This is a genomic window from Nocardiopsis kunsanensis DSM 44524 (assembly GCF_000340965.1).
In the GTDB taxonomy this organism is placed as follows: domain Bacteria; phylum Actinomycetota; class Actinomycetes; order Streptosporangiales; family Streptosporangiaceae; genus Nocardiopsis; species Nocardiopsis kunsanensis.
On record NZ_ANAY01000009.1, the window covers coordinates 57,672 to 102,821 of the forward strand.

Below are 45,150 nucleotides of genomic sequence, written 5' to 3' on the forward strand. Positions count from 1 at the left end.
ACCGGTTGCGCCGGGACGCCCAGCGTGTGGTCGCGGGCGAACGCGGCGACGGCTCGGGCTGGGACACCCTCACCCTGACCTACACCGACCTCCACGCCTTCGTGGGCCGGGTGGCCTCCCACGGGGCCGACGCGGCCGTGCTCGAACCGGCCGAGGCCCGCACCGCGGTGGCCCAGCACCTGGCCGCCGTCGCCGAACGCGCTCAAGAACCCGACCCGGACCCCGCCCGGCCCGGGGCCGAGGAGGAGGCGCCCGCCACCGGCCGCGGGGTACGCTCCTCCGACCAGCTGCGCCGCCTGCTCATGCTCGTGCCCTACGCCCTGGGCCGGGACGTGCGCGTGGCCGAGGTCGCCGAGCACTTCGGCCTCACCGAGAAACAGGTCGTCGACGACCTCAGGCTGCTGTGGATGTGCGGTCTGCCCGGATACACCCCCGGAGACCTCATCGACGTCGACCTCGACGCCGCCCGTGAGTCCGGCGAGATCATCATCGGCAACGCCGACACCCTGGCCCAGCCCCTGCGTCTGACCGCCGACGAGGCCGCAAGCCTGGTCGTGGGCCTGTCACTGCTGGAGGCCCTCGACGGGAGCGGCGCGCCCGAGAGCGAGGCCCTGCAACGGGTCGCGCGCAAACTCCGTGATGCCGCCGGCGGCGCCGTTGCCGACCTGGCCGACTCCGTCCAGGTGCGTGTGGAGGACGACGCCCGCGCCGAACAGGTACGCGCCACCTGTTCCGAAGCGCTCGAGAGCGGCCAACGCCTGCACCTGCGCTACCTGCACGGATACTTCGACCGTGTCGACGACCGCGAGGTCGATCCCATGGGACTGGTGGTCCAGGACGGCCACACCTTCCTGGAAGGGTACTGCCGCCTGCGCCGGGACGTGCGTTTCTTCCGCCTGGACCGGGTCCTGGACCTGCATGTGCTGCCCTTCGCCGCCGAGGTCCCCGAGGGTGTGACCCGGCGCGACCTGTCCCAGGGTGTGCTCCAGCGTTCCGAGGCCGACGCCGTCCTCACCCTCGACCTGGAGCCCGGCGCCCGCTGGGTCACCGAGGACTACGTGTGCGAGTCGGTCACCGACCTGCCGGACGGGGGCGTACGCGCCACCTTGCGTACCCCCGCACCGGCATGGGTCGCGCGACTGGCGTTGCTCCTGGGGCCACAGGGACGCCTGGTGAAACCGGGGGCCCTGGCCGAAGAGGTCCGCAGCGAGGCCGCGCGCGCACTCGAGCACTACGCCACAGTCCAAACGTCCACGGGGCCGGTCGAGACCAGTTCGTCGCTCACGTGAGCCCCAGCTGTTCTCTCCGGGGGAGGAGCGTAGTCGAGCATGGACCGGATATGGTTGGGGGCATGATTGTCCTCGCTGTCCTGTTCGGTGCGGTTCTCCTCGGGACCGTGGCCGTCGCCGCTCTGTCGGTCGGAGCCGGACGTGCGGTGCACGGGCTTTCCGCGGAGGTGGCTCGTCTTTCACGGGAGAGCCGGGCGATCGGTGCCGAGCCACGTGCGGCCGGGACACGACCGGGCGGCGCGCGTACGTGAGGGCCCCGGGACCGAACGCGCGTACCATTGACGGCGCTTGGCGGCGCCCCACAGAGAGGTAGAACCATGGGACCGTTCAACGGACCTACCATCGCCATTCTGGTGATCGTGGCCCTTCTGCTCTTCGGAGCCAAGAAGCTCCCGGACCTGGCCCGCTCCCTGGGGCGCAGCGCCCGCATCCTCAAGGCCGAGAGCAAGGGCCTGGTCGACGAGGAGAACGAGGGCAAGGACGAGGAGACCGGGCAGCAGGAGCGGGCCGAGGAGTCGCAGAAGCAGCAGGCCCGGGCGCAAACCGACGAACCCTCTCAGCGCGACCCCCGGCAACTGCCCCCGGGCCAGCGCATCGTGAACGAGTCCGGCGAGTCCGCCCACCGCAGCTACGGCAACTAGAAGCACCGGCCGCCGACACCGGGCGGGTCCGCGTCGGGCGCATTCCACGCCCGCAGCCAGACGCGGTTGATGACGGGCGCGGCGCCGACGGCGCCGCGCCGGACCGTTGTCAGCAGGGGCACCGCTCTTTCCGCCCGGCCCCGAGGAGAAGAGAGTGACCGCACGATGAGGTCCCCCCGCCGGGACAACCCGGAAGCCCGGATGCCCCTCATGGAACACCTGCGCGAACTGCGCAACCGCCTGACCAAGGCTGCGATCGCCCTGGTGCTGGGCGCGGTGGTCGGCTTCGTGTTCTACGACCAGATCTGGGACTTCCTGACCGAGCCCTACTGTTCGCTGCCCGACTCCCAGGTCGTGGAGGGCGGGGGCTGCTCCCTCATCGTCACCGGTCCCTTCGACGCCTTCTTCGTCGCCTTCAAGATCTGGCTGTTCGCCGGTGCCCTGATCACCGCGCCCCTGTGGCTGTACCAGCTGTGGGCCTTCGCCGCCCCCGCCCTGCACGGGCGGGAGAAGAAGTACGCCTACATCTTCGCGCCGCTGGCAGGGATCCTGTTCGTGTCCGGGGCCGTCCTGGCCTACACGATCACCGCCCTGGCGCTGCAGATGCTCTTCGGCTTCCTGCCCGAGGACGCCGACCCCTACCTCACCCTCGGCGAGTACCTCGACTACATGCTCATCATGATGGGCATGTTCGGCATCGGCTTCGTCATGCCGCTGCTGATCATCCTGCTCAACATCGTCGGGATCCTCCCCCACGAGGCCATCGCCAAGTGGCGCCGCGCGATCATCTTCGGCGCGTTCCTGGCCGCCGCCGTCATCACCCCGGCCGAACCGATCTCCATGCTCGCGCTCGCCATCCCGTTGATCGTCCTCTTCGAGCTGGCCGAACTGTTCTGCTTCCTCAACGACCGCCGGCACAAGCGCAACGACCCCACTTCCGGTCTCGGCGACGACGAGATCTCCGAGCTCGACGAGACACCCTCGGAACTGGACGAGCTCGAGGAGGTCGACGGAAGAGAGGACAAACGTCCCTGAGCGGGCCGGTAGCGCGCTAAGGTCCCGTGGTGGGGCCCGCCGGGGCCCGACCAGACCATCCCGACGGGACCCGCCGGTACGTGCAGGGGTCCGGGGCGAGTGCGGAGGAGGCCGACTGTGACCGAGCCGACCGAACGGGAGCGGCAGCTGCCGCCCGAGGCCAAGGGCAACTCCAAGTGGCACGACACCACCGACGCGGTGTGGATGCGGTCGTCGCTGTCCAAGGAGAGCTCGGAGGCGATCGTGGAGGTCGCCGAGTTCGACGACGGCTTCCGCGCCGTGCGCGACGGCAAGTCACCCGAGAAAGGCACCCTGTTCTTCACCCCCGCCGAGTGGGAGGCCTTCGTCCTGGGCGCCCGCGACGGTGAGTTCGACATCCCCGAGGAGTACCTGAGCGAGGAGGAGGCCGCGATCCAGCGCGGCGACGCCGGCACCGAGGCCACCTGGGTGCCCTCCCCGCTCAACACCCCCGAGGCCATGGCCGAGTATCATCGCCGCGAAAATGAGAGGTCGGCGACGACGTCGGACTGACCGGCCGAACACCCGGGCGCGAGGGTGTGCGTGCCACAGCCCTTCTCGGAGCCACTCCCTTCCCGCCCGGGTAGCGAAGGACCCCCGATATGCGCCCCCACATTGCTCTCCTGGTCAACCCCTCGTCCGGCCGCCGTCGCGCCGCCATCGCGGCCGTCCGCCTCAAGGAGGCCCTCCGCGAGGCCGGGGCCCGCGTGCACGTCCACACCGGCGGTTCGTCCGCCGACAGCCGCCGCATGGCCCGCCTGGCCGCCGCCGACGGCCCCGACGCCCTCGTCGCCGTCGGCGGTGACGGCCTGGTCCACCAGGCCCTGCAGGGGGTGGCCGGGACCGGGGTGCCTCTGGCCGTGATCCCCGCCGGTACCGGCAACGACATCGCCCGCGCCTTCGGGCACCCGCCGCGCACCGCACGCGCCACCGCCGAGGCGATCCTGTCCGGACGGACCCGTCCCACCGATGCCGTGCGCCTGCGCTCGGCCGACGGCACACACCGTTATTTCCTCAGCGTGCTGGCCTGCGGTTTCGACGCGCGTGTCAACGAACGGGTCAACGGTTTCCGGTTCCGGGTCGGCCGCGCCGGGTACGTCGCCGGGCTGCTCGCCGAACTGCGTTCCTTCGTGCCCATCGACTACGAGGTCGAGATCGACGGCCGCACACGCATCGCCGAGCCCGGAATGCTCGTGGCCGTGGGCAACACCTCTGCCTACGGTGGCGGAATGAAGGTCTGCCCCGACGCCGACCCCGAGGACGGGTTGCTGGACGTGACGTTCATACGCAAGGCCCCCCTCCACCGTTTCCTGCGCCTGTTCCCCCTCGCCTACACCGGCAACCACTCCGGTCTGCCCGAGGTCGTCGTCGAACGCGGGCGCCGTGTGACCGTGCGCGGCCACGGCTCGGGACCCGCCTACGCCGACGGGGAGCCCATGAGTGCCCTGCCCCTGGTGTGTGAGACCGCTCCCAAAGCGGTCGAGATGTTGGACCTGACCTCATAGTCTGAACATGATGAGTAGTCCAGCAGAGCGGTACGCCGCCTTCCGTCGGCGCCAGGCCGCCACCAGTGCCGCGATCGAGGCCTTCCAGGACCTCTACGGCTTCGATTTCGACCCCTTCCAGATTCGGGCCTGCAAGGCACTGGAGAACGGGCACGGCGTGCTGGTGGCCGCACCCACGGGTTCGGGCAAGACCGTCGTCGGTGAGTTCGCGGTGCACCAAGCCCTGCAGGAGGGCACCAAGTGCTTCTACACCACGCCCATCAAGGCGTTGTCCAACCAGAAGTTCAACGACCTGGTCCAGCGCTACGGTGCCGAACAGGTCGGGCTCCTGACCGGGGACAACAGCGTCAACGGTGAGGCGCCGGTGGTCGTGATGACCACCGAGGTGCTGCGCAACATGCTCTACGAGGGCTCCTCCACGCTCTCCGGGCTGGCCTACGTGGTCATGGACGAGGTGCACTACCTCGCCGACCGCTTCCGCGGCGCCGTCTGGGAGGAGGTCATCATCCACCTCCCGGAGTCGGTGCGGATGGTCGCCCTCTCGGCCACCGTCAGCAACGCCGAGGAGTTCGGCGAATGGCTGCAGCAGGTGCGCGGCGACACCACCGTCATCGTCGACGAGAAACGCCCCGTTCCGCTGTGGCAGCACGTCATGGTCGGTAACCGCCTGCACGACCTGTTCGTGGACCCCGAACCCGCCGCCGACACCGGGACCGACGAGAACGAGTCGGGGCGCGGACGCAAGCGCCGCCGCGAACGCCGGCGTCAGCAGGACCAGCCCCGCCAGATCGAGATCGGCGGCCAGGTCCTGCACATCAACCCCCGGCTCGTCCGTATGGCCGAGGAGGACGCGCGCACCACCCAGCTCGAGCACAAGCGCCGCCACCCGCAGAACCGGGCCCGCGGCCGCATGCGCCCGCGTACACGTTTCGCGCCGCCCTCGCGCCCCACCGTCGTGGAGGAACTCGACGACGACGGCCTGCTGCCGGCCATCACCTTCGTCTTCAGCCGTGCCGGCTGCGACGACGCAGTGCGCCAGTGCGTGTCCTCGGGGCTGGTGCTGACCACCCCGGAGGAGGCCGCGCAGATCCGTGAGTACGCGGAGTCCCGCTGCGCCGACATCCCCGCGGCCGACCTGGCCGTGCTCGGTTTCGACCAGTGGCTGCGCGCCCTGGAGGCCGGTTTCTCCTCCCACCACGCGGGCATGTTGCCGACCTTCAAGGAGATTGTCGAACACCTGTTCACCCGCGGTCTGATCCGCATGGTCTTCGCGACCGAGACCCTCGCCCTGGGCATCAACATGCCCGCCCGCACCGTCGTCATCGAACGGCTCGACAAGTGGAACGGCGAGACCCACGCGCCCCTGACCCCCGGGGAGTACACCCAGCTGACCGGGCGCGCAGGACGGCGCGGCATCGACGTGGAGGGCCACGCCGTCGTCGTGTGGCAGGCCGGTACCGACCCCGAGGCCGTCGCCAGCCTGGCCGGGACCCGCACCTACCCGCTCAACTCCAGCTTCCAGCCCTCCTACAACATGGCGGTCAACCTCGTGGGCCAGGTCGGACGCGGGCGCAGCCGGACCATGCTGGAGGAGTCCTTCGCCCAGTTCCAGGCCGACCGGGACGTGGTCGGCATCACCCGGAAGCTGCGCAAGCACGAGGAGGCCCTGGAGGGTTACGCGAAGGCCGCCGAGTGTCACCTGGGCGACTTCATGGAGTACGCCGAGCTGCGCCGGGCCCTGAAGGACCGCGAGAACGAGCTCTCCCGCAGCCGCTCGGCCCGCCGCCGCGAGGACGCCCTGCGCAGCCTCGAAGTGCTGCGGCGCGGCGACGTCATCCGTGTACCCGCAGGCCGTTTCGCCGGCCACGCGGTGGTCCTGGACCCCGGGCTGCGCAACGACACCCCCGCACCGTTGGTGCTGACGCTGGACAAACAGATCAAGCGCCTCAACGCCGGGGACTTCACCCGCCCGGTCGAAGCGATCCAGCGCCTGCGCATCCCCAAGACCTTCTCGCCCAAGTCGCCGCGCTCACGCCAGGACCTGGCCTCCATGCTGCGCGACGAACTCCGCGCCGGCGGAGACGAGCCGGCCCGTGAGCACCGCGGACGCAAGGGCGGCGACGGCGAGGACCCCGAGATCAAGCAGTTGCGTTCGCAGATGAAGGCCCACCCCTGCCACGGGTGCAACGACCGGGAGGACCACGCCCGCTGGGCGGAGCGTTACTTCCGGCTCAAGAAGGAGACCGACGGGTTGCGGCGCCGTGTCGAGGGGCGCTCGCACATCATCTCGCGCACCTTCGACCGGGTCTGCGGGGTCCTGGAGGACCTGGAGTACCTGGACGGGGACACCGTCTCCGACGACGGGCGACGCCTGGCCAAGGTCTACTCCGATCTGGACCTGCTCGTGGCCGAGTGCCTGCGCCGCGGGGTCTGGACGCATCTGGGCCCCGAGGAGATGGCCGCCTGCGCCGCCGCTCTGGTCTACGAGGCACGGCGCGACGACGACCCCTACCCGCGTATCCCCGAGGGCGACGTCGAGGAGGCCCTGGAGGAGATGGTGCGCCTGTGGGGCGACCTGCACGAGGTCGAACGGCGCCACAAGGTCTCCTTCCTGCGCCAACCCGACCTCGGGTTCGTGTGGACCGCCTACCGGTGGGCACGCGGGGACCGGCTCGACTCGGTGCTGCGCCAGTCCGGCATGACCGCGGGCGACTTCGTCCGGACCACGAAGATGCTGGTGGACATGCTCGGCCAGATCGGCGGTGCGGCGGGCGACGCCGACGTGCGCCGCACCGCCCGCAAGGCGGCCGACCTGATGCTGCGCGGTGTAGTGGCCTACCAGGCCTTTTAGCTGAAGAAGCAGGTGCCGGCCCCGGGCCCGGGGCCGGCCGGTGCCGGGCGGGATGTTGAGCACCGGACCTCTCAGGGGTCCGGCGGCCCCCGGGCGCATGCGGAAACAGTGCAGGCGCGGCGCTGGGGGCGGAACACCCCGGACGCGAACGGCGTTGTCAGGTGAGCCGGACCCCGATGGACGAACCGCTCACCGGCAGCAGCCATCATGGGTGTGGGCGTGCACGGACCGCTGCCGCACCGGGCGCGCCCCAGGGCACGGGACCCCCGAGGGGGCCTGTAATCGCAAGACACCTGAAACGAGGCTTGAGCTGTGCTGCGCACCCTCATGAACGGCAAGATCCACCGAGCCACCGTCACCCAGGCCGACCTGCACTACGTGGGGTCGGTCACCATCGACGCCGATCTGATGGAGGCCGCCGACATCGTCGACGGCGAGCAGGTCCACATCGTCGACATCGACAACGGTGCCCGCCTGGTCACCTACGCCCTCGTGGGGGAGCGGGGCAGCGGTGTCATCGGCATCAACGGTGCCGCCGCGCACCTGGTCGACCCCGGCGACCTGGTCATCATCATCGGCTACGCACAGGTGGAGGAGGCCGAACGGGCCGAGCACCACCAGCACGTCGTGCACGTGGACCGCGACAACCGCATCGTCAAGATCGGCAACGACCCGGGTGAGCCGGTTCCCGGGGACGGGACGCTCCTCGCGAGCCGCTGATACCCGGCGCAACCCCTGCAAGCTGGCCGATTCCGGCCGGATCGGTCCGGACCCGTCGAGGGTAGGTCCCCGGTCGGTATGCACACACTGGACGAGGGACGGCGGTTCGCCGAGTACGTCGAATGGCAGAAGCAGGGGGCGTGGGTGGTCCTGTGGGGCCCCTACACCCGCTGCTTCTGGGCCTTCGCCTGCTGGCCCGTCGTCCCCAGCGAGGGCGTGGTGATCCGGGCCGAGGACCCCGACACCCTCTACTCCGAGATGCGTTACGTCGAACGCATGCACGGATACCTGTGGTGGCGCTACGGGCGCGGGCGGGCCCGGGTTCCGCGTCCGCGCCCCTCCGCGTGAACGCGTGTGCGGGTGAGTGGGCACCGCCCCCTGGAGAACGTCCGGACCTCCCGGGGCGAACGTTCTGCTACGGGCAGGGCCGCGTCGAGCGTTCCGTACCCGTCGGGTGAACGGCACCCCTGCGTGTGGAACACTACGGTTCGTCCGTTCGTCGGGTGAATGCGAAGGTGCGCGGGGTGTCGATCGGTAAGACGGAACCGGTGCATGATGCGGCCGCGGTCCAGGGCCGGGCGGTCCTGGTGCTCGGGCTCACCCAGATCGTGGGCGGCCTCGGTATGGGGGCCATGCTGGCGGTGGGCGCCCTCCTTGCCCTGGAACTGTCCGGGTCCGACACCTGGTCGGGCATGGCCACCACCATGATCACTCTGGGGGCGGCCGTCTTCGCCCTGCCCCTGGCCTCCCTGGCCGCACGCAGCGGTCGCCGCCCCGGTCTGACCGCCGGTTGGGCCCTGGGCGCACTCGGCGGCACCGTCGTCCTGGCGGCGGCCGTCCTGGACACCTTCGCGCTGTTCCTGGCCGGGATGGTGCTCGTGGGGGCCGGTACCGCCACCAATCTGCAGGCCCGCCACGCCGCCGCCGATCTGGCCTCGGACCGCACCCGTGCCCGTGACCTGTCGATCGTGGTGTGGGCGACCACCGTCGGTGCCGTGCTGGGGCCCAACCTCGTGGGACCCCTGGCCCCGTTCGCCCGTGCTCTGGGTCTGCCCGATCTCCTGGGCCCCGTCGTGGCCACCACGGTCGGGTTCGGGGCGGGGGCCGTGCTGACCTTCGCCCTCCTGCGCCCGGACCCGTTGCGTCTGGCCACACACGGCCGGGCCGCCGACACCCCGGCAGCCGGGAAACCCACGGTCGCGGGCGCGTTGCGTGTGGTCGCGGCCTCTCCCGGAGCGCTGCTCGCGGTGGTGGGCATCGTGGCCACCCACACCGTCATGGTCGCGGTCATGACGATGACCCCCGTGCACATGTCCCAGCACGGCTCCGCGCTGACGGTCATCGGCCTGACCATCTCCCTGCACATCGCCGGAATGTACGCCCTGGCGCCGATCGTGGGATGGCTCACCGACCGTCTGGGCCGGGTGCCGATGCTGCTCGCCGGGCAGACGGTCCTCGTGGCGGCAGCTGCGGTCTCAGGCACTGCCGGGCACGACGAGACGTGGGTGACCGCCGGTCTGGTCCTGCTCGGTCTGGGCTGGTCCTTCGGCCTGGTCTCGGGCACCGCGCTCCTGGCCGAGTCCCTGGCCGCGGAGGTGAGGCCCCGCGTGCAGGGCATCAGCGACCTGCTCATGAACCTCGGAGGTGCGGCGGGCGGCGGACTCTCGGGGTTCGTGCTGGCCCAGACGGGTTTTGCGGGCCTCAACCTGTTCGCCGCCCTGTTCACGCTCCCGGTGTTCGCCCTGGCCGTGCGGTTCCTGATCGCCCGCCGCGGCTGGGACGGGAGCGACCCGAACACGGCCTGATCTTTACCGGAAACGCCCCTTTTCCTCCCCTGTGTCGTCCTCGTTCACGGTTACCGTGCGGATGAGGGGCGCGCGCCGCCCGCCGGGCTGACCGGCCCGGACGCGATCTGGGGGAGGAACGGTGACCGAGCGGGGACCCGAGGACGGGCAGGAAAGAGAACCGGACCGGGAACAGGACCCGGTCGACCGCCATCCGCCCGAGGAGTGGCGCCCCGGTGATGCCGGAGATCCGGTCTCGGGAGGTGCGCAGCCTCCGGGAGAACCTCCCCACCGCTTCCCGCACCATGATCCGCCCGTGGACCGCCGCCCTCCCGAGGAGTGGCGCCCCGGCGACCCCGAGGACCCGATGGCGGGCGGCCCCCGCCCTCCGGGAGAACCCCCGCACGAGTTCCCGCCCGTGCACAACGGTGCGACCGTGTCCGGGCCGGAGGACAGGGAGGAGGAACCACCGAACGGCCGCCGGCCGGACTTCGCACCCCCGCCCGGACACCGGTCGGAAAGGCCCTACAAAAGACAGGGCGACCCCTACCAGGACCGGAGGGGCCAGCAGCACAGCGGCGGGCCGCCGGAGGGCACGACGGCGGAGCCGCAGGAACACGGTTCCGCCAAACTCCAGGGGGACCCGTACCGGGCACGGCCGAGCCTGGGGCCCGGTACCCCGCCTGCCGGGGGACACGGGGAGCATCCCACCGGTGCCCCGCCCGAACCCGTCGACCGCACCGGTGAGTTCTCCGAGGGGCCCAGCGGTCTCGACCAGTCCGGCTTCGAACAGGCGGGTTACGCGCCCGGGTACGGGGAGACGGACGAAGCCGGTGCGGGCGTGGGCAGCTATCCACCGGTCGACCCGGCCCAGGAGTACCGAACGGACCAGTACGGTCGGCCCCGGCCCGGGAACCCGGCCGAGCCCCGCCCGCCGGGGACCTACGGGCCCGACCGCCGGGCCCACCCGCCCGGCGGTGGCTACACACCGTCCCGGCCCGCACCGTGGGGCAAGATCCTCGGGATCGGGTGCGGGGTCGCACTACTGCTGATGCTGGTGGCGGGCGGATGCATGGCGGCGGCGATGTTCACCGTCTCCGACGGCTCCTCCGATGCCCAGGAACCCGCAATCGAGGCCCCCGGAACCTCCGAGGAGCCCGCACTGGAACCCGGCGACGTCACCGCGGACCACACCGAGTTCGATCCCAGTCCGCTCTACACGAGCGGCGAGTACACGAGCGTGGAGGTGAGTGTGATCAACAACAGCCAGGAGGAGCTCGACGTCAACCCGCTCTACTTCACGATGATCGACCAGGAGGGGCAGAACCACTCCAGCCGCTCGGGAGTGGGCATGGACGACAACGAGATCGGGGCGGAGAAGCTCTCACCGGGACAGACGACCAGTGGTGCCGTCACGGTGGAGGGCGGTGATCTGGCACTGGAGCGGCTGGTCTTCGCCCCGATCGGTCATCAGCCCTTGGAGGTCCCGATCAACTGAGCGGGCCTGCACCGGTCCGGGCCGGGTCAGGGGGCCAGGGCCGGGTTCTGCAGCCACTCCGACAGGTCCTGCCGGCGTTCGCTGTCGCACTTGAGGGGGCAGGTGGTGCAGTACCCGTGTTCGGGGTCGCCCTTGTAGTCGAAGCAGCAGGTACCACGCACGGCCCACGTCCCCCGCGGGTGCTCGGGTGCGAAGGGGAACAGGCGCGGGCGCTTACGTGTGATGGCGCCGGCCCCGATGACGGCATCGCCCAGCCGGGTGGCGCTCTCCCACGCCGATTCGGCGTCGCGGCCCAGGAACCGCGCCGGGTTGAGCATGTAGAAGTGCAGAGTGTCCAGGGCCCATCCCCACAGGGTGCGCTTGCCCGCACGCGAGTGCTGGAACAGCGCCTCCAACAACGGTTCGAAGGTCGCAAAGACCGCCTCGCCCGCCATCCGGAACTGTTCGTCCTCGTTGCGGGCGACCACGGTGTCGGGGTGGCCGGCGGCCGGGTCGTCGGGCAGGACCGCCCAGCGCAGGTCCACCACCGTGGGTGTGCCGAACTCGGCACGGGCGGTGTGCCAGGGGAACCGGAGGGTGCGCGGGCTCAGCAGGGGCGCGCGCCCGGTGAGGTAGAGCGAGGCCGCGGCCAGGAAGATCGGTTCGCGCAGGGTCACCCGTAGGAAGTTGGTGGCGGCGGGCAGCCGGTGCCCGGGGCCGTGCTCGGTACGGAGCTTGTCGAAGAGCACCGGGACCCAGCCCTCCTCGACCATGCTCGTGACGCTGTGCCACTGCAGGTCGGTCGGGGGCCGGGTGTGTGCCCCGGCAGAGTCCACCAGGTCGGGGAGCGGGGCGAACTTCAGTGGGGCGCACGCTTCACGCAGTGTGGCGTGTGGTTCTGGAGTCACCGTGAACCTGCCCTTCCTCGCACAAGCCGTCATGTCCGGGGTGACGTGGCTGCAGCTACCTCCGGATCGGCGAGTATCTCTGCGCCTCTTAAGTGAGGCTACCCTAACGAAGTCCGCCGGGGCAATGAGGAGGCGCCGGTGCCGGTGGGTCGATGCGCAGGTCAGCGTGTCAGGCCCGGCTCAGCGGGCCGTGCGGGGCCGGGTGCGCCGTGATCCGCGCCCGTACTGGAACCACCATTCCAGAGCCGGTAGTACCAGCCCGGTTCGGGACGGATCGGGATCGGCGCCGTGGCCGGGTCCAGGGCCAGACAGGGCGGTACGGCGGCGGACGTGGACACCAGCGTGATCAGGGCCGGAGGCAGGGGCCGGCTGCGGCGCCACCACGGTCTGCGGCGGGTGCCGGTGGTCGGTTGTTGCGGGGGAGCGGTGACCATGGTGCCTCCGGGCCCTTCGGCCGGATCATCGGTTGAGCCGGGCGAAACGGCGTAGTGTCGGGGGCACCACGAGCACGATCAGGACGAGTGAGAGCCCGACGGTGAGCAGCACTGCGTGTTCGGCCGGCCAGGAGTCCGAGGGCAGTGACGGGTTGCCGAACAGCTCACGCGTGGCGGTCACCACGGACGAGACCGGGTTCCATTCGGCCACCGGCGCCAACCAGTCCGGCATGGCCTGCGCCGGGACGAAACTGGTCGAGAGCATGGTCAGCGGGAACGCCAACGGGTAGACGAGCATGCTCGCCGTGTCCGGACCGGGCATCACGAGCCCCAGCAGCACCCCAGCGCACACCAGGGACAACCGGAACAGCAACAGCAACCCGACCGCAGCGGCCGCCCCTGCGGCGCCGGACTCGGGGCGCCACCCCAGGAGCAGGCCCACGCCCAGCAGCAGTGCGACCTCCGCGACGGCGCGCAGCATATCGGTCAGGACCCGGGCCCACAGCAGGGCCGCGGGTGACATCGGCAGGGTCCGGAAGCGGCTCATCACCGACAACGAGGTGTCGCGGGCCACCCCCGACGCCGTCCCGGCGATCCCGTAGAACATGACCATCACGATCATCGCGGGCACGAGCATCGCCCGGTAATCGGTCTCGTCGCCGGTCGGGGACATCACCCCGCCGAACACGTAACCGAACAGCAGCACCATCAGCACCGGCATGGACAGGGCGATGACGGGTTCGAAGGGCTCACGCGCCATGTGGCGCAGGTTGCGGCGGGCCAGGGTCAGCGTGTCCGACCAGGTCTTGGCCGGGCCCGGCCGGAGGGCGGGGTGCTCGGCGCGCACGGGTGCGGCGGTGACGGTATTCATCGGACGGCCTCCACGGTCTCGGTCGGTGCGGTGGTGTGCCCGGTCAGGGACAGGAAGACCTCGTCCAGGCTCGGGCGGCGTACGTCCAGGTCGGCGATGCGCGAGCCCATCCCCTCCAGGGCGTGGGAGGCGTGCATCAGTGCCCGGACCCGGTCGGTGACGGGGACTTCCACACGCAGACCGGGCGGGTCGACGGAGGGTGCGGCCCCGAGCGCACTGCCCAGCAGCTCGCCGGTCCGGTCCAGGTCGGCGGGGTCGTGGACGAGCACGTCCAGGCGCAGGCCGCCCACGCGTGCCCGCAGGTCGTCGGGTGTGCCGGTGGCGACTGCACGGCCGTGGTCGACGACGGTGACCCGGTCGGCGAGGCGGTCGGCCTCCTCCAGGTACTGCGTGGTCAGCAGCACGGTGGTGCCCTCACGCACCAGCGTGGCGACGGTCTCCCACACCTGCATACGGCTGCGCGGGTCCAGGCCGGTGGTGGGTTCGTCCAGGAACAGCACGTCCGGTTCGCGCAGCAGGCTCACGGCCAGGTCGAGGCGCCGGCGCATGCCCCCGGAGTAGGTGCGCGAGCCCCGGTCCGCGGCCTCGGCCAGGTCGAAGTCGCTCAGCAGTGCTTCGGCGCGTTCCCGTGCCGCCGAGGTGGTCAGACCGTGCAGACGGGCGAACATCTCCAGGTTCTCCCGGCCGGTGAGGAGTTCGTCCACGCTCGCGTACTGGCCGGTCAGGCCGATACGGGCGCGCACCTGGTCGCCGTGCCCGACGGTGTCGAAGCCCTGGACGCGGGCCCGGCCGCTGTCGGGGTCGGTCAACGTGGCCAGGGTCCGTACAGCGGTGGTCTTGCCGGCGCCGTTGGGGCCCAGGAGCCCGAGGACGGTGCCGGGTTCGGCGTGCAGGTCGAGCCCGTCCAGGGCCCGGACCCGCCCGTAGCGCTTGGTGAGGGCCTCGGCGTGGATGGCCGGGTCGGCGAGTTCATTCTGTGTACTCCATAAACTGTGTATGCAACATACTTAATTGTGTAAGTAATACACAGAACTAGGATGGTGTCAACACCCAACCGACCCGGACCCTGGTGGAACATGACGAGCGAGCAGCCGGACCCGGCCGCCACGACCGACGAGATCCGACTCCTGTGGAGCGGACACGAGCCCGGCCCAGCCCGGAGAGGACCCCGGCCCAAGCTCACCCGGAGCGAGGTGGTCGCGGCGGCCGTCCGGCTCGCCGACGCCGAGGGGATCGAAGCCGTCTCCATGCAGCGCGTGGCCGCCGCCCTGGGGTACACGACCATGTCCCTGTACCGGTACGTGGACAGCAAGGACGACCTGCTCCTGCTCATGTCCGACGCGGCCATGGACACCACACCTCCCGGCCCCCGGGAGGACGGCGACTGGCGGGCCGGGCTGGAGGAATGGTGCATGGGGGGCGTCGCCCTCTACCGCGCCCACCCCTGGATGGTGCGCCTTTCCGTGACCGGTCCGCCCAGCGGCCCCAACGGGATCCGGTGGATGGAGGCGGGTCTGCGCGAGATCTGCGCTCCCGGTCTGCGCCCCAGCGAGGCCGTGCAGATGCTGCTGATCCTCACGACGGTCCTGCGCGAGACCCTGCGTATGGAGTCCGACATGCAGCAGGCCGCCCACCGGCACGGACAGCAGATCAGCGACAACGAGAGCGACTGGGTCCAAGGGCTGCTCGGGGTCCTGGATCCAGGCGCCTTCCCCACGGTCACCCGTGTGCTCGGGCAGTTGGGAACCGATGAGGACGAGTTCGGAGGGCTCGATCTCGACTCCGAACGTGTGAGCGGACCCGCCGAAGGGCTCGGATTCGGTATCGACCGCATCCTGGACGGCATCGAGGCCTACGTCGGCAGGAGAGCGGCGGACTGAGCCGTGGGGGAACTGCGGACCGACCACACGACGGGGCCACCCGCACCGGCGGGCGGCCCCGTGTTCGTCGAGGGTCCGGCTCAGTCCTGGATCAGGACCAGATGGTGGCGGACCAACGCGGAGACGGCCTGAGCGGCGATCTCCGCACCCACACCGGCGCGCTCGCCCAGTTCACCCACGGTCAGCGACCGTTCCTCGGCCAGGACCTCCAGCACCGGTTCCACCACCCCGGGAAGCCGGTACCGGCGCCCGGCCACCGTCAGCGCCACCTTGCCGTCCGACTCCCGCGACACCGGCGGCGGCAGGATCGGCACGAACTCGACCCGTGCCCCCTCGGGCGGCAGGACCTCCTCCACCGGCCAGGGCAGGCTGTAGGAGGTCCGGCGCGGGAAACGCCCGTCCCGTTCGGCCAGGAAGGCGTCCAGATCGCCCTCCTCGGCCAGCTCCGACAACCGCGACAGCAACTCGTGCCGGTGCTTGCGGCGCTGCTCCGGAGAGGCGAACCGGGGCAGATCGCGGCGGAAGACCTCCTCCTCGTGCAGACGCCGCACCAACGACTCCGCCCAGTCCACACCGGTGGCCCGCGTGAAACCGAAGGTCAGGTGCATGCTCATCTCACCGGTACCGGTCACCGTGTGCCACCACCCGCGCGGCACGTGGATCGCCTGACCGGGACGCAGAACGCCCTCCCACACCATGGAGAGCTCACCGTCGGCGCCCCGGGGCGGGCCGTGGCCGTGGTCGGTGTCCACCCGCATCGGGAACGGCCGCGAACCGGGGCCGTGCACCTGCCAGTGCTTGGTGCCCGCCACCTGCACGATGACGGTGTCGTGGTCGTCCCAGTGGGTGTCGAACCCGCGCGAGGAACCCCAGATCAGATACAGGTTGGCCTGCGCGCGCTCGCGCACCAACCGCATCAGGTCGTCGGCGGCCGCGCCGATCGGTTCGTGCATCCGGTCGATGCTGTCCAGCACCAGACTCGCGCCCTTGCGCAACTGTCCGTACAACGACTCCGGGCGGATCACCCGGCGCGAGGAACGCGACTCCGTGGCCGCATCGGTGTAGGCCTCCAACGGAACCGGCGACCCGTCACGGTGCAGGCGCAGCCGCGGCGGCTCGGGGGAGCGCGTGGCCAGCAGATGGTTGAGGTCCTCGAAGGTCAGCAGCGAGTCCACCGCCTCCGCACCCAGGTCGGCCAGGAAGAACTCCTCCGACAGGCGTGTGGTCAGGGCCTCGCGGCCCACGGTCTCGCTCAGGGTCCGGGTGAAGATCTGCCCCGGCTCGGTCACGGTCCCTCCCGACAAGGGTGGTTCGGTCGTCACTCCCGCAGCACGGACTCCGGGGCCCGGGCGGGTGGTGGGAGCCCGCCCGGCCGCGGGGGCCGGGCGGGCACACCTCAGATGAAGTCGGAGCTGGAGTCGGTGCCGTCGTTGTCACCACCGGCGGTGACGTCGCGGGAGGTCACCTCCGCCATGTCCTCGACCTCGACCTCGAAGGGATCCATACGCACCTCACTTTCTGTTCGTGGTTTCCTCTTGCATCAAGGCACCCGGTACGCCCTCAGCGCGGCAGGAGCCCTGTCTCGTGGGCCGCGAACGCGTGTGCGTCCGCGGCGAGGGCGACCGCCCGGCTCACCGCGCGCGGCCCGTGGCCCACGTCGCGTTCGTAGCGCAGCAGGGCCGGCGGACGGTCGAGGCCGCTCCCGGCGCCCAACAGGGCCGCGCACATTTTGCGCGGGTGGGCGGCGTCGGTGCGGGTGTCACCGTCGAAACCGGTCAGCAGTACCCGTGGCAGGGCCGTGGACGAGTGGGACCGCCCCCGGGCCAGCGCCCGGTGGTAGGGGGAGTAGGACAGCAGCGCCGTGAGATCCTCCGGATCGGTCACGGTGCCGAACTCGCGGGTCCACATCCGCCCCAGCCCCAGGCGCTCGAACCGGACCATGTCGGCCAGCGGTGCGGAGGCGATCACCGACCCGCACACCCGGGGCCGCGACATCGCCGCCGCCAGGACCAACAGCCCTCCGGCCGACCCACCCGACAAGCACAACTGGGAGCGGGTGCACAACCCCTGCTCCACCAGGGTCCCGGCCGCCGCCACCAGGTCCTCCACCGCGCGGGGTTTGTTGCGCCGGGCCCCGCGCAGGTGCCAGGACCGGCCCGCGTCGCCGCCTCCGCGCACGTGCGCCACGGCGTAGCGCCCGCCCGAGAGCAACCACGCCAGGACCGTGGCGCTGAACCCGAACTGGCGCGGGCGGCCGAAACCGCCGTAGGCGTGCAGGATCGTGGGACCGGGGGCGGTGCCGGCCCGCGGCGGGTCGAAGACGGTGACGGGGACCTCGGTGCCGTCCGCGGAACGGCACCACACCACCGAGCGCCGTACCTCGGGGACGGGCGCACCGGTGTCGGTGTGCGGGGGCCAGACACGCGGCTCCCGGGCGCCCGGAGCCAGCTCCAGCACCCGTTGCTGTACGGCCACGTCGGCATATCCCAGGAACACGGTGCCGTCCGGCGCGGTCTCGGGCGCGGTGACCATGCCCTCGCCCGGGAGCGCGAGCGTGCGCAGGGGGCGGCCCGTGGCCGTGTCGTGCACCCGTGCCTCGCTGATACCCAGGCGGGTGCGCACCACCAGGAGCGCGGGCCCGGGGCAGGTGGCGAAGGCGTCCAGGGTGGCCCCCGGGTCCTCGGGGACCACCTCGCGCCAGTGCTCCACCCCGGGCTCGTCGGGGTCGGCCGCGCACACCCGGCGCAGGGGCGCACCCAGAGTGGTGCGCAGGTACAGCAGCCCGTCCGGGCCCAGCCGGGCCTCGGTCTCGGCCTCCACCCCGACCTGGACAGGATGCAGCCGGGGGTGTTCGGGGCGGGCACCGTGCAGGTCGGCGATCCACAGGTCGGTGCGGTGCCCGGTGCCGTGGCTCTCGGTCACCAGCAGGCGGCGCCCGCCCAGGACCCGCACCCCGGGGACGGTCCCGGGGGCGGTGCACGCGTGCACGAGGGTCTCGGTGCCGCATGCGACGCGGCGCAGCCACACACCGCGGGTGCCGTGCTGGTCGTCACGGCGGACGTAGTAGAAGGCGGGGGAGCTCTCCCGGTCGGGGAGCCACGCCACGTGGGAGTACCGCAGACCGCGCACCGAAGGGCCGACCTGGGCGCCGGTCCGTGCACACAGCACACGCAGTTCCCCGCGCTCCACCCCGCCCGAGGAGGTCTGCACGGCGATGAGGCGGCCCGTGGGGTCGGGCTCCCAGGAATCCAGGGTGGTGCGGCCGGAAGGGTCCTGCTCCACCGGGTCGAAGACCACCTGGAGGCCGCCGGTCGCGTCGGGGGCCATGGCGACCACACGCGGGTGCTCGTCGCCGGCACGGCGGACGGTGGTGAAGAGCCGCCCGGGCCGGTGGCGCGGGGCCGACCACAGGTCGGTGCGCACCAGGTCCTGGATACGTTCGCTCAGCCCCCGGCGCAACGGCCAGTGCTCGGCCTCGCGGTCGAACTCGCGGTCCCGTTCGGCCAGCCAGTGCCGGGTGGCCGTGGTACCGGCCGACTCCAACCACCGGTAGGGGTCGGTGACCTGCCGACCGTGAAGGATGTCGACGGCCGACTCCCGGTCGGGGGAGAGGGCTGCTCCGTGGGCTCCTCTGGTAGGCACCTTCACATGTTTGAGGGGCCTGGAGCCGGGGGTCAATGCACAGGTTCCTCACCCGTGGGTACCCGATTGTCACGCACGGGAAAGGTTTACCCGGTGGAGCTGCTGGCGGGAGGGTCCGATGGGGACCGTGCCAGGGGCACGGCCTGCCGCACGAGCCCCGGGCCGGGGCCGGAAGAACGCACGTTCGTGCGTGTGCTCTTCCGGTGCGGGGCCGTGGCCGCGCCGCGCGGCCACGGCCGAGGAACTCAGTGCTTGCCGTGGCCGATGGCCAGGCCGCTCTCCTGGTCGAAGAAGTGCAGCTGGCTCACGTCCACCGACAGACGCATCGACGCGCCGGGGGTGACCTTGCTGCGCGGGCTCACCCGTGCGGTGAACTGCGAGTTGTCCGAACCCAGCGGCAGGGCGCCCTCATCGTTGCCCTCGTCGCCGGAGGCGTCCTGGGCCAGGGCGGTGGCGTCCTCGTGGCTCACCGGGGGAGCGTCCACACCGAAGATGACGTTGATCTCGGTGCCCAACTCCTCGGTGATCTTCGCGGTGACGTCGATGCGGGGTTCGTCGCTGTTGCTGAACTCGGCGTCGTTGAAGTCCGAGGGGCGGATCCCCAGGATCACCGAGCTGCCGATGTAGTCGCGCAGCCCGGGACGGGAGTCGAGGAGTTCCGCGGAGACCGGCAGGGAGTGCTCGGCGAACTTCAGGAGCGCGCCCTCGCCCTCGCCCTCGCCCTCCAACCGTGCGTCCACGAAGTTCATTGCCGGGGAGCCGATGAACCCGGCCACGAACAGGTTGACCGGCGCGTCGAACAGGCGCTTGGGGGTGTCGACCTGCTGCAGGCGCCCGTCGCGCAGCACGGCGACCCGGTCGCCCAGGGTCATCGCCTCGACCTGGTCGTGGGTGACGTAGACGGTGGTCACACCCAGGCGCTCGTGCAGCTGGTTGAGGGAGGCGCGCATCTGCACACGCAGCTTCGCGTCCAGGTTGGACAGCGGCTCGTCCATGAGGAAGGCGCGCGGCTCGCGCACGATGGCCCGGCCCATCGCCACCCGCTGGCGCTGACCACCGGAGAGAGCACCCGGCTTGCGCTTGAGGTAGGGGTCCAGACCCAGCATCGAGGAGGCCTCCTCGACCCGGCGCGCGATCTCCGACTTGGCGACCTTGCGCAGCTTCAGGCCGAAGGCGAGGTTCTGCTCCACCGTCATGTGCGGGTAGAGCGCGTAGTTCTGGAAGACCATCGCGATGTCGCGGTCCTTGGGGGGACGGTCGTTGACGACCTCGTCACCGATCGCCATCGTGCCCGCGGTGATCTCCTCCAGACCCGCGATCATCCGCAGCGCGGTGGACTTGCCACAGCCCGAGGGGCCCACCAGGACCATGAACTCGCCGTCCTCGATGCGCAGGTTGAGGTCGTCGACGGCCTTGACATCGCCTCCGTAGACCTTGTCGACGCCGTCCAGGACGATCTCTGCCATGGGTTCGCTCCTGTTCTCCGCGGTGGGACGGTGGAGCGGACCCTCGTGGCTGATCAGGAAGCTCCGCCCACCGCTTTTGAAGTTGATCGAAAAGACGGTAACTACTGATCACATCAGACACGATCATGATCGAAATGTCTATAGCAGAGGCAAGGCCGATCTGCCGAACCCCAGGTCACCAACTGGCGTGCATACGGCAGGTGCGTTAGCCTGTCCGACGGTTCGCCCCGTTTCTCCCCACCGTCCGCTCAACAGCGCGCGGCCACGACACGGCTTCGCGAGTTGAGCCACCGGGTCGGGGAGTCTGGGTAACCTGACGACCAGTCCAGCACTGGACGGACCGGTTCTGCGGCCCCTGCTCGTCCGATCGGATGCTGCACCACGCGCCAGGTGCAGTTGGGACCGGGTGAGGGGCGGTGTACCGCGACCGGGCGGGGGGTTGGACCCGGAAAAGGCCCGAACATCCAGTAGACAACGGTTTTCCGAGCTCGCCGCCGACGGGACGGAGCCGGTCCGAAGGGTGGCTCGGGCCTTTTCCGCGTCCCCCCCATATGCTGGTCGGCGAACCCATCTCCGCCGGCCGAAAGCGAGCGCGCCACGTGGTCGCCGAACAGACCGGGTCCGACAGCGACCGCGAGACCGAACGCGCAGCCGGGCCCCCAAGACCCACCTCGGGCACCTTCTTCCCGCGCGGCCACCACTGGGGCCGCTACGACCTCCTGTGGCGTGTGGCCGCCGCCCTGGGGTCCGGCGCGAGCCAACTCCTGGCCCTGCCGCCGTACGGCCTGTGGTGGTTCGGGCCTCTCAGCGCCGCCCTGCTGTTCTTCGCCGTGGCAGGGGCGCGCCCGCGCCGCGCCGCCTGGCTGGGCGTCCTCGCCGGCGCCGCGCTCATGGTCCCGTTGGTGCGCTGGCAGGACATCTTCGGTGCCGACGTGTGGCTGGCCATCGCCGGAGCCGAGACCGTCTACTTCGTGCCCATGGCCATCGGCCTGGCACTGGTCGGACGCCTGCCCGGGTGGCCCGCCTGGACCGCCGCCCTGTGGGTGGCGCAGGAGGCCGTCCGCGCGCGTTGGCCCCTGGGCGGTTTCCCCTGGGGCAAACTCGCCTTCGCCCAACCTGACACCGCCTTCACCGGGTACGCGGCCCTGGGCTCCTCCGCGCTGGTCTCCTTCGCCGTCGCCCTGACCGGCGCACTCCTGCTGTGGACCCTCCTGCGCACCGTCGCCGCCCGCGGCCGCACCCGCCTGGTCGTCGGCGGAACCGGCCTGATCACCACCGCCGCGATCGTGACCGGGGGAGTTCTGGCCCCCGCCGTCGGACGCCCCGCCGCCGACGAACAGGTCACCGTCGGCATGGTCCAGGGCGACGTCCCCAACGTCGGAGAGATGTCGGTGCTCGGCGAACGCATGCAGGTGCTGCAGAACCACGCCGCGGGGGTGCACCGGCTCGCAGACGAGGTCCGCGACGGCTCGGTGCCCCGGCCCGACATGGTGCTGCTGCCCGAGAACGCCAGCGACATCGACCCCTTCCGCGACCCCGCTGCGCGCGAGATCATCGACGGCGCCGCAGCCGACATCGGCGTGCCCCTGCTGTGGGGCCTCAGCCGCTTCAACGACGACGGCACCCGCTACGTGCAGAGTGTGGTCTGGGACCCCGAGGACGGGCCCGGCGAACACTACGACAAGCGCTACCTCGTGCCCTTCGGCGAGTACGTCCCCTACCGGGACTTCTTCACCCGGTTCATCGAGCGCCTCGGACAGGTCAGCTCCGACGCGCTGCCCGGCAGAGACCCCGGCGACCTCGACGTCGCCGGGACCACCCTGGCCGTGGGCATCTGCTTCGACGTGGCCTTCGACCGTCCCGTGCGCGAGGCCGTGGACGCCGGCGGACAGATCATCGTGGTCCCCACCAACAACGCCAACTACAACTTCACCGGCCAGTCCGACCAGCAGCTCGCCATCACCCAACTGCGCGCCGTCGAACACGGCCGCCCCGCCGTGGTCACCAGCACCAGCGGCATCAGCGCCGTCGTCGAACCCGACGGCACCGCCACCTACCGTTCGCCCGAAGCCGAACCCGACATCCACGTCGCCGAAGTCACCGCCATGGACGGCCCAACCGTCGCCACCCGCATCGGCGCCGGCCCCGAATGGGCCCTGACCGGCCTGGGACTGGCAGCCGTGGCCGGGGCCGTGGTGCTCACCCGCCGCCGCGACCGCGCCGCTGCCGCCGACCGGACCGGCCCCGTACCCGCGCCCCCACACGGGTAGGCCCCGGAACGAGGGAACCCTGAGCGGCTCGGGAGCGTTCTTCCCACAGGAGGTCCTCCCGGCCCCGCCGATGATTGGATGGATTCGCGATGCCGCTGTTGACAGTGCTGGCACTCATGGCACTGCCCTTCCTCGAAGTGTGGCTGATGATCGTGGTCGGCGGAACGATCGGTGTGCCGTGGACCCTGGCAGCCCTCGTGTCCCTGCTGATCCTGGGCGTGGCCGTGCTGCGCCGGGCCGGTACCAAGGCCTTCCGCGACGCCGACGAGGCCATGCGTACCGGACAACAACCCCGCGGCGGGATGCTGGAACCCCTCATGCTCATGGCCGGAGGCATTCTGCTGGCGGTCCCCGGTTTCCTCACCGCCGCCCTCGGACTCCTGCTCGTCCTGCCCTTCACCCGGCCGCTCCTGCGCTGGGTGTTCGTGGGCTGGGCCGAACGCCGCATGCGCAAGATGCAGGACCGCATGGAGGAACGTATGGCCGACCATGGCATGCGGGTACCCAACCAGGCCCCCGGCGGCCCCTTCGGCACCACGGCCGGCGCCGACCCGAAGGGGTCCCGCACCGGAGGCCCTGCCCAGGGCCCGGACCAGGAACCGCCCCGTTCCCGCGGACGCACCATCCAGGGCCACTTCGAACCGGTCGAGGACGACGACAAGAACTGACCGCCACTCTCCCGGGGAGGCGCGCCCCCGGGCCACGACGGGCCCGCCACGGAACCCAGGATTCCGTGGCGGGCCCGTTCGTGTGTGGGCCCAGGGCGCCTCAGACCCGCGCGGAGATGGCCTCGGCCTCCTGCCCGCTCTCCTGGTCCTGGCCCTCGTGCCGACTCGCCGCCCGCGCGCTCATCCGGTCGTCGACCACCCGCACCACCGTGATCGCGATGATCGCCACGCCCGCCACCGGCAGGGCGGTCAGGACCTCGGCCGGCCGGCTCACGTCCAGGGCGAAGAACCACTGGCCCAACGGGGTCACCAGGGCCAGGGTCAACAGACCCGCCATCGACCCCACCAGCAGCACCTTCCACCACACGTAGGGCTTGGCTACCAGCAGCAGGACCCACAGCGTCGTCGCGCACAGCGTGATGACCACGGCCGTGCGGTCGGAGTCGGTGGGTACGGCCTGCTGACCCAGCACCAACAGGTAGGTCGTCACCGCAGCCAGACCCGCGATCGCCCCCGACGGGATCGCCAACCGCAACGTGCGCGTGACGAACCCGGGCCGGGCCGGATCGGTGTTGGGCGCCAACGCCAGGAAGAACGACGGGATCCCGAACGTGACGGCGTTGATGAGCGTGGCGTGGCGGGGGAAGAGCGGGTACGACACCGCCAACAACCCCACCACGGTCGCCAGCACCATCGTGTAGACGGTCTTGGTCAGGAACAGACTCGCCACCCGCTCGATGTTGCCGATGACCCGGCGCCCCTCGGCCACCACCCGCGGCAGCACAGCGAAACGGTCGTCCAGCAGCACCAACTGCGACACCGACCGCGAGGCCGGACTGCCCGACCCCATAGCCACACCGATGTCGGACTCCTTGAGCGCCAGCACGTCGTTGACACCGTCACCGGTCATCGCCACCGTGCGCCCCCGGCCGCGGAGCCCGGCCACCATCTCGCGCTTGCGTTCGGGCGTGACCCGGCCGAAGGCGGAGCCCCGCTCCACCCGCCGGGCGAGCTCGTCGGGCGCCTCGGGCAGCTCACGGGCGTCCACCGGGTCCTCGGCCCCGGCCAGCTCCACCTCGCGCCCGACTGCGCCGACAGAGGCCGCGTGGTCGCCCGAGACGATCTTGACGTCCACGCCCTGCTGGGAGAAGTAGTCCAGCGTCGGGGACGCGTCCCGGCGCACCTTCTGGTCCAGCACCACCAACGCCACCGGACGCACCGGACCGGGCGCCTCGTCGTCGTCCACAGGTACCCCGGCCCGCGCCAGCAGCAGCACGCGCAACCCCTGCACACCCAGACGGGCCGCTTCCCGCGCCGCGGGGCCGCCGGGGTCGGCGAGCACGTCGGTGGCGCCCAGCACCCAGTGGCGCTCGCCCTCGGGGGTCCGCACGCTCGCCCCGCTCCACTTGCGTGCGGAGGAGAACGGCGCCACCGCCGTGACCGACCAGTCCGGGGCCCGGTGCCCCGAAACGGCCGAGCCCTGCGCGATGGCGGCCATGCTCGCGTTGTGGTCCGGGTCGGCCGCAGCCAGCGCTGCCAGCACCGTCGAGGGCTCGTCGGCCGGTCCGCCTTCGTGCCCGCCCAGGTCACGGATCTCGGCCAGCTTCATGCCGACCTCGGTCAGCGTGCCCGTCTTGTCGGTGCACACCACGTCGACCCGCGCCAGACCCTCGATCGCCGGCAACTCCTGCACCAGGCACCTGTGTCTGCCCAGACGCACCACCCCGACCGCGAAGGCGATGCTCGTCAGCAGGACCAATCCCTCGGGGATCATCGACACCAGCGCCGCCACCATGCCGCGCAGAGCGTCCGCCAGCGGACCGCTCACCTGCCCGCCCGCCGAGGGGGCCTCCATGGACACGTGCCCGCCCATGAACAACTGGCTGTAGAGCAACAGCGCACCGATCGGGAACATGGCGTAGGTGATCCACCTCAGCATGCGGTCGATCCCTGAACGCAGCTCCGACCGGACCAGGGAGAACCGGCTCGCCTCCTCGGCCAGACGCGCCGCATAGGCGTGCCGGCCCACCTTGGTCGCACGGAACCGCCCGGTCCCGGCCACGACGAAACTGCCCGACATCACGGTCTCGCCGGGCTCCTTGACCACCGGGTCGGCCTCACCGGTCAACAGCGACTCGTCGATCTCCAGACCGCCCGACCAGGTCACGACGCCGTCGACGACGACCTGGTCGCCCACCCCCACATCCAGGACCTCGTCGAGCACGATGTCCTGGGTGGCCACCTCCACCGTGGCGCCCGCACGCACCACTCGCGGCCGTGCGGCGTTGACGATGGCTAGCTCGTCCAGAGTCCGCTTGGCCCGCAACTCCTGCACGATGCCGATCAGCGTGTTGAAGAGGACGACCATCGCGAACAGGCCGTCCTGCACGGGACCGATCACCGCGATGATGGTGAACAGCACCGCGATCATCGCGTTGATGCGGGTGAAAACGTTGCCGCGTACGATCTGGCCCACCGAGCGGCTGGCCCGCACAGGTACGTCGTTGGTCCGGCCGGAGGCGACACGGTCGGCCACCTCGGCCTCGCTCAGCCCTGGCTCGGGCGGCGGTCCGATCGATCCGGGAACCCGGGGCCCCCGGGCCGGATCGGCCACGGCGGGCAACGATCCGGATGTTCCCGTCCGCCCCCCGCTCGGGGCACTCTCGCCGCGGTCGTCATGTTCGGGCACGCGCACTCCCCCGTCGGGTACGAGATGAGGATGTCCGGGGCGGTGAGCACCACCAGTGGGGGGAACCGGACGGTTTCCGCCCCATGACGCCCGGATCACAAGGTGGAACACAAGGGTAGGGGACCGCCTCCGAAGCCTGAGCCAGGGACGGGGCTTCCCGGCGGAGCCGGCCCCCGCACGGGGGCGGACGCACGAGCTACAGGGACAGGCCCGGCGACCGGGTCGGCCGGAGCCGGCCCGGAGACCGCGCACCGTTGCGCGCGCAAGAGGGACCGGGAGGGCCGAGGGCGGCACCCCGGTCGTAGAGTGTGGCCATGTGCACCGTTGTCGTCGGTTTCGATCCCCAGGCGCACACACCCCTGGTGGTGGCCGCCCTCCGGGACGAGATCCGCTCGCGTCCCTGGGACCGCCCGGCCCGCCACTGGCCCGACAGGCCCGCCCTCGTCGGCGGACGCGACCGGCTCGCCGACGGCACCTGGCTGGCCGTGGACACCGCACGTTCACGCACGGCCGCCCTGCTCAACGGGTGGCCCTGGGACGGCAGCATGCCCTGGGAGGGTTCCTACCCGGCCAGCCGCGGCGACCTGCCGCTGCAGGCCCTCTCCCACCAGGGACGCACCCCGCTCCAAGGCCAGGACCTGACCCGCTACGCACCCTTCCACCTGATCGACGCCGACCCCTACCGCGCCACCCTGCACAGCTGGGACGGGCGCTGCCTGGACACCCGCTCCCTGCCCGTGGGCGTGAGCACCGTCGTCAACACCGGCCTCGACCCGGCCGACCCGCGCTCGGCGCGCCACACCCCCGAGTTCGCCGCCACACGCCCCGACCCCGAACACCTGGCCGCCCTCGAGGACCCGGAGAGCATCTGGGGTGCCTGGCCCTCGCTCATCGCCCGGGCCGCCCGCGAGCGTCCCCGCTCGGCCGGCACGGACGACAGCGGCGACCCCTCCGCCCTCATCGCCCACGCCGACCTGGGACAGGGCCAGGTCTGGGCCACCGGATCGGTCACCCTCGTGGCAGCCGACCGCGAGAGTCTCCGCTATGCCTTCACCTCCCGGCCGGCCGACCCCGCGGCCTGGGAGATGATCGATGTGCGAAGCCCCGCCGAGCACCGTTGAAAGCGGACCGAAGGCCTTGTGTAGGTGCGATGGGAGAGGGTGAGGTGAACGCGGAGGTGAGGACGTGCATCAGAACGCATGATCCCGCTTCGGCGGTGACCGACCCCGACCTGTGAGGAGAAGCCCGTGAGCGCCGAACCCGTCCGTGCCCAGCAGCCCGTAGCCGTCGCTTCCCCCGACCCCGCCGACCTGACCGGACGTTGGGTCTACCTGCGTGACATCGGCGCCGGGGTACTCACCGGCGCCGCCCGGACCCCCGCGGGCCGCTGGTACTGGAGCCTGCGCACCCCCGAGGGCGAGGTCGAAGGCACCGGGTTCCCGCACGCGGCCCCGCTGAGCCGACACGCCCTGCCGCGCACCCGGCGCGCCCGCCACCACCTGCGGGCCCTGCACGCGGACCTGTCCGAGTACGCTCCCGAGGCCGTCGCCGAACGCACACGTGTCGAACACGACCGGGACCTGCTCGACCTCGAACTGGCCGTCCAGCCCTGAACACCCCGCCACCGGGACGGTACGGCGCGCCGTCCCCGGTGGCGGAGGGCCACGCCCGGCCACCTGTGAGGGGACACGCACAAGGATCGCGTAAACCCTGTGAGCGAACGCCGCGTCCCAAGTGCGACGGAACCGCCGTCGACATGCGCGGCACACGCGCATCCTCACGTGTCACACCTGCAGGGGAAGACCATGGACGGCAGACACGGCGCACTCCTGGAGAGCGGGGCCTACTGGCTCCTCTACGTGGTCTCCGTCAGCGGCGCGCTCCTGCACTGGCGCGCGGACAACATGGTCCTGTCGCTCCTGTGCGGCTGCGTCGCCGTGGTCGGCGCCCTGCTCATCGCACGCGCCCACACCCGACTGATCGCCCACGGCTGAACCCCCGACAGGGCCCGGCCGGAGGCGGCCCGACCCCACGGTCCGTAGGCTTATTCCCCGGTCCCTCTGGGGTGAACATCACCGGTCCGGCACGCTCGACCCATGGGGTACGCCGGGTGCGCGGGCGGATAGGATTTCGCACATGCGTTCATGGTCTGCGCCTGACATCGTCCCCCTGCCGGGTAACGGCGGTCCCCTCCGACTCCACGACACCGCGAGCGATCGTGTCGTGACCACGGAGCCCGGCCCCCGGGCGGGGATGTACGCCTGCGGCATCACCCCCTACGACGCCGCACACCTGGGTCACGCCTTCACCTATCTGGCCTTCGACCTGGTCAACCGGGTCTGGCGCGACGCCGGGCACGAGGTCGATTACGTGCAGAACACCACCGACATCGACGATCCCCTCCTGGAACGCGCGGCCGCCACGGGCGAGGACTGGCGCGAGCTCGCCCACCGGGAGATCGACGTCTTCCGCGCAGACATGGCCGCTCTGCGTGTACTTCCGCCCTCCTCCTACGTGGGCGTGGTCGAGTCGGTCGACCTCATCAGCGACCTGGCCGCCCGCCTGCGCGACACCGGCTCCACCTACGACCTCGACGGCGACCTGTACTTCTCGGCCGCCGACGCCCCGAAGCTCGGCGAACTCAGCCACATGGACCGCACCGAGATGCTCGAGCTCTTCGGCGAGCGCGGCGGAGACCCGCAGCGCCCCGGGAAGAAGGACCCGCTCGACTGGCTGCTCTGGCGCGCCGAGCGCCCCGGAGAGCCCGCGTGGGAGAGCCCGCTGGGCCGCGGCCGCCCCGGCTGGCACATCGAGTGCAGCGCCATCGCACTGGACCGCCTCGGCCCTGCCTTCGACCTCAACGGCGGCGGCAGCGATCTCGTCTTCCCCCACCACGAGATGGGCGCCGCCGAGAGCCGGTGCGCCACGGGTGGCCCCAACGCCCACACCCACCTGCACGTGGGCATGGTCGGCCTCCACGGCGAGAAGATGTCCAAGTCCCAGGGCAACCTGGTCTTCGTCTCCGGGCTGCGCCAGGAGGGCGTGGACCCGGCCGTCATCCGCCTGGCCATGCTCGATCACCACTACCGCACCCCCTGGGACTGGACCGACGGCGAGATCACCCGCGCCACCGCCCGCGCGGACCGCTGGCGCTCGGCCCTGGACCTGGACAGCGGCCCCGAGGCCGAGACCGTCCTGGCCGCCGTGCGCTCGGCCCTGGCCGAGGACCTGGACTCCCCGGCCGCGCTCCGCGCCGTCGACACCTGGGCCGAGGCGGCCCTCACCCAGGGCGGCACCGACAGCGGTGCGCCCGGGCTGGTGCGTGCCACCGTCGACACCCTCCTGGGTGTGGACCTGGGCTGAACGAGCCCCGGGGGCAGAGGCAACTGCGGCCCGTTCGGGAGGAGATGTCCCGGACGGGCCGATTCTCGTGGCCGACTGCGGTCACGGATCGGTCCGTTGTCCTGAACTACGCGTCCGAACATGGTGGGATGGGCAGATGACCACCTCCACACAGCACAGCACCGCCGCAGCGCTCGTCTCGGACTTCCTCACCGGCGAGGCGCTCGGTGACCGGTCCGACCTCGCGCACTTCTTGAGAGAGCACCGCCTGGTCACCGAGGGCGCCATCCCGATCACGCTCGCCGACCTCGACGAGGCCGTCGTTCTCCGCGAGGGGCTGCGCGAGGTCCTGCGCGGACCCGACGGCGACGCCGAAGCCGTGGCCCGGGCCCAGAAGGTCCTGGACGGCTTGCGGGTGACCGTCCGGGTGATGCCCGAACCGGAGGCGGCCGGACACCTCGCCCCCGCCGTGGTCGACGAGGTCCGGCGCGGTCTGGCGCGCATCGCCGGGGCCTGGGCCACCGTCCTGGCCACGGGGGAGTGGCGCCACCTGCGGGACGGAGGAACCGTCCGGTAGACACCTTCCGCCGCACGGTGGAAGGCGCGGCGCCCAAGGCGTCCGAGGAGAAGAGCGAGGGGCCGACGAACGGCCCCGGGCCGAACCGGTGCCCGTGTTCTCGCGGGCGCCGGTAGCCGGGGTCCGGAGGGGCCCCGGCAACGGCACGTCAAGCTCTGAAGCTACCCAGGAAATCCTCCCAGCGCCGAGTGATGTCCTCGAGGCCGTAACGTGCCGAGGAGGCCAGCGCGTTCTCCCCCAACCGCTCGCGTTCCTGGCCGTTCTCCACCAGGGACAACAGGGCCTTGCCGAGGGAGTCGACGTCCTGGGCGGGCACCAGCAGGCCGTCGTGGCCGTCTTCGATGATCTCCCGGGGCCCGTGCGGACAGTCGAAACTGACCACGGGCACACCCACGGAGAAGGCCTCCACGATGGTCATGCCGAACCCCTCCACACGAGAGCTGATGGCCAGCACCGAGGCCTCCGACAGTGCGCCGAGCACGTCCTTGGTCTGGCCCATCAGCTCGACGCTGTCCTCCAGACCCAGTTCGGCCGCGGTCCGGCGGATCTTCTTCTCGTGGTCGCCGGAACCGTAGATGCGCAGCCGCCACTGCGGGTGCTTCTCGGCCACGTGGCTGAAGGCCTGCAGAAGCTTCGGGTACTGCTTGACGGGCGACAGGCGTCCTGCCGCGGCGATGACCGGTGCACTCAGCGTCGAACGCGGCCGCTGCTCGGAGTCCAGCGGGTTGGGCATGACCACCAGCCGCTTCTCCGGGACCCTGGTGCGCTCGGCGTAGGCCTGCCGATCGGTCTCGGTGAGAACACTCACCCCGTCCAGGCGCGGGTACAGGCGGGCGATCGCCTCGACCACCTCCGGCTTGTGCTCGTTCAGGTTCAGGTGTTCCTGCCCGACCGTGCGCAGGCGAGCGGGAGCCCAGGAGGCGATGAGCAGATTGATTCCGGGCCGGGTGCCCATGACCACGTCGGCGTCGGTGGTGCGCAGATAACGGCGCAGCGCCGCCACGGCCTCGGGGGAGTAGTTCTGGTTACGTGTGCGCTCGGCCTCGGGAATGATCTGCTCGGCCTTGCGCGACCACCAGAAACGCGCCGGCCCGCCCGGACCGTCCGATGCCTCGGCCTCCGCGCGGCTGTCGCTCAGCGGGACGAGCCGGACCCCTTCGGGAAGCCGGAAGAAGGGGTTCTTGCGTTTACGTGAGAGGCTGACGATCTCCACGTCGTGGGAGCGGGCCAACCCTTCCGCGAGATTGTAAACGGTGCGAACGGTACCGCCCATGGTGTATCCGTTCGCGATGACGAAGGCGATCTTCACGCCGGCCCCCGGTCTCGCCCCTCGCGGTGGGGCGGGTCATCAGTCCTGGCTCCCGAGGCCGGTCCATACGGAGCGGGGAGCGCGTCCGACGTGATCCCCGTCCACACGTCGGGTCAGCGCTGATGGGCCGTGTCCTCGGTCCGCGAGCTCGGTCTCGAGGCTATCTAGGGCAGATAAAGTGCGCATAATGGTCCGGCCCGGACATGGCTCACACTCGGGCAGCCCGGCCCTGAGCCCGTCTCAGCTCTCGCCCCGTCGGCGCAGGTAACGCTCGAATTCCTGTGCGATCGCGTCCCCGGACGCCTCCGGGAGGTCGGCGGTGTCCTTGGCCTCCTCCAGCCCGCGCACGTATGCCGAGATCTCCTCGTCCTCCGCGGTGAGCTCGTCGACGTTGGCCTCCCAGGAGACCGCCTCCTCGGGCAGCTCTCCCAGGGGGATCTGCACCCCGGAGAAGTCCTCCACCCACGCCAGCAGCGCCAGGGCCGCCTTCGGGCACGGCGGCTGGGCCACGTAGTGGGGGACGGCCGCCCACAGCGAGACCGTCTCCAGTCCCGCCTGAGCGAAGGCCTGGTGCACCACACCCAGGATCCCCGTGGGGCCCGAGTAGGTGGCCGGGTCCAGCCCGTGTGCGGTGCCCAGCCCCACCGGTGCGGCCATCCCGGTGACGGGGACGGGCCTGGTGTGCGGGGAGTCCGCCAGGAGCGAACCCAGCATCACCACGCGCGTCACACCCAGCTCACGGGCGATCGCCAACAGGTCCGCGGCGTAGGAGCGCCACCGCACGTTCGGTTCGGGGCCGTCGACCAGGACCACGTCCCGCCCCGCTCCGGCCGGTGAGGCCAGCCGCACCCGTGTGGTGGGCCACTCGATCTCCTCGACGGCCCCGTCCACGACCGACAGCTGTGGCCGTGCCACCTGGAAGTCGTAGTAGTCGTCAGGGGCCATGGCACACAGTTGGCGTGCTTCCCACTGGTTGGACAAGTGCTCCACGGCCAGGCTCGCGGCCTCGCCGGCGTCGTTCCATCCCTCGAACGCCACCACCATGACAGGCTCGACAAGCTCACGGACGAGCTTGATCATCGTGGCCCCTTTCCTGCGCGCGGACCAGTCCACCCTATGGGTTGGCGCGCGTCCCGGGAAACCGTTCCACGCACACGGTGCGAAGGCCGCATCCCGCGCAGTGTGGGAGACCCGTTCCAGATGCCGAAACACCCGATGGAGTACGCTCCTGGCGGCGAGCGAAACGGACATACCTTGATCTTTCGCCGCAGACCGACGTCGACCCGCACCATGCGCCACAGATCGGCCCGACGCCGCGCATCCGGGGGCCGCTCTGGGGTGCTGTGGTGCCAGGGAGCTAGAGTTGCCGAATATGAGAGATCGCCTGACTTTCCGTGAAGTCCTGAACGAACGTGTCATCGTCGCGGACGGAGCGATGGGCACGATGCTTCAGGAGTACGATCTCGACCTCGACCAGTTCGAAGGTCACGAGGGTTGTAACGACATCCTCAACCTCACCCGTCCCGACATCGTCCGGGAGACCCACGCCGCCTTTCTTGCCGTGGGTACGGACTGCATCGGTACGAACACGTTCTCCGCGAACTACGGAGGACTGGTCGAGTACGGTATCGAGGACCGCAGCTACGAGATCGCTGAAGCCGGAGCCCGTATCGCCCGTGAGGTGGCGGACGACTACTCCACCCCTGAACACCCCCGCTACGTCCTGGGCTCCATGGGCCCGGGAACCCGCCTGCCCACCCTGGGGCACGTCTCCTACGCCCACCTGCGCGACTACTACGAACAGTCCGCACGAGGCCTGATCGAGGGCGGCTCCGACGCCATCCTGATCGAGACCAGCCAGGACCTGCTCCAGATCAAGGCCGCCGTGGTCGGCACCCAGCGCGCCAAGAAGAGCCTGGGCAAGGACGTGCCGATCATCGCCCAGGTCGCGATCGAGCAGAACGGCGCCATGCTCATGGGCTCGGAGATCGGCGCTGCGCTGACCTCCCTGGAGCCGCTGGGCATCGACATCATCGGGATCAACTGCTCCACCGGCCCGGCCGAGATGAGCGAGCACCTGCGCTACCTGTCGCAGCACGCCCGCGTGCCCATCTCCTGCATGCCCAACGCGGGCCTGCCCCAGCTGGGCCCCAACGGTGCCGAGTACACCCTCACTCCGGACGAACTGGCCGACGCCCACGACACCTTCACCGGTGAGTTCGGGCTGAGCCTGGTCGGTGGCTGCTGCGGTACCACCCCCGAGCACCTGCGCAAGGTGGTCGAGCGGGTGCAGGGCCGTGAGATCAAGGAACGCAACCCTCTGGCCGAGCCCGCGCTCTCGTCCCTGTACCAGAGCGTGCCCTTCCGCCAGGACGCCAGCTACCTGGCCGTGGGCGAGCGCACCAACGCCAACGGTTCCAAGAAGTTCCGCGAGGCGATGCTCGCCGAGGACTGGGACGCCTGCGTCGAGATCGCCCGTGACCAGATCAGCGACGGGGCCCACGTACTCGACCTCAACATCGACTACGTGGGTCGTGACGGCGCCGCCGACATGCGCGAGATCGCCTCGCGTTTCTCCACTTCCTCCACGCTGCCGATCATGCTCGACTCCACCGAGCCGGCGGTACTGCAGGCAGGTCTGGAATCGCTCGGCGGCCGCGCGGTCATCAACTCCGTCAACTACGAGGACGGCGTCGGACCCGACTCGCGTTTCTCCCGCATCATGAGTCTGGCCTCCGAGCACGGTGCCGCGTTGGTCGGCCTGTGCATCGACGAGGACGGCCAGGCCCGTACCGCGGACTGGAAGCTGAAGGTGGCCACCCGGCTCATCGAACAGCTCACCGGCGAGTGGGGCATGCGCACCGGTGACATCGTCATCGACTGCCTGACCTTCCCCATCACCACCGGACAGGAGGAGACCCGCCGCGACGGCATCGAGACCCTCGAGGCCATCCGCAGGCTCAAGGAACGCTTCCCCGAGGTGCAGACCACTCTGGGGCTCTCCAACCTGTCCTTCGGCATCAACCCGGCCGCCCGTATCGTCCTCAACTCGGTGTTCCTGCACGAGGCGGTCAAGGTCGGACTGGACTCGGCGATCGTGCACGCGTCCAAGATCCTGCCGATCAACCAGATCCCCGAGGACCAGGTCGAGACCGCCCTGGACATGATCTACGACCGCCGGACCGAGGACTACGACCCTCTCGGCAAGTTCATCGACATGTTCCAGGGTGTGGACGCCGCCGCCATGAAGGCCTCCCGCGCCGACCAGCTCGCCGAGCTGCCCCTGTGGGAACGCCTCGAGCAGCGCATCATCGACGGCGAGGCCGGCGGGATGGAAGACGACCTGCAGGCGGCCCTGGACGACAAGAGCGCCTTGGAGATCGTCAACGACCACCTGCTGGCCGGGATGAAGACGGTCGGTGAACTGTTCGGTTCCGGCCAGATGCAGTTGCCCTTCGTCCTCAAGTCCGCCGAGGTCATGAAGAGCGCCGTCGCCTACCTCGAGCCGCACATGGAGAAGAGCGACGACGACGGCAAGGGGCGCATCCTCCTGGCCACCGTCAAGGGCGACGTCCACGACATCGGCAAGAACCTCGTGGACATCATCCTGTCCAACAACGGCTACGACGTCGTCAACCTCGGCATCAAGCAGCCGGTCAACGCCATCCTGGAGAGCGCCGAGCAGGAGCGTGCCGACGTCATCGGCATGTCCGGCCTGCTGGTCAAGTCCACGGTGATCATGAAGGAGAACCTCGAGGAGATGAACTCCCGGGGCATCTCCGACAAGTACCCCGTCCTGCTGGGCGGGGCCGCTCTGACGCGCTCCTTCGTCGAGCAGGACCTGGCCGACATCTTCGACGGAGAGGTCCGCTACGCCAAGGACGCGTTCGAGGGTCTGAGCCTCATGGACGCCATGATGGCCGTCAAGCGCGGGGAGGAGGGCGCCAAGCTCCCCGAACTGCGCGGACGCAAGGTCAAGCGCGGCGCCACCCTGGAGGTCACCGCACCCGAGGACATGCCCGCGCGCAGTGACGTGGCCACCGACAACCCCGTGCCCGAGCCGCCGTTCTGGGGCTCGCGCATCAGCAAGGGCATCCCGCTGGCCGACTACACCTCGTTCCTCGACGAGCGTGCCGTCTTCATGGGCCAGTGGGGTCTCAAGGGCGCCCGCGGCGGCAACGGCCCCACCTACCAGGAGCTGGTGGAGACCGAGGGCCGTCCCCGCATGCGGAGCTGGCTGGACCGTATCCGCACCGACGGGCTCCTGGAAGCCGCGGTCGTGCACGGTTACTTCCCCTGCTACAGCGAGGGCGACGACCTGGTGATCCTGGAGGACGACGGGCGCACCGAGCGTGAGCGCTTCAGCTTCCCGCGCCAGCGCCGCGACCGCCACCTCTGCCTCTCCGACTTCTACCGGCCCAAGGAGTCCGGCGAGATCGACGTGGCAGCTTTCCAGGTCGTGACCGTGGGCTCGGGCATCAGCCAGGCCACCGCCGAGCTGTTCGAGAAGAACGCCTACCGCGACTACCTGGAGCTGCACGGGCTCTCGGTCCAGCTCACCGAGGCCCTGGCCGAGTACTGGCACACCCGGGTGCGCGCCGAGCTGGGTTTCGCGGGCGACGACCCGGCCGAGCTCGAAGCGTTCTTCAAGCTCGGTTACCGGGGTGCGCGCTTCTCCCTGGGTTACGGGGCCTGCCCCGAGCTGGAGGACCGCGCCAAGATCATGCGGCTGCTGGAGCCCGAGCGGGTCGGTGTGAAGCTCTCGGAGGAGTTCCAGCTCGTCCCCGAGCAGGCCACTGACGCGATCGTGATCCACCACCCGGAGGCGACCTACTTCAACGTCTGACCGGTCACGCGTCCGTAGCGGGGTCCCCGGAACGCCCGGGGACCCCGTTCGTGCGTGCGGCATTCCCGTGCGGGGCCGGCCGGGGCGTGGGCCAGGTCGCAGCACCTGTGTCCGTATCGTGGAAAGAACGTTCCAAGACACACGAGGGGAGACCGCGGTGCCCTCCGTCCCGGACCGGGAGGGCGGGAGCACCGCAGCGCCTATGAGTGAACAGAGCACCCTGAGTCCGCACCCCGCCGGGGCCGCACCCGAGCGCCGCCTGCAGGCCGTCCTACTGGACATGGACGGCACCCTCATCGAGAGCGAAGGGCTGTGGAACGAGGCCGAGGCGGACCTGGTCGCCGAACTGGGCGGCCGTTGGACCGATGAGGACCACCAGCGCAACGTCGGCAGCGCGGCCGTTCCGGTGGGCCGCTACATCATCGAGCTGACCGGCGCCCACCACCTCACCCCGCGCGAGGTGGCCACCATGCTCTACGCGCGTTTCCGCGCCAAGCTCGCCGGCGGGGCCGAGGCCCGCCCCGGCGCGGCCGAGCTGGTGCGTGTGCTCGCCGACTCCGAGGTCCCGGTGGTGTTGGTGACCTCCACCGAACGCGAGCTCATCGACGCGGCGCTGGCCCGCATCGGCCTGGACCTGTTCGACGACTCCGTGGCCGGCGACGAGGTCGGCGCGAACAAACCCCACCCCGAGCCGTACCTGACCGCCGCCCGGCGTCTGGGCGTGGACCCGTCCCGCTGTGTGGCCGTGGAGGACTCCGCGGTGGGTGTGGCCTCGGCGGCCGACGCCGGGTGCGTGACCGTGGCCGTGCCCCACCACGTAACGGTCCCGCCGCGCGAGGGCGTCGTCGTGCGGGAGAGCCTGGTCGGTGTGGACCTGGACTGGCTGGAGTCGCTGGTCGCCCCGGACTGACCGCCCGGAGCCGTTCCGTCCGGTGCCGGATGCGGGCCCTGGAGCAGAGCCGGACCCGGGGCGGTGGGTAACGTGGGAAGTACGCCCCGGACCCGAACCCGGCGCCGGTTCGGGGCAGGTCTCGGGGGACCCTCCGGGATCGGCCTGATGTGTACCCGTGCGCCGGATGGGAGACTGGCGTCATGAACTCGGATATGGCGACACTCGGTCTGGCCCTGGGAGCCGCACTCGCGCTGGTGGGCTTCGTCATCGCGTTCTTCCTCTGGCGCAGGAAGGGGGCGGCCTACGGCCTGAGGGCGCTGGCCTGGGCGTTGGTCCCGCTCGCCGCCGGGTTGCTGGGGATGATGCGCTCGGTGATCATGTTCGTCTCCAGTCTGTTCACCATCGTGGCCACGATGGTCTTCAACCCGGTCGTGTGGGCCGGTATCGCCTTGGCCGGCCTGGCAGTCCTGCTCTACTTCGTCTCCGGCTTCATGAAGGCCCGAGGTGTGGGCGTCAAGGCGGGCGCGGCCAAGAGCTCCTCCGGCAAGGGCACTCCCACCGAGGGCTCCTCCGGCAGGGGCGCCCGGGAGGCAGAGGCTTCCCCGCCTCCGTCGCAGGTCGGCGGCGGCCAGAGCGCCCCGCAGGGCTCGGAGGGCTCACGCACGGCCGGCGGGGGAGACGACATGGACTTCGGTGACATCGAGGACCTGTTGAAGAAGCGCGGCATCGAATGACCCCGTGAGGGACCGCGGCGGTGGTTTCCGCGAGAGCGGAAGCCGCCGTTTCTTGTGTTCGGGCGATGACTCCACGTCGCATAGCACTTGCCATAGCCCAGGGCTGGGGCGCTGACGTCAGGCCTGCTTGAGGAGTACCGTAAGTTGCGCCTGTTGCCGTCTTCGTGCAGCTTGGGGCAGGGTCGTCCGACCAATGCGAAGACTGTCTGCGTTTAGTAGCTTTCGTAACTTTTTTGTTTGTTTGTCACGATTTCGCTACATGGTCAGAATTTGGACGATTCGCGCGCTGAAGGCCAGTAAATTTGGCGCTGTGTAACAGCCAGGGCGGCGCGAACGCGGTCGTGTTCAGTTCCCTCCGTGGCCGGAACCCGGCCCGTCCCGCGAACGGCGCGCGGTGGTCAACCGCCTCCTGCGTCCGAGAAACGCCCACCCCAGCCAGTATCGAGAACCGGCCGACAGCCGTAAGGGCCTCTGACGGACCCTCCCGAGGTGCCCTTACGAGCATGTGTCACCGGCTCGGCCGGAAGTAAGAGTGGAGAGTGGTGGCCTGATGAGCGCGCGCTCACGTGCCCCTGAGTCGGCGGAGCAGCCCGAGAGCCCCGCCGCCGCCGACCCCGGCGCGAAGGCTCCCGGCCAGCGCAGCGGCCCGGACGACCGGTCCCTGAAGCAGATCGCCTGGCAGCGTCTGCGCCGCGACAAGGTGGCCATGGTCTCCGGCATCGTGGTCGTCCTGCTCATCCTTGCCGCGGCCCTGGCACCGCTGCTGACCAAGTGGTTCGGCTACCCGCCCACCCAGTTCCACCAGGAACTCATCGACCCGGTTCGCCGAGTGCCCTACGTCGACCCCGACAACCCCGGCCTCGGTACCGACCCCTGGGGCGCGATGAGCTCGGACCACCTCCTGGGTGTGGAACCCACCACCGGGCGCGACCTGTTCAGCCGCATCGTCTACGGCGGACAGATCTCCCTGATCGTGGCCTTCCTGGCCACCCTGGTGTGCGTGGCCCTGGGCACGGTCATGGGCATCATCGCCGGCTACGCCGGCGGCTGGATCGACACGCTCATCAGCCGGGCCATGGACATCTTCCTGGCCTTCCCCCTGATGCTCTTCGCCATCGCCCTGGTGGGTGTCGTCCCCGACGGTCTCTTCGGCCTGGAGGGCAACGGACTGCGCATCGGGGTCATCGTCTTCATCATCGGTTTCTTCAACTGGCCCTACATCGCACGTATCGTGCGCGGGCAGACCCTGGCCCTGCGCGAACGCGAATTCGTCGAGGCCTCCCGCAGCCTCGGCGCGAGCACCGGCCACATCCTCGTGCGCGAGATCCTGCCCAACCTGGTGACGCCGATCATCGTCTACGCGACGCTGCTGATCCCCACCAACATCCTCTTCGAAGCCGCGCTGAGTTTCCTCGGGGTCGGGATCAACCCGCCCACCCCCAGTTGGGGCAAGATGCTCTCCGAAGCCGTGCCGCTCTACCAGCAGGCCCCGTACTTCATCATCGTCCCCGGCCTGGCGATCTTCGTCACCGTGCTGGCGTTCAACCTGTTCGGTGACGGGCTCCGCGACGCCTTCGACCCCAAGACCTCGGACTGACGTCCCGGCCCCCACCGGGGCAGGGCCCGGTCCAGGCTCACCCGATCCCCTTGTTTCAGAGAGGTAGTCCCTTGAGGAAACGCACCCTCGGATTCGTCGCTGTCGGCGCGGCGGCATCCTTGTTCCTGAGCGCCTGTGGCGGCGCAGCGACCGAAGGCGGAGACAGCGAAGCCGAGTTCGACCAGGGCTCGACGGAGGTCGTCAACCCCTCCGAGGAGCAGGGCGGCACCCTGCGCTACGCCATGTCCGCGGACTTCGACTCCACCGACCCGGGCGACACCTACTACGCCTTCAGCTGGAACTTCTCCCGCTACTTCGCCCGGACCCTGCTCAGCTTCAAGCCCGAGCCCGGTGAAGGCGGCAACGAGCTGACGACCGACCTCGCGGTCGACATGCCCGAGCCCAACGACGACTTCACCGAGTGGACGATCCAGATCCAGGACGGCCTCAAGTACGAGGACGGCACCGAGATCGTGGCCGAGCACATCAAGTACGCCATCGCCCGCTCCAACTTCGGCGGCGGCACGCTCGCCCACGGCCCGGACTTCTTCAACCAGTTCCTCGACCAGGACGACATCAACGTCTACGAGAACGGTGACGACCCGCTCCAGGGCTTCGACTCCATCGAGACCCCCGACGACCACACGCTGGTCTTCCACCTCAAGGACCCCTTCTCGGAGTTCCCCTACATCCTGACCCAGCTGCAGACCGCCCCCGTGCCGCCCGAGGCCGACCGCGGCGAGCTCTACAGCGAGAACGTGCTCTCCTCGGGCCCCTACAAGTTCGACGGCGAGTACGAGCCGGGCGTGGGGCTGAACCTGGAGCGCAACGAGGAGTGGGACGCAGAGACCGACCCGATCCGCCCAGCCCTGCCGGACCGCATCGAGGTCGAGCTCGGCGTCAACAAGGACGAGGTCGACGAGCGCCTCACCAACGGTGAGCTGGACGTGGACCTGGAGTCCAACGGGGTGGGCACTTCCATGTACGGCCGCCTCGTGGACGACGAATCGGCCCAGGCGAACCTGGACAACCCGTACGCCGGTTCGCTGCGCTACGTCAACATCCACACCCCGGTCATCGATGACCTGGCCTGCCGCCAGGCCATCATGTACGCGGCCGACCGCGACAGCCTGCACCGCGCCTGGGGCGGGGAGATGGGCGGCGACATCGCCACCAACCTGCTCCTGCCCGACCTGGCCGGTGCCGACACCGAGATGGACCTGTACCCCTCCGAGGACAACACCGGTGACCTCGAGGCCGCCGAGGCCAAGCTCGAGGAGTGCGGTGATGAGGACGGCTTCAGCACCACCATCGCCGTCCGCGACACCAGCGAGCGCGACATCGACACCGCCGAGGCCCTCCAGGAGTCCCTGGGCCGCGTCGGCATCGAGGTCGACATCGAGCAGTACCCGGCCGCCCAGTTCTTCGGCCAGTACGCCGGTTCCCAGGACTTCGTCCGTGAGAACGAGATCGGCATGAGCGTCTCCGGTTGGGGTGCCGACTGGCCCACCGGTTACGGCTTCGCCTCGGCGATCACCCACGGCGAGAACATCCAGGAGACCGGTAACTACAACACCGCCGAACTGGACGACCCCGAGATCAACGAGCTCTGGGACCGGTCGCTGACCACCGAGGACCCGGATGAGCGCGCCGAGATCTACGGCCAGATCGATCAGCTGGTCATGGAGAACGCGGCGATCCTGCCCGTCGTCTTCGACCGGTCGCTGTACTACCGCCCCGACGACCTCACCAACGTCTACTTCCACTCCGCGTTCATGGGCTACGACTTCATGGCCCTGGGCGTGGAGCGGGACTAGTCTCCCCGACCAGCCTGAACTAGTACGAGAAGGCAGGTGAAGGCGGCGGGGCCCGCGGGCTCCTCCCCGCGGGTACCCCGCCGCCGCCCGCGATGCTGACCTACATCCTCCGGCGCCTCGGAGCGGGGCTGCTGCTGCTCGCCGTCGTCACGATGGTGACCTTCTGGATCTTCTACGTCCTGCCCCGGTGGGCAGGCGTCACCCCGCAGGGCATGGCGGCCATGTACGTGGGGCGTGCGCCGACCCCGGAGGCACTCCAGGCCACCGTCGACCGGCTGGGACTCGACCAGCCCATCGCGGTGCAGTTCATCGAGTTCATGCGCAACCTCGTCCTCGGCCAGGAGTACACCTTCGGCCGCGAGACGGTCGAGTGCGCCGCCCCCTGCCTGGGCTACTCCTTCATCACCAACGCCCCGGTCCTGCCCCAGATCATGGACCGGCTCCCCGTCACCATGTCCCTGGCCGTGGGCGCGGCCGTCCTCTGGGTCATCGGCGGAGTCGTCGTCGGCGTGCTGTCCGCGGTCAAGAAGGGCAGTATCTTCGACCGCATCGCCATGTCCACCGCGCTGGTGGGCGTGTCCATGCCCATCTACTTCACCGGTCTGCTGGCACTGGCCTTCCTGGTCCACCAGTGGGGCCTGTTCCCGGTCTCGCGTTACGTGCCCTTCACCGAGGACCCGGTCGGCTGGTACCAGGTGATGCTGCTGCCCTGGGTCACCCTGGCCTTCCTGCACGCGGCACAGTACGCACGCCAGACCCGGGCCGGCATGCTCGAGACCCTCAACGAGGACTACATCCGCACCGCGCGCGCCAAGGGCCTCAGCGAACGCAAGGTCATCTTCAAACACGCCCTGCGCCCCACCCTCACCCCTGTCCTGACCATCCTGGGCCTGGACATCGGCCTGGTCATGGGTGGTGCGATCCTCACCGAGAAGGTCTTCTCCCTCAACGGCGTGGGTGCCTACGCCATCGATGCGATCATCGACAACGACCTGCCCGTCGTCATCGGCGTGACCCTGCTCGGCGCGGTCTTCGTCGTGATCTGCAACCTGGTCGTGGACCTGTTCTACCCGGTCCTCGACCCGCGAGTACGCATCACCGCCTGACAGCCGGGCGCAACCGCCCAGTTCCCCTCGGCCGGGGTGCACGACCCCGGCCCCCGACTCCCGTCTCGAACGAAGGAAACGTGACATGGCCTCGACCGGACCGGAAACGACCGCCACAGGTGCTGTCGTGCGCGTGGATGATCTGCGGGTGAGTTTTCCGATCATGGACGGCGATGACGTCCATGCGGTCCGGGGACTCTCCTTCGAGGTGCCTGCCGGCGGTGCGTTGGGCATCGTGGGGGAGTCGGGTTCGGGCAAGAGTGTGACGTCGTTGGCGTTGATGGGGCTGCACCGGGGGTCGCGTGCGCAGGTCTCGGGTGCGATCGAGGTCGCGGGCCAGGACGTCAACGCCGCTCCGGACAAGCGGTTGCGGGCGATGCGGGGCAACGACATCGCGATGGTGTTCCAGGACCCGATGCAGTCCCTGCATCCGCAGTACACGATCGGTAACCAGCTCGTCGAGGCCTACCGGGTGCACAATCCCAGGGCAGGTAAGGCCGCGGCCCGTGCCAAGGCGGTCGAGTCGCTGGAGCGGGTGGGGATCCCGGAGCCGGCCAAGCGGATCAACTCCTACCCCCATGAGTTCTCGGGGGGTATGCGCCAGCGTGTGGTGATCGCGATGGGGTTGATGTGCGATCCGAAGGTGTTGCTGGCCGATGAGCCGACCACGGCGTTGGACGTGACGGTGCAGGCCCAGGTGCTGGACCTGTTGGACGATCTGCGCCGGGAGTTGGGGATGGCGTTGATCCTGGTCTCGCACGATCTGGCGGTGGTGGCCGGGTCGGTGGAGGAGGTCGTGGTGATGCGCCACGGCGTTGCGGTCGAGCGCGGGGACGTGCGGCAGGTGTTGGCCGAGCCCGAGCATGCGTACACGCAGGCGTTGTTGGAGGCGGTGCCGCGGGTGGAGGTCTCGCGTGCCCAGCGCCGGGCCCAGGACCGCGCGGACCGCGCCGCACGCGACAAGGCCTCCGGCCGTGTCACCGAACCCGGCGAGTTCGCCGCCTTCACCCCCGCCGGAAACACCGAAGGAGAAGCACCCCTGCTGCGGGTACGCGACCTGTCCCAGAAATTCAAGGTCCGTGGTGGGTTGTGGGGCCGTGCCAGTGACTTCTGGGCGGTCAAGGGGGCCAGTTTCGACCTGAACAAGGGCGAGACCCTGGGTGTGGTGGGTGAGTCCGGTTCGGGCAAGTCCACGCTCTCGCGGATGATCATGCGCCTGCTCGAGCCCACCGAGGGCACGGTCGAGTTCGAGGGCCGCGACATCACCCACATGTCCGAGCGCGAGCTGCGTCCGCTGCGCCGGGACGTGCAGATGGTGTTCCAGAGCCCGTACTCGTCGTTGAACCCGCGGGTGACCGTGGGCGAGGCGATCGGGACCGCGCTGCGGGTGCAGGGCGAGCGCAACCGTGCCGCGGTGCGCAGCCAGGTGTGTGAGCTGTTGGAGCGGGTGGGGTTGGAGGCCGGCCACTACAACCGGTTCCCGCACGCGTTCTCCGGTGGGCAGCGCCAGCGGATCGCGATCGCGCGGGCCCTGGTGCTCAAGCCGAAGTTGATCGTCTGCGACGAGCCGGTCTCGGCTCTGGACGTGTCCACGCAGGACCAGGTGTTGCGTCTGTTGTCGGAGTTGCAGGACGATTTCGGGTTGACCTACATCTTCGTGGCCCATGATCTGGCGGTGGTGCGTCAGGTCAGTGACCGTGTGGCGGTGATGCAGAAGGGCGAGATCGTGGAGATGGGTGACAGCGACCAGATCTACGACGCTCCGCAGAGCGATTACACACGTTCGTTGTTGGCCGCGGCCCCGGTGCTGGACGCAGACGAGTCCCGACGCCTGCGCGCCGAACGCAAGGAGAGGAACGTGGCCCAGAGCTCGGCCTGACCCACCCTGAACCCCGAGGGCGGGACCGCTCACCGGCGGCCCCGCCCTTTTCGCGCCCCGGAGCCCGAAGGCCCCCGGGGGAGAGGGCCGTCTGCACCCCGGGCGGGCGCCGTCGCCGAACACCATCGCTCGACCGCCGGGAAGAACCGCATCCGCACCAGGGCCCCGGTGAACCCGAGAACCGCACGGGCCGAGGACAGAAGCGGACCCGTCTAGCAGTACTTCGTTAACTTGTGTCGGGGTCGGGGCCTGAGGGCTGAAGGCTCTGGTCCTGGGGTTGGGGGCGGGGGTTTCTTGTTGTGCCGGGGGTGGTGGTTCGTCGGGGTCGGGATTTTAGCCCGGCCGGGTCTGCGCGCAACCCTCGTCGGCGCCACCCCCGCACACGTTTCTTTGCGGGGTTGGTGGCGGGTGTGTGGTGGGTTGGTGTGGGGCGCCTCGGGGTGTGCGCTCCGACCCTTGATGCCGGGCTTTCCCGACCCACCTCGACGAACCCCGCCACCCCCGGCGCCCCGGCAGCAGAAGAAATGGTGGGCGCATACTCACTCCCTGGGGCGCGGCATTGTGACCACCGCTTGCGGCGTGCGGGGGGTGGTTCGCTCCTGCGGAAGGCAACTACGGGCCCTTGCGGGAGCAACTACCGGCCCTTCGGGCCTGGCCCCGCCTGCTCCCGGCGGGGCATTGAGGCCGGGGGTGGCTGGTGTGTGCGCGGTGCCCGGGGCCGGGTTCCTGGTCTGTGGTGTGGAGGCCCGGGGGTGGTGGGTGTGCGTGTGGCTGGGCGGGTTTCGGCGCGTGGGTATTGCTGCCGGAACCGGCTTCGGCTGTGGTTCTTGTTGCCGGTGTCGGATTCGAGGCCCAGGCGGTGCCGGTCCGGGCGGTTGATAGTGCTCTTGTGGGCACCGTAGG

General features: G+C 70.3%; 35 protein-coding genes (1 of these 35 cut by a window edge). 25 read left to right on the plus strand and 10 right to left on the minus strand.

What is annotated here, in order from left to right:
- From D456_RS0107560 to D456_RS23795, 10 genes are all read left to right on the plus strand, one after another.
- Nucleotides 1–1,289, plus strand: the 3' portion of a protein-coding gene (locus tag D456_RS0107560) for a helix-turn-helix transcriptional regulator (RefSeq protein WP_017575563.1). The gene continues 763 nt to the left of window position 1, outside the view; only the last 1,289 of its 2,052 coding nucleotides appear in the window; its start codon lies off the left edge, out of view; it ends in the stop codon at nt 1,287–1,289.
- 317 nt (nt 1,290–1,606) lie between these two features.
- Complete coding sequence (tatA, locus tag D456_RS0107570) at nt 1,607–1,930, plus strand: Sec-independent protein translocase subunit TatA (RefSeq protein ID WP_017575565.1); 324 nt, start codon at nt 1,607–1,609, stop codon at nt 1,928–1,930.
- A gap of 201 nt (nt 1,931–2,131) precedes the next feature.
- Complete coding sequence (gene tatC / locus D456_RS0107580) at nt 2,132–2,965, plus strand: twin-arginine translocase subunit TatC (RefSeq protein ID WP_017575567.1); 834 nt, start codon at nt 2,132–2,134, stop codon at nt 2,963–2,965.
- A gap of 117 nt (nt 2,966–3,082) precedes the next feature.
- Nucleotides 3,083–3,496, plus strand: a complete 414-nt coding sequence (locus D456_RS0107585; RefSeq protein ID WP_017575568.1) for a DUF397 domain-containing protein — start codon at nt 3,083–3,085, stop codon at nt 3,494–3,496.
- 89 nt (nt 3,497–3,585) lie between these two features.
- Nucleotides 3,586–4,488 (plus strand): diacylglycerol/lipid kinase family protein, encoded by a 903-nt coding sequence (locus D456_RS0107590; RefSeq protein WP_017575569.1) that lies wholly within the window; start codon nt 3,586–3,588, stop codon nt 4,486–4,488.
- A 10-nt stretch (nt 4,489–4,498) separates the two neighbouring features.
- On the plus strand, nt 4,499–7,339 hold the full coding sequence (locus D456_RS0107595) for a DEAD/DEAH box helicase (protein ID WP_026115657.1): 2,841 nt from the start codon (nt 4,499–4,501) through the stop codon (nt 7,337–7,339).
- Nucleotides 7,340–7,651: 312 nt separating this feature from the next.
- The gene (panD, locus tag D456_RS0107600) at nt 7,652–8,059 is read left to right on the plus strand and encodes an aspartate 1-decarboxylase (RefSeq protein WP_017575571.1); all 408 of its coding nucleotides are present in this window, start codon (nt 7,652–7,654) and stop codon (nt 8,057–8,059) included.
- Between the two features lie 78 nt (nt 8,060–8,137).
- Nucleotides 8,138–8,407 carry a hypothetical protein gene (locus D456_RS0107605; protein WP_017575572.1) on the plus strand — a complete coding sequence of 90 codons (270 nt, stop codon included), beginning with the start codon at nt 8,138–8,140 and terminating at the stop codon, nt 8,405–8,407.
- Between the two features lie 176 nt (nt 8,408–8,583).
- Nucleotides 8,584–9,864 (plus strand): MFS transporter, encoded by a 1,281-nt coding sequence (locus D456_RS0107610; RefSeq protein ID WP_230479901.1) that lies wholly within the window; start codon nt 8,584–8,586, stop codon nt 9,862–9,864.
- 121 nt (nt 9,865–9,985) lie between these two features.
- The gene (locus D456_RS23795) at nt 9,986–11,341 is read left to right on the plus strand and encodes a DUF4352 domain-containing protein (RefSeq protein WP_230479900.1); all 1,356 of its coding nucleotides are present in this window, start codon (nt 9,986–9,988) and stop codon (nt 11,339–11,341) included.
- A gap of 26 nt (nt 11,342–11,367) precedes the next feature.
- Here the strand turns inward: D456_RS23795 and D456_RS0107620 are convergent, their stop codons facing one another.
- The 4 genes from D456_RS0107620 to D456_RS0107630 all read right to left on the minus strand — a co-directional run bounded on the left by D456_RS0107620 (nt 11,368) and on the right by D456_RS0107630 (nt 14,531).
- Nucleotides 11,368–12,228 carry a (2Fe-2S)-binding protein gene (locus D456_RS0107620; RefSeq protein WP_017575574.1) on the minus strand — a complete coding sequence of 287 codons (861 nt, stop codon included), beginning with the start codon at nt 12,226–12,228 and terminating at the stop codon, nt 11,368–11,370.
- 161 nt (nt 12,229–12,389) lie between these two features.
- Complete coding sequence (locus D456_RS26535; protein ID WP_152442509.1) at nt 12,390–12,662, minus strand: hypothetical protein; 273 nt, start codon at nt 12,660–12,662, stop codon at nt 12,390–12,392.
- Between the two features lie 25 nt (nt 12,663–12,687).
- The gene (locus D456_RS0107625) at nt 12,688–13,533 is read right to left on the minus strand and encodes an ABC transporter permease (RefSeq protein WP_017575575.1); all 846 of its coding nucleotides are present in this window, start codon (nt 13,531–13,533) and stop codon (nt 12,688–12,690) included.
- On the minus strand, nt 13,530–14,531 hold the full coding sequence (locus tag D456_RS0107630; RefSeq protein ID WP_051049420.1) for an ATP-binding cassette domain-containing protein: 1,002 nt from the start codon (nt 14,529–14,531) through the stop codon (nt 13,530–13,532). Before D456_RS0107630 ends, D456_RS0107625 begins: the two co-directional genes overlap by 4 nt.
- A gap of 78 nt (nt 14,532–14,609) precedes the next feature.
- Between D456_RS0107630 and D456_RS0107635 the strand changes: the two genes are divergently transcribed.
- Nucleotides 14,610–15,413, plus strand: a complete 804-nt coding sequence (locus D456_RS0107635; protein ID WP_017575577.1) for a TetR/AcrR family transcriptional regulator — start codon at nt 14,610–14,612, stop codon at nt 15,411–15,413.
- An 80-nt stretch (nt 15,414–15,493) separates the two neighbouring features.
- Here D456_RS0107635 and D456_RS0107640 read toward each other — a convergent pair whose 3' ends face one another.
- From D456_RS0107640 to D456_RS0107655, 3 genes are all read right to left on the minus strand, one after another.
- Entirely contained in the window at nt 15,494–16,702 is a 1,209-nt protein-coding gene (locus tag D456_RS0107640) for a JmjC domain-containing protein (RefSeq protein ID WP_017575578.1), read from the minus strand.
- Between the two features lie 271 nt (nt 16,703–16,973).
- On the minus strand, nt 16,974–19,055 hold the full coding sequence (locus D456_RS0107650) for a prolyl oligopeptidase family serine peptidase (RefSeq protein ID WP_026115659.1): 2,082 nt from the start codon (nt 19,053–19,055) through the stop codon (nt 16,974–16,976).
- Nucleotides 19,056–19,300: 245 nt separating this feature from the next.
- The gene (locus D456_RS0107655; RefSeq protein ID WP_017575581.1) at nt 19,301–20,521 is read right to left on the minus strand and encodes an ABC transporter ATP-binding protein; all 1,221 of its coding nucleotides are present in this window, start codon (nt 20,519–20,521) and stop codon (nt 19,301–19,303) included.
- A 599-nt stretch (nt 20,522–21,120) separates the two neighbouring features.
- Here D456_RS0107655 and lnt point away from each other — a divergent pair.
- Nucleotides 21,121–22,791, plus strand: a complete 1,671-nt coding sequence (gene lnt, locus D456_RS0107660) for an apolipoprotein N-acyltransferase (RefSeq protein WP_051049422.1) — start codon at nt 21,121–21,123, stop codon at nt 22,789–22,791.
- A gap of 89 nt (nt 22,792–22,880) precedes the next feature.
- Nucleotides 22,881–23,459 carry an FxsA family protein gene (locus D456_RS0107665; protein WP_017575583.1) on the plus strand — a complete coding sequence of 193 codons (579 nt, stop codon included), beginning with the start codon at nt 22,881–22,883 and terminating at the stop codon, nt 23,457–23,459.
- A 100-nt stretch (nt 23,460–23,559) separates the two neighbouring features.
- Here the strand turns inward: D456_RS0107665 and D456_RS0107670 are convergent, their stop codons facing one another.
- Nucleotides 23,560–26,082 (minus strand): HAD-IC family P-type ATPase, encoded by a 2,523-nt coding sequence (locus D456_RS0107670; RefSeq protein ID WP_017575584.1) that lies wholly within the window; start codon nt 26,080–26,082, stop codon nt 23,560–23,562.
- A gap of 380 nt (nt 26,083–26,462) precedes the next feature.
- On the opposite strand from D456_RS0107670, the gene D456_RS0107675 reads away from it, so the two are divergent.
- The 5 genes from D456_RS0107675 (at nt 26,463) to D456_RS0107695 (ending at nt 30,067) form a co-directional block, all read left to right on the plus strand.
- Nucleotides 26,463–27,269, plus strand: a complete 807-nt coding sequence (locus D456_RS0107675) for an NRDE family protein (protein ID WP_017575585.1) — start codon at nt 26,463–26,465, stop codon at nt 27,267–27,269.
- A 126-nt stretch (nt 27,270–27,395) separates the two neighbouring features.
- Nucleotides 27,396–27,761 (plus strand): hypothetical protein, encoded by a 366-nt coding sequence (locus D456_RS0107680; protein ID WP_017575586.1) that lies wholly within the window; start codon nt 27,396–27,398, stop codon nt 27,759–27,761.
- 192 nt (nt 27,762–27,953) lie between these two features.
- Complete coding sequence (locus tag D456_RS0107685) at nt 27,954–28,142, plus strand: hypothetical protein (RefSeq protein ID WP_026115661.1); 189 nt, start codon at nt 27,954–27,956, stop codon at nt 28,140–28,142.
- A 142-nt stretch (nt 28,143–28,284) separates the two neighbouring features.
- A complete protein-coding gene (mshC, locus tag D456_RS0107690) occupies nt 28,285–29,511 on the plus strand; it encodes a cysteine--1-D-myo-inosityl 2-amino-2-deoxy-alpha-D-glucopyranoside ligase (protein ID WP_083904536.1) in 1,227 nt (408 codons plus the stop codon).
- Between the two features lie 136 nt (nt 29,512–29,647).
- Complete coding sequence (locus D456_RS0107695; protein ID WP_017575589.1) at nt 29,648–30,067, plus strand: ABATE domain-containing protein; 420 nt, start codon at nt 29,648–29,650, stop codon at nt 30,065–30,067.
- Between the two features lie 148 nt (nt 30,068–30,215).
- Here D456_RS0107695 and D456_RS0107700 read toward each other — a convergent pair whose 3' ends face one another.
- A complete protein-coding gene (locus D456_RS0107700) occupies nt 30,216–31,376 on the minus strand; it encodes a glycosyltransferase family 4 protein (protein WP_017575590.1) in 1,161 nt (386 codons plus the stop codon).
- 240 nt (nt 31,377–31,616) lie between these two features.
- A complete protein-coding gene (locus D456_RS0107705) occupies nt 31,617–32,456 on the minus strand; it encodes a PAC2 family protein (RefSeq protein ID WP_017575591.1) in 840 nt (279 codons plus the stop codon).
- A 292-nt stretch (nt 32,457–32,748) separates the two neighbouring features.
- On the opposite strand from D456_RS0107705, the gene metH reads away from it, so the two are divergent.
- The 7 genes from metH (at nt 32,749) to D456_RS0107740 (ending at nt 44,247) form a co-directional block, all read left to right on the plus strand.
- Nucleotides 32,749–36,222: a methionine synthase gene (gene metH / locus D456_RS0107710; RefSeq protein ID WP_017575592.1), complete on the plus strand. Its 3,474-nt coding sequence runs from the start codon at nt 32,749–32,751 to the stop codon at nt 36,220–36,222.
- 202 nt (nt 36,223–36,424) lie between these two features.
- The gene (locus tag D456_RS0107715) at nt 36,425–37,132 is read left to right on the plus strand and encodes an HAD family hydrolase (RefSeq protein ID WP_017575593.1); all 708 of its coding nucleotides are present in this window, start codon (nt 36,425–36,427) and stop codon (nt 37,130–37,132) included.
- Nucleotides 37,133–37,326: 194 nt separating this feature from the next.
- Complete coding sequence (locus tag D456_RS0107720; RefSeq protein ID WP_017575594.1) at nt 37,327–37,848, plus strand: hypothetical protein; 522 nt, start codon at nt 37,327–37,329, stop codon at nt 37,846–37,848.
- Between the two features lie 550 nt (nt 37,849–38,398).
- Nucleotides 38,399–39,445 (plus strand): ABC transporter permease, encoded by a 1,047-nt coding sequence (locus D456_RS0107725; RefSeq protein ID WP_017575595.1) that lies wholly within the window; start codon nt 38,399–38,401, stop codon nt 39,443–39,445.
- Between the two features lie 71 nt (nt 39,446–39,516).
- Nucleotides 39,517–41,262 carry an ABC transporter substrate-binding protein gene (locus D456_RS0107730; RefSeq protein ID WP_017575596.1) on the plus strand — a complete coding sequence of 582 codons (1,746 nt, stop codon included), beginning with the start codon at nt 39,517–39,519 and terminating at the stop codon, nt 41,260–41,262.
- Between the two features lie 92 nt (nt 41,263–41,354).
- Nucleotides 41,355–42,368, plus strand: coding sequence for an ABC transporter permease (locus D456_RS0107735; protein WP_017575597.1), 1,014 nt, complete (start codon nt 41,355–41,357; stop codon nt 42,366–42,368).
- Nucleotides 42,369–42,453: 85 nt separating this feature from the next.
- Nucleotides 42,454–44,247 carry an ABC transporter ATP-binding protein gene (locus D456_RS0107740; protein WP_017575598.1) on the plus strand — a complete coding sequence of 598 codons (1,794 nt, stop codon included), beginning with the start codon at nt 42,454–42,456 and terminating at the stop codon, nt 44,245–44,247.
- Nucleotides 44,248–45,150: the final 903 nt, after the last annotated feature.

Coding starts and splice junctions, on each gene's coding strand:
- D456_RS0107595 (WP_026115657.1), top strand. CDS start 4,499: ATGAGTAGTCCAGCAGAGCGGTACGCCGCCTTCCGTCGGCGCCAGGCC.
- D456_RS0107715 (WP_017575593.1), top strand. CDS start 36,425: ATGAGTGAACAGAGCACCCTGAGTCCGCACCCCGCCGGGGCCGCACCC.
- D456_RS0107665 (WP_017575583.1), top strand. CDS start 22,881: ATGCCGCTGTTGACAGTGCTGGCACTCATGGCACTGCCCTTCCTCGAA.
- tatA (WP_017575565.1), top strand. CDS start 1,607: ATGGGACCGTTCAACGGACCTACCATCGCCATTCTGGTGATCGTGGCC.
- D456_RS0107675 (WP_017575585.1), top strand. CDS start 26,463: ATGTGCACCGTTGTCGTCGGTTTCGATCCCCAGGCGCACACACCCCTG.
- D456_RS0107625 (WP_017575575.1), bottom strand. CDS start 13,533: ATGAATACCGTCACCGCCGCACCCGTGCGCGCCGAGCACCCCGCCCTC.
- D456_RS0107735 (WP_017575597.1), top strand. CDS start 41,355: ATGCTGACCTACATCCTCCGGCGCCTCGGAGCGGGGCTGCTGCTGCTC.
- D456_RS0107725 (WP_017575595.1), top strand. CDS start 38,399: ATGAGCGCGCGCTCACGTGCCCCTGAGTCGGCGGAGCAGCCCGAGAGC.
- D456_RS0107695 (WP_017575589.1), top strand. CDS start 29,648: ATGACCACCTCCACACAGCACAGCACCGCCGCAGCGCTCGTCTCGGAC.
- D456_RS0107705 (WP_017575591.1), bottom strand. CDS start 32,456: ATGATCAAGCTCGTCCGTGAGCTTGTCGAGCCTGTCATGGTGGTGGCG.
- D456_RS0107720 (WP_017575594.1), top strand. CDS start 37,327: ATGGCGACACTCGGTCTGGCCCTGGGAGCCGCACTCGCGCTGGTGGGC.
- D456_RS0107740 (WP_017575598.1), top strand. CDS start 42,454: ATGGCCTCGACCGGACCGGAAACGACCGCCACAGGTGCTGTCGTGCGC.
- D456_RS0107655 (WP_017575581.1), bottom strand. CDS start 20,521: ATGGCAGAGATCGTCCTGGACGGCGTCGACAAGGTCTACGGAGGCGAT.
- D456_RS0107685 (WP_026115661.1), top strand. CDS start 27,954: ATGGACGGCAGACACGGCGCACTCCTGGAGAGCGGGGCCTACTGGCTC.
- D456_RS0107605 (WP_017575572.1), top strand. CDS start 8,138: ATGCACACACTGGACGAGGGACGGCGGTTCGCCGAGTACGTCGAATGG.
- D456_RS0107590 (WP_017575569.1), top strand. CDS start 3,586: ATGCGCCCCCACATTGCTCTCCTGGTCAACCCCTCGTCCGGCCGCCGT.
- mshC (WP_083904536.1), top strand. CDS start 28,285: ATGCGTTCATGGTCTGCGCCTGACATCGTCCCCCTGCCGGGTAACGGC.
- metH (WP_017575592.1), top strand. CDS start 32,749: ATGAGAGATCGCCTGACTTTCCGTGAAGTCCTGAACGAACGTGTCATC.
- tatC (WP_017575567.1), top strand. CDS start 2,132: ATGCCCCTCATGGAACACCTGCGCGAACTGCGCAACCGCCTGACCAAG.
- D456_RS26535 (WP_152442509.1), bottom strand. CDS start 12,662: ATGGTCACCGCTCCCCCGCAACAACCGACCACCGGCACCCGCCGCAGA.
- D456_RS0107635 (WP_017575577.1), top strand. CDS start 14,610: ATGACGAGCGAGCAGCCGGACCCGGCCGCCACGACCGACGAGATCCGA.